The organism is Apibacter sp. B2966, from assembly GCF_011082485.1.
In the GTDB taxonomy this organism is placed as follows: Bacteria; Bacteroidota; Bacteroidia; order Flavobacteriales; family Weeksellaceae; genus Apibacter.
The window spans coordinates 1,211,104-1,268,774 of the sequence record NZ_CP049714.1 but is presented as its reverse complement, the minus strand read 5'-3'; the positions used below and the strand labels follow the sequence as shown (position 1 = coordinate 1,268,774).

Annotated in this window: 48 protein-coding genes and 1 tRNA gene (2 of these 49 only partly in view); 43 read left to right on the top strand and 6 right to left on the bottom strand. The window is 30.8% G+C overall.

Annotated elements, in window-relative coordinates:
• On the bottom strand, positions 1–399 hold the start of the coding sequence (locus G8C43_RS05465) for a DNA/RNA helicase domain-containing protein (RefSeq protein ID WP_166004651.1). 1,221 nt of this gene lie to the left of the window's left edge; the window shows 399 of its 1,620 coding nt (coding positions 1–399); its start codon is at positions 397–399; its stop codon lies off the left edge, out of view.
• A gap of 485 nt (positions 400–884) precedes the next feature.
• Positions 885–966 (bottom strand) — tRNA-Leu (locus tag G8C43_RS05460).
• 410 nt (positions 967–1,376) lie between these two features.
• Here G8C43_RS05460 and nuoE point away from each other — a divergent pair.
• The 19 genes from nuoE to rplT all read left to right on the top strand — a co-directional run bounded on the left by nuoE (position 1,377) and on the right by rplT (position 19,910).
• Positions 1,377–1,907 carry an NADH-quinone oxidoreductase subunit NuoE gene (nuoE, locus tag G8C43_RS05455; RefSeq protein WP_160568937.1) on the top strand — a complete coding sequence of 177 codons (531 nt, stop codon included), beginning with the start codon at positions 1,377–1,379 and terminating at the stop codon, positions 1,905–1,907.
• A gap of 31 nt (positions 1,908–1,938) precedes the next feature.
• The gene (gene nuoF, locus G8C43_RS05450; RefSeq protein WP_160556953.1) at positions 1,939–3,270 is read left to right on the top strand and encodes an NADH-quinone oxidoreductase subunit NuoF; all 1,332 of its coding nucleotides are present in this window, start codon (positions 1,939–1,941) and stop codon (positions 3,268–3,270) included.
• 13 nt (positions 3,271–3,283) lie between these two features.
• Positions 3,284–4,087: a hypothetical protein gene (locus G8C43_RS05445; protein WP_160550006.1), complete on the top strand. Its 804-nt coding sequence runs from the start codon at positions 3,284–3,286 to the stop codon at positions 4,085–4,087.
• A 24-nt stretch (positions 4,088–4,111) separates the two neighbouring features.
• Positions 4,112–5,104, top strand: coding sequence for a 2Fe-2S iron-sulfur cluster-binding protein (locus G8C43_RS05440; RefSeq protein WP_160564608.1), 993 nt, complete (start codon positions 4,112–4,114; stop codon positions 5,102–5,104).
• A 10-nt stretch (positions 5,105–5,114) separates the two neighbouring features.
• Positions 5,115–6,164: an NADH-quinone oxidoreductase subunit NuoH gene (gene nuoH, locus G8C43_RS05435; RefSeq protein ID WP_185152348.1), complete on the top strand. Its 1,050-nt coding sequence runs from the start codon at positions 5,115–5,117 to the stop codon at positions 6,162–6,164.
• A gap of 79 nt (positions 6,165–6,243) precedes the next feature.
• The gene (locus G8C43_RS05430; protein ID WP_105296887.1) at positions 6,244–6,741 is read left to right on the top strand and encodes a NuoI/complex I 23 kDa subunit family protein; all 498 of its coding nucleotides are present in this window, start codon (positions 6,244–6,246) and stop codon (positions 6,739–6,741) included.
• Positions 6,742–6,746: 5 nt separating this feature from the next.
• A complete protein-coding gene (locus G8C43_RS05425; RefSeq protein WP_105296750.1) occupies positions 6,747–7,241 on the top strand; it encodes an NADH-quinone oxidoreductase subunit J in 495 nt (164 codons plus the stop codon).
• Between the two features lie 32 nt (positions 7,242–7,273).
• On the top strand, positions 7,274–7,597 hold the full coding sequence (gene nuoK / locus G8C43_RS05420) for an NADH-quinone oxidoreductase subunit NuoK (RefSeq protein ID WP_105296749.1): 324 nt from the start codon (positions 7,274–7,276) through the stop codon (positions 7,595–7,597).
• A 3-nt stretch (positions 7,598–7,600) separates the two neighbouring features.
• Positions 7,601–9,493, top strand: coding sequence for an NADH-quinone oxidoreductase subunit L (gene nuoL, locus G8C43_RS05415; protein WP_166004650.1), 1,893 nt, complete (start codon positions 7,601–7,603; stop codon positions 9,491–9,493).
• 27 nt (positions 9,494–9,520) lie between these two features.
• Positions 9,521–10,993: a NuoM family protein gene (locus tag G8C43_RS05410; RefSeq protein ID WP_166004649.1), complete on the top strand. Its 1,473-nt coding sequence runs from the start codon at positions 9,521–9,523 to the stop codon at positions 10,991–10,993.
• Between the two features lie 413 nt (positions 10,994–11,406).
• Positions 11,407–12,432, top strand: a complete 1,026-nt coding sequence (ruvB, locus tag G8C43_RS05405) for a Holliday junction branch migration DNA helicase RuvB (RefSeq protein ID WP_105296746.1) — start codon at positions 11,407–11,409, stop codon at positions 12,430–12,432.
• Position 12,433: 1 nt separating this feature from the next.
• The gene (locus tag G8C43_RS05400) at positions 12,434–12,766 is read left to right on the top strand and encodes a DMT family transporter (protein ID WP_105296745.1); all 333 of its coding nucleotides are present in this window, start codon (positions 12,434–12,436) and stop codon (positions 12,764–12,766) included.
• A gap of 18 nt (positions 12,767–12,784) precedes the next feature.
• On the top strand, positions 12,785–14,119 hold the full coding sequence (locus G8C43_RS05395) for a dihydroorotase (RefSeq protein ID WP_166004648.1): 1,335 nt from the start codon (positions 12,785–12,787) through the stop codon (positions 14,117–14,119).
• A 47-nt stretch (positions 14,120–14,166) separates the two neighbouring features.
• Positions 14,167–14,649: a Cys-tRNA(Pro) deacylase gene (gene ybaK, locus G8C43_RS05390; protein WP_166004647.1), complete on the top strand. Its 483-nt coding sequence runs from the start codon at positions 14,167–14,169 to the stop codon at positions 14,647–14,649.
• A 186-nt stretch (positions 14,650–14,835) separates the two neighbouring features.
• Positions 14,836–16,758, top strand: coding sequence for a threonine--tRNA ligase (thrS, locus tag G8C43_RS05385; protein WP_166004646.1), 1,923 nt, complete (start codon positions 14,836–14,838; stop codon positions 16,756–16,758).
• Positions 16,759–16,806: 48 nt separating this feature from the next.
• Complete coding sequence (gene infC, locus G8C43_RS05380; protein WP_255410571.1) at positions 16,807–17,325, top strand: translation initiation factor IF-3; 519 nt, start codon at positions 16,807–16,809, stop codon at positions 17,323–17,325.
• A gap of 44 nt (positions 17,326–17,369) precedes the next feature.
• Positions 17,370–19,178: a hypothetical protein gene (locus G8C43_RS05375; RefSeq protein ID WP_166004645.1), complete on the top strand. Its 1,809-nt coding sequence runs from the start codon at positions 17,370–17,372 to the stop codon at positions 19,176–19,178.
• A gap of 64 nt (positions 19,179–19,242) precedes the next feature.
• The gene (gene rpmI / locus G8C43_RS05370; RefSeq protein WP_105296740.1) at positions 19,243–19,440 is read left to right on the top strand and encodes a 50S ribosomal protein L35; all 198 of its coding nucleotides are present in this window, start codon (positions 19,243–19,245) and stop codon (positions 19,438–19,440) included.
• Between the two features lie 122 nt (positions 19,441–19,562).
• The gene (rplT, locus tag G8C43_RS05365; protein ID WP_160556961.1) at positions 19,563–19,910 is read left to right on the top strand and encodes a 50S ribosomal protein L20; all 348 of its coding nucleotides are present in this window, start codon (positions 19,563–19,565) and stop codon (positions 19,908–19,910) included.
• Positions 19,911–20,033: 123 nt separating this feature from the next.
• On the opposite strand, the gene dnaB is transcribed toward rplT, so the two are convergent.
• The gene (gene dnaB, locus G8C43_RS05360) at positions 20,034–21,590 is read right to left on the bottom strand and encodes a replicative DNA helicase (protein WP_160556962.1); all 1,557 of its coding nucleotides are present in this window, start codon (positions 21,588–21,590) and stop codon (positions 20,034–20,036) included.
• A gap of 320 nt (positions 21,591–21,910) precedes the next feature.
• Here dnaB and G8C43_RS05355 point away from each other — a divergent pair, with 320 nt between their 5' ends.
• The 7 genes from G8C43_RS05355 to G8C43_RS05325 all read left to right on the top strand — a co-directional run bounded on the left by G8C43_RS05355 (position 21,911) and on the right by G8C43_RS05325 (position 31,763).
• A complete protein-coding gene (locus G8C43_RS05355; RefSeq protein WP_166004644.1) occupies positions 21,911–23,041 on the top strand; it encodes an ATP-binding protein in 1,131 nt (376 codons plus the stop codon).
• A gap of 259 nt (positions 23,042–23,300) precedes the next feature.
• On the top strand, positions 23,301–24,623 hold the full coding sequence (locus G8C43_RS05350) for a c-type cytochrome (RefSeq protein WP_166004643.1): 1,323 nt from the start codon (positions 23,301–23,303) through the stop codon (positions 24,621–24,623).
• Positions 24,624–24,649: 26 nt separating this feature from the next.
• Positions 24,650–27,841, top strand: coding sequence for a TAT-variant-translocated molybdopterin oxidoreductase (locus G8C43_RS05345; RefSeq protein WP_166004642.1), 3,192 nt, complete (start codon positions 24,650–24,652; stop codon positions 27,839–27,841).
• A 19-nt stretch (positions 27,842–27,860) separates the two neighbouring features.
• Positions 27,861–29,261: an NrfD/PsrC family molybdoenzyme membrane anchor subunit gene (gene nrfD, locus G8C43_RS05340; RefSeq protein WP_160557295.1), complete on the top strand. Its 1,401-nt coding sequence runs from the start codon at positions 27,861–27,863 to the stop codon at positions 29,259–29,261.
• Positions 29,248–29,790, top strand: a complete 543-nt coding sequence (locus G8C43_RS05335; RefSeq protein WP_160541743.1) for a DUF3341 domain-containing protein — start codon at positions 29,248–29,250, stop codon at positions 29,788–29,790. The genes nrfD and G8C43_RS05335 overlap by 14 nt, the downstream gene beginning before the upstream one ends.
• On the top strand, positions 29,774–30,415 hold the full coding sequence (locus tag G8C43_RS05330; RefSeq protein ID WP_166004641.1) for a c-type cytochrome: 642 nt from the start codon (positions 29,774–29,776) through the stop codon (positions 30,413–30,415). Before G8C43_RS05335 ends, G8C43_RS05330 begins: the two co-directional genes overlap by 17 nt.
• Positions 30,416–30,422: 7 nt before the next feature.
• Positions 30,423–31,763 carry a quinol:cytochrome C oxidoreductase gene (locus G8C43_RS05325; RefSeq protein ID WP_160564590.1) on the top strand — a complete coding sequence of 447 codons (1,341 nt, stop codon included), beginning with the start codon at positions 30,423–30,425 and terminating at the stop codon, positions 31,761–31,763.
• Between the two features lie 66 nt (positions 31,764–31,829).
• On the opposite strand, the gene der is transcribed toward G8C43_RS05325, so the two are convergent.
• Positions 31,830–33,137 carry a ribosome biogenesis GTPase Der gene (der, locus tag G8C43_RS05320; protein ID WP_160541745.1) on the bottom strand — a complete coding sequence of 436 codons (1,308 nt, stop codon included), beginning with the start codon at positions 33,135–33,137 and terminating at the stop codon, positions 31,830–31,832.
• Between the two features lie 203 nt (positions 33,138–33,340).
• Between der and G8C43_RS05315 the strand changes: the two genes are divergently transcribed.
• The 11 genes from G8C43_RS05315 (at position 33,341) to G8C43_RS05265 (ending at position 44,079) form a co-directional block, all read left to right on the top strand.
• Positions 33,341–34,432, top strand: coding sequence for a DegT/DnrJ/EryC1/StrS family aminotransferase (locus G8C43_RS05315; RefSeq protein ID WP_166004640.1), 1,092 nt, complete (start codon positions 33,341–33,343; stop codon positions 34,430–34,432).
• 154 nt (positions 34,433–34,586) lie between these two features.
• Positions 34,587–35,075: an acyl-CoA thioesterase gene (locus G8C43_RS05310; protein ID WP_105296729.1), complete on the top strand. Its 489-nt coding sequence runs from the start codon at positions 34,587–34,589 to the stop codon at positions 35,073–35,075.
• A 7-nt stretch (positions 35,076–35,082) separates the two neighbouring features.
• A complete protein-coding gene (rfbC, locus tag G8C43_RS05305; protein ID WP_166004639.1) occupies positions 35,083–35,640 on the top strand; it encodes a dTDP-4-dehydrorhamnose 3,5-epimerase in 558 nt (185 codons plus the stop codon).
• A gap of 3 nt (positions 35,641–35,643) precedes the next feature.
• Positions 35,644–36,498 carry a dTDP-4-dehydrorhamnose reductase gene (gene rfbD / locus G8C43_RS05300; protein WP_166004638.1) on the top strand — a complete coding sequence of 285 codons (855 nt, stop codon included), beginning with the start codon at positions 35,644–35,646 and terminating at the stop codon, positions 36,496–36,498.
• A 40-nt stretch (positions 36,499–36,538) separates the two neighbouring features.
• A complete protein-coding gene (locus tag G8C43_RS05295; protein WP_160550005.1) occupies positions 36,539–36,778 on the top strand; it encodes a hypothetical protein in 240 nt (79 codons plus the stop codon).
• A 261-nt stretch (positions 36,779–37,039) separates the two neighbouring features.
• Positions 37,040–38,557, top strand: coding sequence for a lipid II flippase MurJ (locus G8C43_RS05290; protein WP_166004637.1), 1,518 nt, complete (start codon positions 37,040–37,042; stop codon positions 38,555–38,557).
• On the top strand, positions 38,539–39,693 hold the full coding sequence (locus G8C43_RS05285) for a glycosyltransferase (protein ID WP_166004636.1): 1,155 nt from the start codon (positions 38,539–38,541) through the stop codon (positions 39,691–39,693). The genes G8C43_RS05290 and G8C43_RS05285 overlap by 19 nt, the downstream gene beginning before the upstream one ends.
• Positions 39,683–40,699, top strand: a complete 1,017-nt coding sequence (locus tag G8C43_RS05280; protein WP_166004635.1) for a glycosyltransferase family 2 protein — start codon at positions 39,683–39,685, stop codon at positions 40,697–40,699. The genes G8C43_RS05285 and G8C43_RS05280 overlap by 11 nt, the downstream gene beginning before the upstream one ends.
• Complete coding sequence (locus tag G8C43_RS05275) at positions 40,696–41,751, top strand: glycosyltransferase family 4 protein (RefSeq protein ID WP_166004632.1); 1,056 nt, start codon at positions 40,696–40,698, stop codon at positions 41,749–41,751. The genes G8C43_RS05280 and G8C43_RS05275 overlap by 4 nt, the downstream gene beginning before the upstream one ends.
• Positions 41,751–42,818, top strand: coding sequence for a hypothetical protein (locus tag G8C43_RS05270; RefSeq protein WP_166004630.1), 1,068 nt, complete (start codon positions 41,751–41,753; stop codon positions 42,816–42,818). The genes G8C43_RS05275 and G8C43_RS05270 overlap by 1 nt, the downstream gene beginning before the upstream one ends.
• A 163-nt stretch (positions 42,819–42,981) precedes the next feature.
• Positions 42,982–44,079, top strand: a complete 1,098-nt coding sequence (locus G8C43_RS05265) for an O-antigen ligase family protein (RefSeq protein ID WP_166004628.1) — start codon at positions 42,982–42,984, stop codon at positions 44,077–44,079.
• Here the strand turns inward: G8C43_RS05265 and G8C43_RS05260 are convergent.
• Positions 44,021–45,124: a glycosyltransferase gene (locus tag G8C43_RS05260; RefSeq protein ID WP_255490335.1), complete on the bottom strand. Its 1,104-nt coding sequence runs from the start codon at positions 45,122–45,124 to the stop codon at positions 44,021–44,023. The two genes, G8C43_RS05265 and G8C43_RS05260, sit on opposite strands and share 59 nt — an antisense overlap.
• Positions 45,125–45,264: 140 nt before the next feature.
• Between G8C43_RS05260 and G8C43_RS05255 the strand changes: the two genes are divergently transcribed.
• From G8C43_RS05255 to G8C43_RS05230, 6 genes are all read left to right on the top strand, one after another.
• A complete protein-coding gene (locus G8C43_RS05255; protein WP_166004626.1) occupies positions 45,265–46,680 on the top strand; it encodes an exopolysaccharide biosynthesis polyprenyl glycosylphosphotransferase in 1,416 nt (471 codons plus the stop codon).
• Positions 46,681–46,749: 69 nt separating this feature from the next.
• Complete coding sequence (locus G8C43_RS05250) at positions 46,750–47,166, top strand: hypothetical protein (protein WP_166004624.1); 417 nt, start codon at positions 46,750–46,752, stop codon at positions 47,164–47,166.
• Positions 47,167–47,359: 193 nt separating this feature from the next.
• Positions 47,360–51,667 carry a CusA/CzcA family heavy metal efflux RND transporter gene (locus G8C43_RS05245; protein WP_166004622.1) on the top strand — a complete coding sequence of 1,436 codons (4,308 nt, stop codon included), beginning with the start codon at positions 47,360–47,362 and terminating at the stop codon, positions 51,665–51,667.
• A 10-nt stretch (positions 51,668–51,677) separates the two neighbouring features.
• Positions 51,678–52,820 (top strand): efflux RND transporter periplasmic adaptor subunit, encoded by a 1,143-nt coding sequence (locus tag G8C43_RS05240; RefSeq protein ID WP_166004619.1) that lies wholly within the window; start codon positions 51,678–51,680, stop codon positions 52,818–52,820.
• Between the two features lie 248 nt (positions 52,821–53,068).
• Positions 53,069–54,325: a putative DNA modification/repair radical SAM protein gene (locus G8C43_RS05235; protein ID WP_160541760.1), complete on the top strand. Its 1,257-nt coding sequence runs from the start codon at positions 53,069–53,071 to the stop codon at positions 54,323–54,325.
• Positions 54,326–54,341: 16 nt separating this feature from the next.
• Complete coding sequence (locus tag G8C43_RS05230) at positions 54,342–55,106, top strand: TIGR03915 family putative DNA repair protein (protein ID WP_166004617.1); 765 nt, start codon at positions 54,342–54,344, stop codon at positions 55,104–55,106.
• Between the two features lie 299 nt (positions 55,107–55,405).
• Here the strand turns inward: G8C43_RS05230 and G8C43_RS05225 are convergent, their stop codons facing one another.
• Positions 55,406–57,671 carry the 3' portion of a TonB-dependent siderophore receptor gene (locus G8C43_RS05225; RefSeq protein WP_166004615.1) on the bottom strand. It continues 212 nt past the right edge of the window, so 2,266 of the gene's 2,478 nt are visible here — the last part of the coding sequence; its start codon lies beyond the right edge, outside the window; the stop codon is at positions 55,406–55,408.

Below are 57,671 nucleotides of genomic sequence, written 5' to 3'. Positions count from 1 at the left end.
TTTTTTAGTTTTTACTAATTCCTTTGCCAAGAGTTGATCCCAAATTTTATCAAACAAAGATTCAAATTTGATTTTCCTCTTATAATTAGTTTTGTTTCCATCAAGTTTATTTATGATTTTAAATTTTCCATCTATTTTCATTAATTTTATGAAAAGCATTTCAAAATGTTTTGCCGGAGTTTCTTCCATATCATCATTCGTAATAACATGTATCCGTTCAAAATCATATTTTTGAAATTTCTTTCTATGCTCATTAATACGTTCTTTAATACGTAGAGTTTCACCAATGTATGCATATTTACTGTTTTCTAAAATATATATACAATGAAAATCATTACTTTCATTAAAATTACAATGATTAAATTTATATGTAGTTATTTTAAAAGGTGAATTTTTCATTAGTTTTAAAATTATTATTAAAAAATATTTACATATGATTTAACTAAAAGAACATACAAAAGTTCATATATATCAACAATTATAATTAATAATCATAATCAATTTTTATAAATTAATTTTTAAAATAATAAAAACATTCGATCTATTTGATCTCATGATAAAACGAAGTTATTTTAGATGTTATTTTATTTGATAGAGTTTTAATTTTTGAATTTTTAAGCTAAAATATGTAACTATTTTAAAATATATTTTATTAATTTTAGCTAATTTTTATAAACGCACATTATAATAATGTTCATTAATATCTCAACTATATTTATTATAAAGAATTCAAATTAAATTTTTCTAGCTTATTCTTATCTAAATAATTTTTATAATAAAAATACTACCAAATTATAAATGTTTTTATTAAAATTAAATTTTAGGAAACAAAAAACTCTGAAAAATTAATATTTTTCAGAGTTTCGCAATGTTGAATTTTTTTGTACGGATGAAGGGAATCGAACCCCCACGCCTCACGGCACTAGATCCTAAGTCTAGCGTGTCTACCAGTTCCACCACATCCGCTTACTGGTTTTGGACTGCAAATATACATTTATTTTATAAAACGGGAAATAATATTTTAATTATTTTTTGAGATTTTGATTAATACATTGATCCAATATAATTTAAAAATCAAACTATTTTATTAAGGACTATTCATTTAAACATATTAATAATGTATGTGAATAAATTTCAATAGACTAAGATAATGCGTTGTAAAACAAATCTTATAGGAAAAAAGGAGTGTATAAAAAGTAAATTTAACCCGAAATAAGGTGAGCAAAGGTTCTTATAAACAGTTTAATCTCTATAAAACAGTTATTTTGTGTTATTTATAATGATTCCAGATTGTTAAATATAGATTAAAAACAGTTACTTAAACTTTTCAAGTAAAATTCATTATTGTATATTTGCAACCTAACATTAAAATAAAAATGACTAAAAACGGTGTAAGCCCTGATAAAGAGATAGTTTTTAGCAGCGAATCCTTAAATAAAGTACATGAAATAATTGCAAGATATCCGGAAGGTAAGCAAAAATCTGCTTTAATTCCTGTGTTGCATTTGGCTCAAAAAGAATTTGGAGGATGGCTAGATGTCCCTGTTATGGATTATGTGGCTTCTTTATTAAATATTTCACCAATAGAAGTATATGAAGTAGCTACTTTTTATACAATGTTTAATATGCAGCCTGTCGGAAAATATGTGTTGGAAGTATGTAGAACCGGTCCATGCATGTTAAATGGAAGCGATCAAATCATAGAACATATTAAAGAAAAATTGCAGATAAAAGAAGGAGAAACAACCGAAGATGGTATGTTTACTCTAAAACCGGCAGAATGCTTAGGCGCTTGCGGGTATGCCCCTATGATGCAAATTGGTAAATTTTATCATGAACATCTGACAAAAGAAAAAGTAGATGAAATCATTGACCTTTGCAGGGCGGGAAATATTGCAATTGATTAAATTATAAGTTAGAAGCATATATTATAATATAATGAGTAAAAAATTATTGCTTAAAAATATTGATGTAGAAGGAATAAAAACTTTTGAAGTTTTTAGAAAGCATGGAGGCTACACTGCAGCGGAAAAAGCCCTTAAAATGACTCCTGATGAAATTTTGGAAGAAGTTAAGACCAGTGGACTTAGAGGTCGTGGAGGTGCCGGGTTTCCTACAGGGTTGAAATGGAGCTTTTTGGCTAAGCCGGAAGGAGTGCCGCGCTATTTAGTGGTTAATGCAGATGAATCAGAGCCGGGAACTTTTAAAGACCGATATTTAATGGAATATATACCTCATCAATTAATAGAAGGTATACTTATTTCATCTTTTTGTTTAGGAGCCAACGTTTCCTATATATATATACGAGGAGAATATTCTTGGATTCCCGAGATCTTAGAACACGCAATACAAGAAGCAAAAGCCAATGGTTTTTTAGGTAAGAATATAAAGAATACAGGATATGATCTGGAAATTTATGTTCAACGCGGTGCAGGAGCTTATGTATGCGGAGAAGAAACCGCATTGTTGGAATCTTTAGAAGGAAAACGAGGTAACCCTAGATTGAAACCGCCTTTTCCGGCCGTTAAGGGGTTATATCAGTGCCCTACCGTAGTTAATAACGTAGAAACCATTGCAACTGTACCGGCTATTATTTCCATAACCGGAGCAGAATATGCTAAAATGGGAGTAGGAAGATCTACGGGAACTAAATTAATTTCCGCTTGTGGAAACCTGAATAAACCGGGAGTATACGAAGTTGACTTCAATTTAAGTATAGAAGAATTTATTTTCAGCGAAGAATATTGCGGAGGAATACCTAAAGGTAAAAAATTGAAAGCCTGTATTCCGGGTGGATCATCAGTTCCTATTTTACCTGCTAAATTATTGCTAAAAACAGCTAATGGCGAAACCCGCTTGATGAATTACGAAAGTATGGCAGATGGAGGGTTTATTACGGGAACAGCCTTAGGTTCAGGCGGATTTATAGTGTTAGATGAAGACCAGTGTATAGTAAGACATACGATGACTCTGGCGCGTTTTTATAATCATGAAAGTTGTGGACAATGTACACCTTGTCGCGAAGGGACGGGGTGGATGTACAGAATACTAAAAAAAATTGAAGAAGGACGGGGAACATACGACGATATCGATTTGCTATGGAATATACAAAGTAAGATAGACGGTAATACGATATGTCCTTTAGGAGATGCAGCGTCCTGGCCGGTTGCAGCAGCTATTAGACATTTTAGAGATGAGTTCCAATGGCATATAAATAATCCAGAATGTTTAACAAAAAATTATGGTATAGCTGAATATGCAACTATTTAACAAAAGTAATTTATTGTTTTTATTAGCAATATTTACAATTGGTGCAGTGGATGCCCAAGAACAAGAAAAGAACAAAAGAAAAGCCCACAGAAAAGGTGAAGTATACGCCTACTGGGGTTGGAACCGAGCCTATTATGGAAGGTCATCCGTCCATTTCACAGGTAATGATTATAATTTTACCCTACATGGAGTAAAAGGCGACGATAAGCCGATTGGCTGGAATTTTCACGATTTTTTAGACCCAACCAGAGTAACGATACCTCAAGTAAATTATAGAATCGGTTATTTCTTCAAAGATAACTGGGCAGTTTCTTTAGGTATGGATCATATGAAATATGTAGTTAGACCGGGGCAATGGGTTAAATCTACAGGAACAATTAACACTCCCGGATATGAGGATGCAATCGTTGACGGAGAATACATTTATTTAACTGATGATTTTTTACATTTAGAACATACTGACGGTCTAAATTACTTGAATGCAGAAATAGAATATTATCACAATTTCATAAGCTCCGGCTTTTTTAAATTTAATAGTATAGCAGGAGGAGGTTTAGGATTGCTAATCCCAAAAACCAATGCAACTATAATGAATAATGAAAGACATGATAAATTTCATTTAGCAGGATGGGGGTTAGATGCAAAAGTGGGAGCAGAATTGCTGTTCTGGGATCTTTTTTTCCTTAGAACGGAATTAAAAGAAGGAGTTATATCCATGCCGGATATTAGAACAACATCCAGCAGTTCAGATAAAGCTTCTCAAAATATTTTGTATCTCCAATGGAATTACACATTCGGATTCAGTTGGCATTTTTAATGCACCAAGATATATTAAAATCTAATGAACGAAGAACCAAATAAAATAAAAGTAACAATAGATGGAATTACTGTAGAAGTAAATCCAGGGATTCCAATTGTAGAAGCAGCACGACAAATAGGAGGAGCCTCTGTTCCGCCTACTATGTGCTATTATAGTAAATTGGAAGGAAGTGGGGGACGTTGCCGCACTTGTTTGGTGGAAGTGACTAAAGGATCAGAAAAAGATCCACGTCCTATGCCTAAGTTAGTACCGGCTTGTCGTACCAATGTAATGGATGGTATGGAAGTAAAAGTTATTACTTCTGAAAGAGTAATACAAGCCGTACAAGGAGTTACAGAATTTTTATTAATTAACCATCCTTTAGATTGTCCTATATGCGACCAGGCAGGAGAATGTAAACTTCAGGATTTGGCTTATGAGCATGGGTTGGACAAAACCCGTTCTGAATTCCCAAGAAGAACTTTTCAATCCGATGATTTAGGACCGTACATAAAATTAAACATGAACCGATGTATTCTTTGTGCAAGATGTGTATTAGTTGCCAATCAACTTACCGACCAAAGAAATCAAGGGATATTATTCAGAGGAGATCATGCGGAAATAAGTACATACATAAGCAAAGCTATTGAAAATGATTTTTCAGGAAACATGATCGATGTTTGTCCGGTGGGAGCTTTAACAGATAGAACCGCTCGATTTAAAAGTAGAGTTTGGTTTACAGAACCGGTAAATGCAACTTGTACTTGTGAAAAATGCAGCGGCAAAGCAGTATTATGGATGAAAGGAGATACCATTATACGGGTAACAGCACGAAAAGATGCATACAATGAAGTAGAAGAATTTATATGCAATGATTGTCGATTTGAAAGAAAAGACCTGAATTATTGGAATATAGAAGGTCCTGCCCATATCAGCGATCATTCTGTAATTTCGGTAAATCATTACGAATTACCATTACCTAAAAATGATCCGCATTATAAAATCGAAAAATTTAAAGCTAAAACATTAGAATAATATATATAATATGTGGTTTACAGTAGTATTGGTAGTTATTTTATTTGCGTTGTGTTTAGGAGCTGCAGCATATGAAACCTTAATGGAGCGAAAAGTAGCAGCTTTTTTACAAGATAGAATAGGACCCAATAGAGCAGGAATATTTGGTTTAATGCAACCTTTATGCGACGGAGGAAAACTTTTTTTCAAAGAAGATTTTGTTCCAAAAAATGCAGAAAAATGGTTGTTTATCATATCACCGGGAATTTTAATGCTAATAGCATTAAGCACAGGAGCAGTGATTCCTTGGGGAAAATCTTTATTTATAGCAGGAGAATCTCATTTAGTTCAAGTAGCAAACATTGATGTAGGAGTTCTGTATATAATGGGTATCGTATCCATCGGAGTATACGGAATCATGCTGGGAGGTTGGGCTTCCAATAATAAGTATTCATTGTTAGGGGCTATAAGAGCTTCTTCACAAATGATCTCTTACGAGTTGGCTATGGGATTATCCCTTCTATCCATCATTATGATGACAGGAACATTGGATTTAAGAGCCATGGTAGAGCAACAAGCTTCCAATTTATACGGATTATCATTTTTAAATGGTATGGCTTGGAATGTATTTTATCAACCCTTAGCATTCGTATTGTTCGTTACCTGTTCGTTTGCAGAACTAAACAGAGCCCCTTTTGATTTGGCAGAGTGTGAATCCGAGCTGATCGGAGGTTATCATACAGAATACGGATCCATGAAATTCGGTACATTCCTTTTTGCAGAATATATAAACATGTTTATTAGTTCAGCTTTAATAAGCACTCTATTTTTTGGAGGTTACAGCTTTCCGTTTATGAATGAAATGGCCAAAAATGGAACACTCGGAGAAAATGCAATAGGAATTATAAGTATAGTAGCATTTTTAATAAAAATAGTCTTTTGTATATTCTGTTTTATGTGGGTAAGGTGGACATTACCTAGATTCAGATACGACCAATTAATGCGTTTAGGTTGGAGAGTCATGATACCTTTGTCCATTCTCAATTTATTAATAACTGCTACTATTGTAGTATTTGGCTAAAATAAAGAAAAAAGTAAAGAAAGAAATTAAATTTATGCAGAGGCTTACCAATAAATCTAAGATAATTTCAAATAAAGAAATGACCTTAAAAGAAAAGATATATCTTCCTGCAGTATTAGGAGGAATGAAAATCACTTTTAGTCATTTTTTCAAAAAACCGGTTACCACTTCATATCCAGAAAAGAAAAGAGAGTTTAGTCCTGTATACAGAGGCAGACATGTACTCAAAAGAGACGATGAAGGAAGAGAGCGTTGTACAGCTTGTGGATTATGTGCATTAGCCTGTCCGGCTGAAGCCATTACAATGGTTGCCGCTGAAAGAAAGCGAGGAGAGGAGCACTTATATAGAGAGGAAAAATATGCAGAAAACTATGAAATAAACATGTTACGATGCATATTTTGCGGAATGTGTGAAGAAGCATGTCCTAAAGAAGCCATATTTCTTACCGACCGTTTAGTAATGCCGGAACATTTACGCAAAGAATTTATATACAAGAAAGATAAGCTTGTAGAAAGCATGGACAATAGGATAGATGTTTCACAAAGGCAAATAAAAAAATATACGGTAGAAAAATAAAGAATATGGAAGCAATTTTGTTTTATTTAATATCTGCTAGTGCAATTGTGAGCGCATTATTTGTTGTATTCAGTAAAAACCCTATGTACAGCATCATTTCATTGATCATAACCTTTTTTTCCATATCAGGTTTATATATAATGTTAAATGCTCAATTTTTAAGTGTAGTTCAAATTATAGTTTACTCCGGAGCCATTATGGTATTATTCCTCTATGTGCTTATGATGTTGAATTTGAAAGAAAAAGATGAGCCTTTAAAAGGAAGTGCTTTTCGAATTTTAGCAACCATATGCGGAGGATTAGTATTCATTGGATTTATTGGAGCATTAAGAGGATATCAACAAATAGATTTTCCTACGAATCCAGACAGTCAAATTGGATTAACTAAAAATTTAGGACACTTATTATTTAGTCAATACGTATTACCCTTCGAATTAGCTGGGATTCTATTTTTAGGTGCATTAGTGGGTGCAGTTATGATAGGAAAAAGAGATTTATAAAAAAATATTTATTTTCTTGAAACAAAAAAGAAATGGTTAACAGTTTATTACAAAGTATACCGGTAGATTATTTTATATACTTATCCGCATTACTATTTTGTATAGGAGTAACAGGAGTATTAGTAAGAAGAAATGCAATCATAATTTTAGGATGTGTGGAGCTGATGTTGAATTCAGTGAATCTATTGTTGGCAGCATTTTCTGCCTACAAAGGAGATGCAGACGGTCAAATATTAGTATTTTTTATTATGGTTGTGGCAGCAGCCGAAGTTGCAGTAGGATTAGCCATCATAACCATGATGTATAGAAATACACGATCTGTAGATGTTAGCTTATTTAATAGATTAAAAGGATAAGAAATGGAGAATATAATATATTTAATACCAATTTTACCACTTATTGGATTTATTATTTGTGGAATTTTTGGAAGTAAAATGCCTAAAACGGCAGTAGGAACAATTGCAAATCTTGCTGTTTGGATACCTTTTTTTCTATCCGTATATTTATTTTGCACGTTTACAGAACCCGTTAAAGCATCCCTGTTTAATTGGTTTGCAGTTGACACTTTAAAAGTTAACTTTTCCTTTCAAATAGATCAATTATCCTTAGTGATGATGATGATTGTTACAGGAATCGGATCTTTAATTCATCTGTATTCCATTGGATATATGCATGAAGATAAAGGCTTTTATAAATTCTTTTCTTATTTAAATCTCTTTATATTTTCCATGCTCTTGTTAGTAATGGGAAGTAATTTCTTAATCCTATTTATAGGATGGGAAGGAGTAGGATTTTGTTCCTATTTACTTATTGGCTTCTGGTATACTAATAAAGAATATGGATATGCTGCCAGAAAAGCATTTGTAATGAATAGAATAGGAGACTTAGGGCTCTTAATAGGAATATTCATGTTATTTTTTTACTTTGGAAGTGTAGAATACTCCGACATAGCAGCCAAAGCCCATTTATTTAAGTTAAATGATCCTATATTAATTACAGCTACTGTATTTCTATTCATAGGAGCTATGGGTAAATCTGCTCAAATACCACTTTATACATGGTTACCTGATGCAATGGCAGGGCCTACACCGGTTTCTGCATTAATTCACGCCGCTACCATGGTAACAGCAGGTATTTATATGATTATCAGATCCAATGCCATTTATAGTTTAGTGCCGATTACTCTAGACTTTATTATGTATATTGGTTTAGCTACTTCTATACTCGCAGCATTCATCGGATTAAGACAGAACGATATAAAGAAAGTGTTGGCTTATTCAACAGTTTCACAACTGGGACTTATGTTTACCGCTTTAGGAGCAGAAGCTTACACTACTGCTTTATTCCATGTAATCACTCACGCATTCTTTAAAGCTTTATTATTTTTAGGTGCGGGTAGTGTTATTCATGCGATGAGTGGAGAACAAGATATGAGATATATGGGAGGATTAAGAAAAAAAATCCCGGTAACCTATTGGACATTCCTAATTGGAACATTAGCTATTTGCGGAATACCACCTTTAGCAGGGATGTTCTCTAAAGACGAAATTTTAGTAGCACTTTGGACTAAAAACAAAATTATTTGGGGACTTACCTTATTCTCAGCTGCTTTAACCTGTATATATATGTTTCGCTTACTATTCCTTACATTCTTTGGAGATTTCAAAGGTACTGAGGAGCAAAAGAAACATTTGCATGAAAGTCCGGCTATAATGACCATTCCTTTATTGGTTTTAGCTTTATTAACCGTTGTTGGCGGAGGAATAAACTTACCTCATTATTTAGGAGAAGGAATTTCTCAAAAATTGTCGCATTGGTTGCATCCTATTTATGTAGGTTTACCTATACATCAAGAACCTTCTTTAGGTACTGAAATGATGTTACTAGGAATAACTTTAGCTGTAATAGCTATGGTAGCCCTTGTTACCTACAACAAATATGTTACCCGAAAAGTACAGGCAACTATTGTAGAAAATATGACCGGATGGGAAAAATTTTCAGCACATGCTGCTTATATCAATGAATTTTATAATGAAGTTATTGTTAATCCGGTTTTAAACTTAGGAAAATTTCTGAAAAATATAGTTGATAAATATATAGTAAACGGAATAGTAGAAGGAACAGCAAAAACAGTTAAGGGATGCGGAAGTGTTCTTAGACTAATACAAAACGGAAATGTAGAATTTTATGTATTTGCAATGTCCTTGGGAATATTCATATTATTATTAGTTGCAGAATTTTTAAGTCATTAATTAAAATACAAAAAGTAAAAAGATATAATGTTAACTTTAGCAGTACTACTTTTACCAATCATAGGATCAGGCTTATTATTTGCCTTAAAAGGGAATATTTCAAAATATATAGCATTTATAATTGCAATATCCGAATTGGTATTAACCGCTATTATATGGTGTAATTTCAAAGCAGATTCAGGAATTCAGTTTGAATTTGGAAAAGAGTTGTATTTTTCACCGATTAAATCTACGTTACATTTCGGAGTTGACGGATTAACTGTCCTAATGCTTCTATTAACCAATGTATTAACGCCAATTATACTCTATTCATCATGGAACGATGAACGCCCTTCCAACTTTTATGCATTAATTTTATTAATGCAATTTGGATTAGTGGGTATTTTCTCTTCCTTAGATGGTCTAATGTTTTATATATTTTGGGAAGTAACTTTAATTCCTATTTGGTTTATATGTGGAATTTTTGGAACAGGTGAAAACAGATTGAAAATAAACTATAAATTTTTTATTTATACTTTTTTTGGATCTTTATTTATGCTGGTTGCTCTAATATATGTTTACTTGCAAGCGGGATCATTTGACTTAAATGCCTTATATGCTGTTAAAATTCCTGCACAAGCACAAACATTAATTTTTTGGATGTTTTTCTTAGCATTTGCAATCAAATTGCCTATATTTCCTTTCCACACATGGCAAGCAGATACCTATACAATGGCACCTACCCAAGGCTCCATGTTATTATCCGGTATCATGCTTAAAATGGGAGTATTTGGAATTATCAGATATTTATTACCTCTTTCACCTGAAGCTATAGGAGGAACTTCCGGTTCCATAGCCTTAATTTTATCAATTATTGGAATTGTATATGCATCTTTAATCGCTATCGTTCAAAAAGATATTAAGCGACTAATTGCTTTCTCTTCAATGGCACACGTGGGACTTATTGCTGCAGGTATATTTGCAAGTGCAATCGTATCCATGCATTGTGGTATTGATAGTACCGGTATTGAAGGAGCCTCAATTCAAATGTTGGCACACGGAGTTAATGTGGTCGGTTTATTTTATGTAGCGGATGTATTAATTAAAAAATTCGGCACCAGAGATTTAAGTAAAATGGGAGGATTAGCATCTAAAGCTCCATTTTTAGCTGTTTTATTTATGATAATCTCTGTTGGAACTATGGCTGTTCCGTTAACCAATGCATTTATAGGTGAATTCCTTTTATTGAAAAGTATTTTTACATTAAGCATTTGGGGAGCAATTATAGCCGGATTAACCTTAATTTTATGTGCCGTTTATATTACCAAAATGTACGGAATGTCAATGTTTGGTAAAGGAAATCAAGAATTTCTAGAAGGTCAGAAAGATATTAATTTACAAACTAAATTAGGATTGATCGTAATAGCATCTTTAATTATAGTTTGTGGAATTTATCCTCAACCCCTATTATCATTATCTTCAGAAACGGCTCAACACGTAGTATCTCTTTTAGTTAAATAAGTTACTTGATCAATAAGTAACAATTTTGCTAATAGTTGTAATTTTCGGGTTAGTTTAAAAAATTTAACATTTTGAAATTTGGCAGATATTGATGATATAAATTCATTTCTATTGATAATTTTACTATGAAAATGAGTGATAAATGTGAAAAATTTGGAAAAAGACTATTCCAAGAAATAAATCATTTATTATTCATATCAATTGTTGTTGAAATTTATCTTCCTTTTATTATTTACAAAATTATTTAGCTAATTAAAGCATAAAATGTTTTTTTATTTCCAATTTCTAATCTAAAATTAGAGATTAAGAAACTATCATCTTTAAGAAAAGGAAGAAAACAATTCAAAAATTGTAAATAATAATTTTAAAGTTGTTTACTTTTTATATTTCTCCAGAAGTTTTAAATTTACAAAATGTCAGATTTATTAGATCCGGATAAGAATAAATATTCAAAAGAAGATATCGCTCAAGAAGAGCAGGTGCGTCCTAAAAGTTTTTACGAATTTGTAGGTCAATCTCATATTATGGATAATCTGGAGATTTTTGTAAAGGCTGCCAAGTTAAGACGCGAATCTTTGGATCATGTATTACTACACGGTCCTCCGGGGCTAGGTAAAACTACCTTAGCTAATATCATTGCAAATGAATTAAATGTTGGAATAAAAATCACTTCAGGGCCTGTATTAGATAAGCCCGGTGATCTGGCAGGTTTATTGACCGGATTGGAAGAAAATGATGTACTGTTCATTGATGAAATCCATAGGCTTTCTCCCATAGTTGAAGAATACTTGTATTCAGCCATGGAAGATTATAAAATAGACATAATGATTGAAAGCGGGCCCAATGCTCGATCAGTTCAAATCAATTTAAATCCTTTTACCTTAATTGGAGCAACGACCCGCTCGGGATTGTTAACAGCTCCGCTTAGGGCACGTTTTGGAATTAACTTTAGATTCGAATACTATCACACAGAATTATTAAGCAGTATTGTGGAAAGAAGTTCGCGCATAATGAATATGCCGATAGATACGCAGGCTGCAATAGAAATAGCTTCCCGTAGCAGAGGAACTCCGCGTATTGCCAATGCGTTGCTACGAAGAATCAGAGATTTTGCGCAAATTAAAGGTAATGGAAAGATAGATCTTACCATTTCTGAAATTGGTTTAGAAGCGTTAAAAGTAGACAAACACGGTCTAGATGAAATGGATAACAAGATTTTAAGTACCATTATTGATAAATTTAAAGGAGGACCGGTAGGATTAACAACTATAGCAACAGCAGTAGGAGAAAATCCGGGAACTTTAGAAGAAGTATATGAACCTTTTTTAATTCAAGAAGGCTATCTTATGCGTACACCCAGAGGTAGAGAAGCAACAGAAAAAGCCTATAAACATTTAGGCAAAATAAAAATGCCGGGCAATCAATCAGAACTATTTTAATATGAAATCCTATATCTATTTATTCATAGCTATATGCTTAGAGACGGCGGGGACCTCTTTACTTCCGATGACTAAAGAATTTACTAAATGGAAGCCAACAGTCCTTTTTTTTGCTCTCTTTTTTGCAGCTTTATATAGCCTGACTAAAGCCATTAGAGTCATACCAATCGGGATAGCCTATGCTATTTGGTCAGGAATAGGAATTGTATTAATAAGTCTTTCAGGCTACTTTTTATACAAACAAAAATTAGATATTCCGGCTATTATTGGAATCGTATTTATCATCATAGGCGTACTTATTATAAACCTATTTTCCAAAACAGCAGGACATTAATTTCAAATAAATAAACAAATGATACTTATTGAAAACGCTACAATTATAAATGAAGGACAATCATTTATAGGATCTGTTTTACTGGCAAAAGATATCATTTCCGAAATATACAGAGGCGAGGTTCCTGCGGAAATTAGCGCTCAATCAACCAAAATAAATGCAGAAGGTTTGTGGCTGATTCCCGGAGTTATCGATGACCAAGTACATTTCAGAGAACCGGGATTAACCCATAAAGGAGATATTCATAGTGAAAGCCGTGCTGCTCTTGCCGGTGGAGTAACTTCATATATGGAAATGCCTAATACCAATCCACAGACCACAACAATTGAAGCCTTGGAAAATAAGTTTGCCCTTGCTTCACAAAAATCGTATGCGAACTATTCATTTTACCTGGGAGCGACCAATGATAATAGAGAAGAATTAATGAAAGTTAATCCCAAGAAGGTTTGCGGAATAAAAATATTTATGGGTTCATCCACAGGAAATATGCTGGTTGACAATAAAAAAGCCCTGGAGACTATTTTTTCTGAGGTTAATATGCTGATTGCAGTTCATTGCGAAAAAGAAGAAATTATAAAGAAAAATATCGAAAAATATAAAGCTATTTATGGCGAATATATACCCATACCCTGTCATCCTTTAATTAGAAGCGTAGAAGCTTGCTATCAATCCTCATTCGAGGCAATTGAATTAGCCCATAAATATGGAACACGTCTTCATGTTTTACATATATCCACAGAAAAAGAATTGAGTTTATTTGAAAATAAACCATTAGAAGAAAAGAAAGTTACCGGAGAAGCTTGCGTACACCATTTGTGGTTTACCGACGAAGATTATGAAAAATTAGGATCCAAAATAAAATGGAATCCAGCAGTAAAAACAAAAAAAGACCGAGATTCTATACTTAAAGCAGTTGTAGAAGATCGATTAGATGTTGTTGCAACTGATCACGCTCCGCACTTATTGAGTGAAAAAGAAGGCGGATGCTTGCAAGCTGCCTCAGGAGGTCCTTTAGTACAACATTCTTTAGTGATGATGTTAGAATTGGTTAAACAAGGGAAAATTACCAAAGAAAAAGTTATTACTAAAATGTGTCATGCCCCGGCTCAACTGTATCAGATTAAAAAAAGAGGCTATATACGTAAAGGATATTGTGCAGATTTAGTTTTGATTAATCCTGAAAAGCCCTATACAGTATCACAAGAGAACATTCTTTACAAATGTCGATGGTCACCGTTAGAAAATATAACTTTTAGTTCATCCGTTGAAAAAACTTTTTTGAACGGAAAATTGGCTTACAGTGAAGGAGAAGTAAAAGAAGTAAGAGGAATGGCATTAGAATTTGAAAGATAAATTGTATAAAAAATTAAGTCAAGAATTAAAGTCTGAGAAATATTTGCATGAGTAAGCAGAAAATACATAAAACGAATGCGGCGAGATTACTGGATTTACACAAAATTACATATGATCTTATTCCCTATGAAGTAGATGAAAATGATTTAAGCGCCATACATGTAGCAGAGACTTTAGGGGAAAATATAAATCAGGTTTTTAAAACCTTGGTGTTAGAAGGGGATAAAAACGGTTATTTTGTTTGTGTAATTCCCGGAAATGAAGAAATTAATTTAAAGCTTATGGCATTATTATCCGGTAATAAAAAATGCGACTTAATTCCGATGAAAAATCTAATAGGATTAACGGGCTATATCAGAGGAGCATGCTCACCCATAGGCATGAAAAAATTATTTCCAACCTATATAGAAGAATCCTGCTTGAATTTCGATTCCATTTTCATTAGTGCAGGACAAAGAGGATTACAAATTCAACTAAATCCACAAGATTTAATTAAACTCCTTCAAGCAAAAATTTTTAAAAACAGTTGAATAAAATCAATAAATATTTTTTGTGTTCATAAAAAACTAAAAAGGTTTTAGTATTAAGATAACAATTTCGTAAAGAGATAATTACAATCCAATAATAAATAAAAAATTATTTTCGATATATTTAAAAAACGCAATAATTTCATTTATAAAACTTTCGTAAATTTGTATCCTAAAAATTTTAGAAGAATGATAAAAATTACTCTTCCTGATGGAAGTGTGAAAGAATTTGAAAATTCCGTAACACCGTTGGACATTGCCAAATCCATATCTGAAGGTTTGGCTAGAAATACAATTTCTGCAATAGTAAATGGTAAACAAGTTGAAATTACCGATCCTATTACGGAGGATGCAACGGTACAATTATTAACATGGAATGATGATTTAGGAAAGAAAGCGTTTTGGCATTCTTCTGCCCACTTACTGGCACAGGCGATTATGGAGTATTATCCAAATGCTAAATTAACTATTGGTCCGGCCATTGAAAACGGATTTTATTACGATGTTGATTTTGGAGATGAAGTTTTTTCAGAAAAAGATTTTGAAAAAATTGAAAAGAAAATGTTGGAAAATGCCAAAAAAGACTCAACGTTCACAATCCGTTCTGTTTCTAAAAATGATGCATTAGAAGCCTATAAAGATAATCCGTTTAAAACTGAATTAATTGAAAATTTAGAAGATGGATCGATCACATTTGTAACACACGATAATTTTACCGATTTGTGTAGAGGTGGACATATTCCTTCTACCGGAATAATTAAAGCCGTAAAAGTATTAAATGCAGCAGGAGCTTATTGGAGAGGCGACGAAAAAAATAAACAGTTGGTTCGTGTCTATGGAATTTCTTTTCCAAAACAAAAAGAATTAACTGAATACTTAGAAAGAATAGAAGAAGCAAAAAAGCGTGATCATAGAAAATTAGGAAAAGAGCTTCAATTATTTACTTTTTCCGAAAAAGTAGGAGCAGGATTACCTTTATGGTTACCAAAAGGTGCAAAACTAAGACAAAAACTTATTGACTTTTTAGGAGCGGCACAGCGAAAAGCAGGATATGAAATTGTAGCAACCCCTCATATCGGGCATAAAGATTTGTATGTTACCAGCGGACATTACGAAAAATACGGAGCAGATAGCTTCCAACCTATAAAAACACCTAATGCGGGTGAAGAATTTTTATTAAAACCGATGAATTGTCCACACCACTGTGAAATTTATCGATCTTCCCCTTGGTCGTATAAAGATTTACCTAAACGATTCGCAGAATTTGGAACCGTTTATAGATATGAGCAAAGTGGAGAGTTGCATGGACTTACTCGAGTTAGAGGATTCACTCAGGATGACGCCCATATCTTTTGTACTCCGGATCAATTGATCGGGGAGTTTGAAAATGTAATTGATCTCGTATTATATACATTTAAATCCTTAGGATTTAACGAATTTACAGCCCAAGTTTCATTGCGAGATAAAGAAAATAAAGGAAAATACATTGGAAGTGATGAAAATTGGGAAAAAGCTGAAAATGCGATTAAACAAGCAGCCGAAAAGAAAGGACTGCCTACAGTTGTTGAATATGGCGAAGCAGCTTTTTACGGACCAAAGCTCGATTTTATGGTTAAAGATGCCTTAGGTAGAAATTGGCAATTAGGTACTATTCAAGTAGACTATAATTTGCCTGAAAGGTTTGATCTTTATTACATAGGAGCAGATAATGAAAAACATCGTCCTGTAATGATACATAGAGCGCCTTTCGGTTCTTTGGAACGCTTTGTAGCCATTCTGTTAGAACACACTGCCGGAGATTTACCTTTATGGTTAAGTCCTGAACCGTTTATTATACTTCCTATTAGTGAAAAGTATGTAGATTATGCAAAAAAAGTTTTGGATTTAATGGAAAATTCGGATATTTGCGGACGAATAGACGATCGTAACGAAAAGACAGGTAAAAAGATACGAGATGCAGAGATCAATAAAATTCCTTACATGTTTGTAGTAGGAGAGAAGGAAGCTTCCTCCGATACTGTGTCGATTCGTAAACGTGGAGAAGGAGATTTAGGTACTTTTTCTTTAGAAGAAGTAGTAACGATGATGAAAAAAGCAACAAATAATCAATAAAATTTAAATACCATAGCACTTAACAGAAATAATTCAAGAGGGAAGTATATCCCAAAGAAGCAAGAGCCAGAACACAAAATTAACGGAAAAATTGATGTTCCGGAAGTTCGTTTAGTAGGAGATAATGTTACTCAAGGAATCTATCCTATAAAAGAAGCATTAGCTATTGCCGAAGATTTAGAGTTGGATTTGGTAATGATCACAGAAAGTGCAAATCCACCTGTTTGTAGAGTTGTTGATTATAAAAAATTCCTGTACGAACAGAAAAAGAAGCAAAAAGAACTCAAATCTAAGCAAACCAAAGTAGTGGTTAAAGAAATTCGTTTTGGACCACAAACCGATGAACATGATTTTGAATTTAAAAAGAAACATGCTCAAAAATTTTTGGAAGAAGGTTCTAAACTAAAAGCTTACGTTTTCTTTAAAGGGCGTTCCATTGTTTTTAAAGACCAAGGACAAATTTTATTATTAAGATTAGCGCAAGAATTAGAAGAATGGGGTAAAGTAGAGCAAATGCCAAAGCTCGAAGGGAAAAGAATGATTATGATGATGTCTCCCAAAAAATAGGATAAGAAATGAATAACTTTTAATTTAAAAATTAAATCATTTATGTGAAAAGATTTTTATTTTTATTATTAATATCTCTATTCATTTTACATTGTTACTATTATTACCCGTATCTGTCAGATGATAGTTTGATTTCCTTACGATACACTGATCGTTTTTTACAAGGTAAAGGATTAACATGGAATGATAATGAAAGACCTGTTGAAGGGTATTCTAATTTATCATGGATACTATTAATATCTATTTTCGGTAAATTAGGATTTAACTTAATTTTATCCCTAAGGTTAGCAGGTCTTATCTGTAGTATTAGTGTACTTTATATCATTTATTTATATTATAAAGATAAAGATTTTAATGCGCTTTTTGTAGGTTTATCATTTCTTATTTGTACCTCTGCATTCGCTACTTGGACAATAGCCGGTTTAGAACAGCCTCTATACACTTTGTCTATTTGCTTAATGATTTATTCTGTCTTTAAAATTATTGATTTATATAATTTTAGAAAATATAATTGGTTACTTTCTATTTCCTTAGCTGTTTTAGTTATATCAAGACCCGATGGGGTTTTATTTTCAGTTATAACTTCTTTTTTTTTCTTTTTTTTCTTACTATATCAAAAAAGACCGTATAAATTTATAATTGCTTTTCTGATAAAAATCCTCTCCTTACCTATAATTTTTTACGTTAGTCAATTACTATTTAGGTTAAATTATTATGGAGAATGGTTACCAAATACCGCTTTTGTTAAAGCTAAAGTTACCTTATATACAATTTGGATTGGATTAATATATTCAGCTAGAGCTTTTATAAATACTTTGCCTTTTTCAATAATAGGTATACTATTTATTATATATTTTTCAATTGTTAAAAAGAACAGTAAATTTATCTACCTTTTAGCTGTGATGGGTAGTTGGGTAGCATATGTAACCTTGGTTGGAGGTGATATATTCCCGGCATTCAGGCACTTTGTTCTTGTTTATGTAATTTTAACTTATGCTTTAATAGAAGGATTTATAAAATGTAATTTTAAATTTTTTAAAACAAAATATTTTTTAGCAATATTTACTTTTATATGTATCCCTTGCTATTTATATCTGCAAATTAATTATTCTAGTAATAAAATTGTTAAACATGAAAAATGGGAATGGGATGGTTTACTATTAGGAGAATTTTTGAAAAGAGGTTTTTATAAACAACAGCCTTTGTTAGGAGTTACAGCCGCCGGATGTATACCCTATTCATCAAATTTGCCTTGTTTGGATATGTTAGGTTTAAATGATTATTATATCGCTAGACATCCACCCAAAGATTATGCTAAAGGAGGGTATATTGGGCATGAATTGGGGGATGTAAATTATATTTTGAAACGTAATTCTGATATACTAATATTTACAGTAGGACAATCAACTCCAAGCTTTAGAATAGGAGAAGAACTTAAAAAAAATAATGAATTTTTAAGAAAATATAAGCCTGTTCTTTTCACCATCAATGATTCTTATAATCCCACATTATTCATGAATAAATATGGGGATAAATTGGGGATACGTGAATATGATAAATTTATAACAATACCGGGGTATCTTTTGGGAGATTCAAAGAATAATGTAGTAGTATTAGATAAAAAAGATAATAAGTTTAAAACTAAAATATTATTTAACAAGACAGCTACAATAACTTTAAATTCTAAAAATAAAAAGTGGAGAATTTATTCAATCAATAATCAAAAGCCCGATCTTAATAATATAAAAATTACTCTAACTAGTAATTTTAAAAATGATAGTATCACTATTAACCTTACCTCATTAGTTAATGAAATTGATATTGATGAAATTAAATTAGCATACGATAAATGATTTGTTTATTTTTTGAAAAATATCTAATTTTGTACAATTGATAACGAGGTAAATAAATAAGAAAATGCCAAAATTAAAAACAAAATCAGGTGCTAAAAAGCGTTTTTCAATTACCGGATCAGGTAAAATTAAAAGAAAACATGCATTTAAAAGTCACATTTTAACTAAAAAAAGCACAAAACGTAAACGTAATCTGACGTATTCTACTTTAGTAGATATCGCAGACGAAAAAAGCGTTAAAAGACAATTATTAATTAAGTAAGAGAGAATATCTTTTGAAAGATATTCCGGTTTTTTAAAAATCATTTAAAAGTTTAACCCTGGATTGGGTAAAAGAAGAGAAGATAAAAAATACTTCCACCCACTTCAAAAAAACAAAAAAGTATGCCAAGATCAGTCAATTCAGTAGCGTCAAGAGCGCGCAGAAAAAGAGTCCTAAAATTAGCTAAAGGCTATTACGGGAGAAGAAAAAATGTTTGGACAGTAGCGAAAAATGCTGTTGAAAAAGGTTTGCAATATGCCTATGTAGGTAGAAAGCAAAAGAAAAGAAATTTCAGAGCTTTATGGATACAGAGAATTAACGCAGGTGTCAGACAATACGGTCTTTCTTATTCTAAATTTATAGGTTTACTAAAAGAAAATAATATAGATTTAAATAGAAAGGTTCTTGCAGATTTAGCTATGAACCATCCAGAAGCTTTCAAAGCGGTTGTGGATACTGTAAAAAAATAAATTTAATAATATTTTCGTTATCATAATAAAAACACTCACTATATAGTGAGTGTTTTTTATTTTTATTATACTTGATTTAAATGCTTAATATACGCAGAAGATTCACAAGATGCAGCCAAAGTTTTAAAAAGGCATATCAGAATCCTGATCATCAATAGTATCATCAATTCCAAACGAATCGCTAGGATTAATAGATGGAATATTTATGGAACTGTCAAATGAAGTTTCATCATTGATTTTACTTTCAAAAGTGGTAGAACTTATACTTTCCTGTACGGAAAAATAATCTTCATCGATGTCCGAAAATTTAGCCTGAGAACTTGTAAAACGCAATCGAACATCTTCCAGAGCACCGTTTCTATGCTTTGCAATAATAAATTCTGCTTGACCTGTACAAGGTGTTCCGTCTTCCCAAGTATCTAATTTGTAATATTCCGGTCGATATATAAAGGTTACAATATCGGCATCCTGTTCAATAGCCCCCGATTCCCTCAAGTCCGAAAGTAAAGGTTTTTTACTTCCTCCTCGAGTTTCCACAGAACGGGATAACTGCGAAAGTGCTATAACAGGTATTTCAAGCTCTTTAGCAATAGCTTTTAGTGAACGTGAAATCGTAGCAATCTCTTGCTCCCTATTTCCTATACCTTTTCCTCCTGCCGACATTAATTGAAGGTAATCGATCATAATCATTTTTACTCCATGCTGTGAAACAAGTCTACGAGCTTTTGCCCTCAAATCGAAAACAGAAATCCCGGGAGAATCATCTATAAATATTGGCGCATTTTCCAATTTATTAACTCGGGAATAAAGTTGTTGCCACTCTAATTCGGATAAATTGGCTTTTCTCAACTTTTCAGATTCAATTCCGGTTTCACTGGATATCATACGCATCATCAACTGTTCTGCGGACATTTCTAATGAAAATACACCGATCGGAGTTTCAGCCCCTATGGCAATATTTCTGGCCATGGAAAGAATAAAAGCCGTTTTACCCATACCGGGTCTTGCTGCAATAATTATAAGATCCGAAGGTTGCCAACCGGCAGTAATTTTATCCACATGCTTAAATCCTGAAGGGATACCGCTCATTCCTTGTTTAGATTCTAAAGATTTAATCTTTTTTAAAGCATTGGAAACTAAATTTTTAGCTTCATTGAAAGTTCGTTTCAAAGTACCGTTGGTAATTTCATATAACTGACTTTCAGAATAATCCAACAAATCGAAAACATCTGAAGTTTCATCATACGATTTTTCAATCATATTAGATGATATTTCGATGAGTTTCCTAAGTATATATTTTTCAAGAATAATTCTTGAATGGTATTCAATGTGAGCCGAAGAAGATATTTTGTTGGAAAGTTGAATCAAATAAAAATCACCTCCTGCAGCCTCCAAATTACCTTGAGATCGTAATTTATTGGATATAGTAAGAATATCAATAGGGTCTGTTTGCTTAAAAAGATCTTCAATGGCTTCATATATTAGTTGGTGCTCTCTTTTATAAAATACTTCGGGAGATAAAATATCTATAATTTCATCTAACCCTTTTTTATCGATCATCATGGCACCTAGTACAGCTTCTTCTAAATCAATAGCTTGAGGGGGAAGCTTTCCTTTTTCTAAGTTAATGATTTTGTTGGATTTAGGAATTTTATTGTATTTAGATTCTAGTTGTTCCATATCAGTTTCAAAAATATGCAAAATTATAAGGTAGACCTATCTTTTTTCTAAACAATTTTTTAGAAGTCGGATATAACGTTTGATAAACTATTGCAATAATTATTCATATATGTAAATTCATCTAAACAACTTATGAACAATTTTGAGATATGCTGTCTTTTATTCATTTTAGTAAATAATGTAAACGATTTCCGGCTATCGATTGTCAGTCTATATAAAACTAAATTTATTAAGCCTAAGATAAAAAAATAAAATTATCAAGTGATTCAATTATTATATAAAAGTAAGTGAATTAGAAAAGTTGATCTATCTTTGTTTACATGAAATGGGATGAAATAATAGGTCAGCATAATTTAAAAAAGCAATTGCAAAATTCAATCAAGGAAGATAGAATTAGCCATGCGCAACTGTATATAGGAAAACCGGGTTACGGAGTTTTACCGCTTGCACTTGCCTATGCTTCAGAAGTTATTTGCAAACAATCTGAAAAATGTTTATTACAGATTAATCAATTGCAACATCCCGATTTGCATTTATCTTTTCCTACCATTAATAATTCAACAGAAAAAAAAGAAGCCATAAGTTCCGACTACATTAAACAGTTTAGGGAGTTTATTATCGAAGATCCTTATAGGGATATAAACCAGTGGTATGCATATATTAATGAAGATAAAAAACAAGGGATCATCTCTGTTAAAGAAATTGAAAATATAATTGATAACTTAAACTTAAAAAGTTTTGAAGGAGGATATAAAGTTCAAATAATTTGGATGGTAGAAACTATAAGAGTAGAAGCTGCCAATAAATTACTTAAAATATTGGAAGAACCGCCTGCTAAAACTTTGTTTATACTCATTGCTGAAGATGATAAAAAAATTCTTCCAACCATATTGTCTCGTTGCCAAAAAATAACTGTTAATGCTTTGGAAAACAATGAAATATCCGATCATTTACAAAACAGGTTTTCCTTAGACAAAGAAACGGCCGATACTTTAGCAAAAAGAGCTGAAGGCGATTGGGATGTAGCTTGTAAGCTAATAAAAAACAATACTTTACAAGAAGAATTCGAGAAATATTTTATTCGATGGAACCGTGCAGCGGTCATGGCTCCTAAAAAACCACAATTTTTACGAGAAATAGTAGATTGGTCTTTAGAAATATCTGCTTGGGGTAGAGAAAAACAAAAGAATTTCTTACAATTTTGTGCCGAAACTTTTAGACAAGCCTTACTTCAAAATTACGAATCATCAAGCTTAGTAAATAATCCATTAACATATGAAAACTTTAAATGGGATAATTTTAGTCATTTTGTTCATGGGAAAAATATAGAAGATATTTTAGAAGAAATTAATAACGCATTTTTTCATATTGAAAGAAATGGAAGTGCTAAAATCATTTTTTTAGATATGGGTATTAAATTAACACGATTTTTGGCTAGAAAAAATGAGTAATTTTTGCCATATAAGATAAAAAAAGTTGTTTTTTCATCTGGTTTTTAGAAAGGTTATTTGCGTGTATTTCAATTTAATAAGCTGTTTAACAGCTAGATAAAAACGATCGTTATTTAGAATAATTACAAATTAACAAAAACTAAAAGATATGTTAAAAAAAACATTTGGCAATATAGAGCATATTTTTATTTTTGCATAAGTCGCTTTTAATGGGACAATTATATTATAAATAAGTTTCATTCAATTGAAATCAATTATTATGAATAAAATTATAGCAGTCTGTATGCTGACTCTCTTTACAAGTGTTTCTGTTTTAGCGCAGAAAGTAAATGGAGATGTAAAGAATGGAGAGAAATTATTCAAAGACAATTGTACCGCTTGTCACGCGTTAGACCGAAAACTTACAGGACCTGCATTAAAGGGAATTGTAACAAAATTAACTGAAGAAGGCGCTGATGTAGAATGGATCCAAAAATGGATAATGAATAATGAAGCCTTAAGAAAAAGTGGAGATAAGCGTGCGAATAAAATCTTCGAAGAGAACAATCAAATTGCTATGGATGTTTTCGAAGGCAGATTATCAGTACAAAATATCGATGATATTTTGGCCTATCTTGAAAATCCACCGGCTCCACCGGAAGAAGCTGCTCCCGCCGTAGTTGAAAAGAAAACATCAAATGATCTTAACTATATTTTACTTTCCTTTGCCTCAATAGGGGTAATATTGATTTTTACCTTACTGAAAATCAATAAGCTAGTAAAACTAAAAACTTCTAGCGCTGAATTATCAGAACTTGAATCTACAAGAATTAGAACTTTTTCACAATTTTATGTACAATATAAAGGAGTCTTGTATGGATTGGTAACTTTACTATTGGCTTTATCTTTTTACGGAGTATGGGCTTGGTTGATGGGAATAGGAGTCGATAAAGGTTATGAACCGGATCAACCTATTTATTTTTCACATAAAATTCATGCAGGAGAAAATAAAATCAATTGTCAATTATGTCATTCCGGAGCAAAATATGGGAAAGTTTCCGAAATTCCTTCTCTAAGTGTATGTATGAATTGTCATAGAAATATCAGCGAATATACCGGCAAATATATCGAACCGGGCAAATCTAAAGAATTCTATACTGCTGAAATTAAGAAAATTTATGACCATATTGGTTGGGATGAAGAAAACCAAAAATACACAGGTAAACAAAAACCGGTGAAATGGGAAAGAATTCATAATATGCCGGATTTCGTATATTTTAATCACTCACAACATGTAGTGGCAGGAGAAAAAACAATAATAGCCGATTTCAATAAAAAGAACCCGAATCATCAAATTGACGTGGTATGTAAAGCCTGTCATGGTTCCATAGATACCATGAATGTTGTAAGAATGGCGAATGATTTCACAATGGGATGGTGTGTAGATTGCCACCGTACTACAGAAGTCGATATGACCAATGGATATAATGCAGCTTACTTCAATAAACTTCATGAAAAATTGAAGAAAGAATATGGAGAAGATAAATCTAAAATAACGGTAGATGCCATAGGAGGTTTAGAATGCGGTAAATGTCATTATTAATTAATTAAAATCATCAGAAGATCATTATGGCTTCAAAAGATAAAATAAAATTTAGGAGTTTAGAAGAATTACAAGATCCTTCACTACCAGAGAAATTAGCAGCAAATGAATTTGTAGAAGAGCTTCCTATCGATGAATTTTTAGGAGATGATCAAGCAATGTATTCTACAAAAACTTCTCGAAGAGATTTCTTAAAATTCTTAGGTTTTGGAACAGCAGCAGTAACTTTAGCTGCCTGTGAAGCTCCAATTATTAAATCGGTACCATACGTGGTTAAACCCGAAGGTATCATTCCGGGAGTACCCAGTTATTACGCCTCAACTCTTTACAATGGATTTGACATTGCCAGTGTTTTAGTTAAAACAAGGGAAGGAAGACCCATTAAAATTGAAAGTAATAAAAATGCTGCCTTTTTTGGTGAAAGCACAGCCAGAAGTCAAGCATCTGTTCTTTCATTATATGACAATAACAGAGCTAAAACACCTAAACTGAATGGATCTGAAACCGATTGGAAATCATTAGATGACTATGTAAATAAAGAATTACAGGCAGCTAAGGTTTCGGGTAAAAAGATTGTAATTTTAACACCATCTTTTCCTTCTCCCTCCACTAAAAAAATCATTGATGATTTTACAACCCTATTCCCAAGCACAGAACATGTCGTTTACGATGCGATTTCATATTCACCGGCTTTAGATGCTGCAGAAGAGGTTTATGGAGTAAGAGCTTTACCATTATATGATCTAACTAAAGCCGAATTATTGGTTTCTTTTGGTGCTGATTTTTTGAATGATTGGAATGGAGGACATTTTGAGGCAGATTATGCCAAAGCCAAAACCCCGGGGAAAACTATGCTTAAGCATATTCAAATTGAATCCAATTTAAGTTTATCAGGGGCTAGTTCCGATGAAAGAATGCCGTTAAAACCTTCGGAAGTTCAAAAATTATTGGGTGAAGTGTACAAAGCATTGGATGGAACTTCTTCTAATCCTACTGCTCAAAAAATAGCTAAAGAACTCACAAAAAAAGGTTCAAAAGCGGTTGTATTTGCGGAAGGCGATAAATCAGCCTATGTGATAGCCAATCTGATAAATCAAAAATTAAATTCATTAGCAGTTAGAAAAGATAAAGTATTATTGACTAAAGAATCCAATGATGCTCGTTTTTCGGAATTACTATCTTGGTTGTCAACCGGACAAGTAGGAGTATTACTTAACTTTAATACTAATCCGATTTACTCTTATTCAGAGGGAGAAAAATTGAAAGATTTATTTAAAAAAGTTAATTGTTCTGTATCTCTTTCAGAATATGAAAATGAAACAGCTTCTATATGTAAAGCTATTGCACCGGTTCCTCATTGGTTAGAATCATGGGGAGATTTAAATCCGGCAACAGGAGTTTACTTATTATCACAACCAACCATCCAAAGAATTTTTGATACACGTCAATTCCAAGATTCATTATTGGTTTGGAGGAATGCGGGATTACAAACAAATGCGGTTAAAGAAAATATCAAAGTTGCTCCCGTTGGTTCGACTCCTTCGGTTGATTCTTTAGCTACACAATCTAAAAAAGATACGGTTCAAGATGCAACCACTCCGTTTAATTCTACCTATACTACGACAGCAACGCCTCAGCAAACCAATGCTTATTATAATTATTTAAAACAATATTGGCAAACGCAGTTAGGAACTAAATTAGGTTATAGTTTTAATCAGGCTTTATATAATGGATACAATGAAACATCCGAAATTACAGAATTAAATGTAATCGGAGGAAATGCGGAACAGGCATTATCTAACTTAGCAGTTATTAAAGCGGGAACTTTTGAATTAAACTTATATCTTAAAACAGCTATTGGAGACGGAGTTCAAGCAAATAATCCTTGGTTGCAAGAGTTGCCGGACCCTATCTCTCGTCTAGCATGGGATAACTATATTACAATTTCATTAGAAGATGCTAAACAATTAGGAATCCAGAATGAGACCAATGGCAGAATGCAATTGGATGGTTCCTTAGTAGATTTAACGGTTAATGGAAAAGTAATAAAAAGTGTTCCGGCATTAATTCAGCCGGGACAAGCTAAAGGATCGATTGGATTAGCCTTAGGATACGGTCAATCAAAATCAGGAAAAGTAGGTCAAACCGGAATAAATGCCTATCCTTTTTATCTTAACTCTAATTTAATTCAATATAACATAACTATTAAACCGACTCAAGGAATGCATGAATTTGCATCAATGCAAATGCAAGGTACCTTGATGGGTAGGTATGAAATAGCAAGAGAAGTTTCCTTAGATACTTTCTTAAACGTGGATCCTAAAGAATGGAATGAGCCGTTAAAAATGGATTCATACGTAGGAGAAGTTCCTATGAATAAAGTAGATCTATGGAGAGATTATGACAGTACAGACGGTCCACATTTTAACCTTTCGGTTGATTTAAATGCATGTACCGGATGTGGTGCTTGTATTATAGCATGTCAAGCCGAAAATAATGTTCCCGTAGTTGGAAAAGAAGAAATAAGGATGTCAAGAGACATGTATTGGTTACGGATAGACAGATATTATTCTTCTAAAAAGCAAATAGAGCAAAAAGAAGAAATCTTGGAAAATTTGGATCAAGTTCCTATGTATAAGGAATTAATTGAACCGAATCCAACTAATCCGGATGTAATTTTCCAACCGGTGATGTGTCAACATTGTAATCATGCACCTTGTGAAACGGTTTGCCCGGTAGCGGCTACTTCTCATGGAAAACAAGGACAAAATCATATGGCTTATAATCGATGTGTAGGAACCCGTTATTGTGCCAATAACTGTCCGTATAAAGTGCGTCGTTTCAATTGGTTCAACTACGCGCTTAACAATAAGTTTGACTATAATATGAATAATGATTTAGGAAGAATGGTATTAAATCCGGATGTCGTTGTTCGTTCCAGAGGAGTCATGGAAAAATGTTCCATGTGTATACAAATGACTCAGGCTACCATTTTAGAGGCTAAAAAACAAGGCAGAAAAGTGGAAGATGGAGAATTTCAGGTAGCATGTTCACTGGCTTGTTCTAGCGGAGCAATTAAATTTGGAGATATAAATGATTCTTCATCAGAAATTGCAAGGCTATCAAAAGATAAAAGGAAATATGTATTGTTAGAAGAAGTAGGAACAAAACCTAATGTATTCTATCAGCACAAAATTAGGAATAGAAAAGAATCATAAAAATTTTAAGAAAGTTACTATGTCAGGACATTACGAAGCACCTATTCGCGAGCCGTTAATTTTAGGGGATAAAACCTATCATGACATTACGGAAGATATAGCCCGTCCTATTGAAACCAAAGCCGGGAAACTTTGGTGGTTTGCTTTTTATATTGCTTTAGTAGCCTTTATCTATGGAGTAGGGTGTATTGCTTATACGATAGGTACCGGAATAGGGGTATGGGGACTAAACAGAACGATAAATTGGGGATGGGATATTACTAATTTCGTTTGGTGGGTAGGAATAGGTCATGCAGGAACATTGATTTCTGCTGTATTATTGCTTTTCCGTCAAAAATGGAGACTTTCCATAAACCGTTCGGCGGAAGCCATGACTATTTTTGCGGTGGTTCAGGCAGCCATGTTCCCATGTATTCATATGGGACGTATATGGTTAGCTTATTTTGTATTTCCTATAACTAACCAGTTCGGAACTTTATGGCCCAATTTCAACTCCCCCTTATTATGGGACGTATTTGCTATCAGTACCTATTTTTCGGTATCTGTGGTTTTTTGGTATATCGGACTAATTCCTGATTTTGCCATGGTTAGAGATCGAGCGGTTAAACCGGTAACTAAAAAGATTTATACTATATTGAGTTTTGGGTGGGGAGGCAAAGCAAAGCATTGGCAACGATTTGAGGAAGTGTCATTAGTTTTGGCAGGTCTTGCAACTCCTTTAGTTTTTTCTGTTCATACCATTGTTTCCTTTGACTTTGCAACTTCAGTTATTAAAGGATGGCATTCAACAGTATATCCGCCGTATTTTGTTGCGGGTGCTATATTTTCCGGTTTTGCTATGGTTCAAACCTTGCTAAGCGTGGTTAGAAAAGTATGTCATTTAGAGGATTATATCACTCAAAAGCATATCGAATATATGAATATTGTAATAGTTGTGACAGGAGGTATGGTAACTGTAGCTTATATTACGGAATTCTTTATCGGATGGTATTCAGGAAGCAGATATGAAGATTTTACTTATTTCTCAGTTGGAGCTGCCACAGGACCGTATTGGTGGGCATTTTGGTTATTAATCCTTTGTAATGTATTAATTCCTGCCTCTCTATGGATAAAAAAATTAAGAAGAAACTTTCTATGGACCTTCATTGTTTCCATTGTTATAAATATCGGTATGTGGTTTGAAAGATTTGATATTATTGTTATCAATCTGTCACGGGATTATTTACCCAGTTCATGGACAATGTTCCAACCTTCTTTTGTAGACGTAGGAATATTCATCGGAACGATAGGTTTCTTTTCAGTATTATATCTGTTGTATGCTAGAACTTTCCCGGTTATAGCACAGGCAGAATTGAAGACAATTATAAAAACATCAAGTGAAGGGTATAAAAAACATCATTTAGAAAATGAGCACCACTAAGACAATTATTTACGGTTTATACGGAGATGATGATCTCCTTATAGATGGGGTTAAGCAACTTCGTGATAGAGGAATTGAAATTAATGAAGTTTATACACCTTTTCCGGTACATGGGTTAGATAAGGCAATGGGATTAAAAGAATCGAGAATGTCTGAATTTGCTTTTTTCTATGGAGCTATGGGGTTAGCTGTTGCTTCTGTGCTTACTTGGTATACGATGAATTATGATTGGCAGCAAAATATAGGGGGAAAACCGAGTTTTACTTGGACAGAAAATATGCCGGCTTTTATTCCAATTATGTTTGAGCTGACAGTATTTTTTGCCGCTCACCTCATGTCCATTACATACCTTATTTTAAACAAGCATTATCCGGGACAAAAAGCTCAAAATCCTGATCCAAGGACTACCGATGATAAATTTTTAGTTGAAATTTCTAATCAAAATTACGACCAAGTAAAGGAAATTTTGATAGCTACAGGTGTTGAGGAAATAACTGTAAAAAAAATTGAAGATGAAAAAAATAACTAAATATATTCTTATTGCTATAACAGGAAGTTTGTTTATAATTTCTTGTAGTAAGAAAAAACCCAGTTTGGTTTATTTTCCAGATATGTACTATCCGGTAGCCTATGATCCTTATCAAGAGGCAGTAATTGCTTATGGAGAACAAGGAACGACGGTTCCTTTATTTTCAAAGCAAGGAGGAGCAACCGCATTAGCGCCTGTACCCGGAACTATAGCTCAAAATCCCGAAGGAATTCTACCTATGGATTTGCCAAACACCCCTGAAGGATACGATGCTTCTAAAAAAATAACGGTTTCACCGCTAAATCCTTTAAACAAAGATAAGGATTTAGCCAGAGGAAAAGATTTATATATAAAAACATGTTCAGCCTGTCATGGTACAGCCGGAGACGGACAAGGTGATATTGTTCAATCCGGAGCATTTTCGGGAGTACCTAATTACAAAGATAGGGATATAACAGTCGGATCTGTACATTATGTTATGGAACATGGAAGAAATGCCATGGGATCTTATGCGGGGCAACTTTTACCCGGAGATATGTGGAGAGTTGCAGAATATGTAATTAACGAATTTAAACCTTCTGCAACATCAAACTCTGCAGAACAGACACAAACAACAGAACAATAATACAGCTATGAGATATACATTTTCATCAAGTCTTAAATTAACGTCCATAGTATTAATCGTAGTAGGATTGATAGCCTTTGGTATAGGGTATTATCAGAATTCACGTATAGATGAACATGCTGTTAAGGAAATTTTACATCATAATGAAGAATTAGCGGGAGCTCAACCTATGAATTCAGTTTATAAAGGAGATGTTGCGCACTCTAAAGAACATATTGAACATGCTGAACATCAAATTCATAACAGGCCGTGGTCTGCATTTTTTGTATCTTTGATGTTATTTTTCGGTATTTCAGCTACCGCCTTGTTTTTTGCTGCTGTCCAACATGCAGGTAATGCCGGTTGGTCTATTGTTGTTATCAGAGTAATGGAAGGTATTGCTTCGTTTCTACCTGTAGGCGGCTTATTAATGGTTGTATTTATTTTTCTTTCATCATATGGTGGTGAACACGGAGGACTGAATCATTTATATCATTGGATGGATCCGTCTTTAACCGATCCTAATTCTTCGCATTTCGATTTACTTATAAAATCTAAGGAACCGTTTTTAAATAGACCGTTTTTTGTTATTAGAACGCTGATTTATGTGGCCGGATGTATTTTCTTTTTATGGAAAATAAAATCTCTAACGAGAAAGTTGGATGAAACTAAAGAAGTTTCCGATTATAAAAAAGTTTATAACTGGAGCGTAGGTGCTATTGTTTTCTTTGCTTTGGCGTCCGCTTGCTGGGCATGGGATTGGTTAATGTCCATTGATCCTCATTGGTATTCTACTTTATATATGTGGTATGTATTAATCAGCTGTTTGGTTTCTTCCGTCGGAGTGATGTTGATTATTTCCATATATCTGAAAAAGAAAGGTTTTTTACCGGCATTTAACGATAACCATATGCATGATCTTGCTAAATTTTTGTTTGGGTTTAGCCTTTTATGGTCTTACCTGTGGTTTGCGCAATTCATGTTGTATTGGTATGCTGATATTCCTGAGGAAACGGTATATTTCTTTGGAAGATACAAGTTATATGGACCTACTTACTTTACCATGTTGATCCCGAATTTAGTTTTACCGTTTTTGATATTAGTTAGCAGTAAAGTGAAGAGAAATTATGTCATTGTTCCTATTATGGCTTGTGTGGTACTATTCGGACATTATTTGGATATGTTTAATATTATTATGCCGGGAACAGTTGGTGCTTTCTGGGGTATAGGACTATTAGAAATTGGGGCTTTTATTTTTATGTTGGGACTATTTATATTTACTGTAATGTATTCTATAAGTAAGCTTAATCTAGAAGCTAAAGGTAATCCATACTATCATGAAAGTGAATTATTTGAATATCCTTTCTAATCATTAAAAGTATTTATTATAAAAAAAGCATCTCTATTATGAGATGCTTTTTATTTATTATGGAATTTATTTTTGTCTGAAATATATTTCAATCGGTACACCAGTCAACTCAAAATTTTGACGTAATTTATTTTCAATAAATCGTTTATAGGGTTCTTTGATATACTGCGGCAGATTTGCAAAAAATGCAAATTGCGGAGTTCTGGTGGGAAGCTGAGTACAGTATTTGATTTTTATATATTTACCTTTTATACTTGGCGGGGGAGTAGATTCAATTATAGGAAGCATGACCTCATTTAATTTACTGGTTTTGATCCTGCGTGAACGATTTTCATAAACTTTCATGGCAGTTTCTACCGTTTTATACACACGCTGTTTAGTAATAGCCGAGGTAAAAATGATTGGTACATCCGTAAATGGAGCAATCTTTTCTTTTATAAAATTTTCAAATTGTTTTAACGTATTGGTTTCTTTTTCAACTAAATCCCATTTGTTAACGACGATAACAACTCCTTTTCGGTATTTTTGAGCTAAAAATAAGATATTCATATCTTGTTTTTCCCAACCTAAGGTTGCATCTATCATTAAGATTACAACATCTGAATCCTCAATTGAACGTATGGAACGCATTACGGAATAAAACTCAAGGTTTTCATTTACTTTAGTTTTTTTCCGCATACCGGCGGTATCAATCAATACAAATTTATATCCGAATTTTTCATATAAGGTTTCGATACTGTCTCTGGTAGTACCGGCTATATCTGTTACGATGTTACGCTCGTTTTCCAATAAGGCATTGGTAAATGTTGATTTTCCCACATTAGGCCTTCCTGCAATGGTTATTCTTGGCAAGCCTTCAAAAGGGTCTACGTAATCTTCTTCTTTAAATGTGGCAACTATATCATCCAGCAGATCTCCTGTACCGCTACCTGTCATTCCTGATATAGTATAATATTTCTCCATTCCCAATGAATAAAACTCCATGGCCTCCGTTTCCAACATAGCATTGTCCACTTTGTTAACAACTAAAAAGACCGGTTTGTCAGTCTTTCTTAAAAGATTGGAAACCTCTTTATCCATATCGGTGATGCCTTCTGTTACATCAACTAAAAATATAATCGCAGAAGCTTCATCTACGGCAAGTTCAACTTGTTTTCTTATTTCTTCTTCGAAAATATCTTCAGATCCAACTACATAACCTCCGGTATCAATAACAGTAAAATCGACGCCGTTCCAATCACTTTTTCCATAATGCCGATCACGAGTAACCCCGGCCACACTATCAACAATTGCTTCCCTCTTTTGTAGTAATCGATTAAAAAGAGTAGATTTTCCTACATTAGGCCTTCCTACAAGCGCTATAATATTTGACATATCATATTTTTTGCAAAGGTAAATAAAAATAAATAGCAGATTTATATTTGGAGTATGTAAACGTTATCGAGGCTATTATAATTGTTTTAAATGTTTGTGTTTAATAAATTATGCTCTAGATATAAAATTATGTGTATTCTTTGTGAGAATTATTAATTTTGTTATATTTTTGATTTTTAAATTTTAATAATTAAAGGCGTTTTTTGATTTTGGAAAAAAGAATTAATGTAACTAAGGTATTTTTACCTCCTTTATCTGAATATAATGAATATTTAGATAAAGTTTGGAAAAACCAATGGCTGACCAATAGAGGTGAATTAGTTTTAAAACTTGAAGAGAAGCTCAAGAAGTATTTAAATATTACTAATATATTAGTTACTAATAACGGTACCGTCCCTATTCAAATAGCATTGAAAAATATTGCTAAGGGAGGAGAAGTTATTACTACACCTTTTAGCTTTGTGGCTACTACTTCCGCCATTATATGGGAATGTTGTAAACCGGTGTTTGTGGATATTGATCCGAATCATCTGACTATAGATGAAAATAAGATTGAAGAAGCAATTACAGATAAAACTACGGCAATATTAGCAACCCATGTGTTTGGTAATCCTTGCAATGTAAAAATAATTGAAAAAATTGCAAAGAAATATCAGATAAAGGTTATTTATGATGCAGCGCATTGTTTTGGAGTAGAGCATGACAGCAAATCCGTATTCGAATATGGTGATATAAGTACCTGTAGTTTTCATGCTACCAAATTATTTCATACAGGAGAAGGAGGAGCTATATTTTGCAAAGATTCCGAATTGATGAAAAGGTTAAATTATAGTCATAATTTTGGATATACTGAAACCAATGATATTTATGATGTAGGAATTAATGCTAAAATATCTGAACTACAAGCTGCGATGGGCTTGTCCGTATTACATTATATAGATTATATAATTGCTGAAAGGAAAAAAGTAGTAGATTTTTACGATGAATCACTAGATTTTAATAAATTGAAATCAATTCAAATAAGAGAAAATACTAAGTGGAATTACAGCTACTATCCCGTTATATTTAATTCTGAAAAGATACTATTAAGGGTACAAGAAAAATTAGCAGAACAAAATATTGTACCCAGACGTTATTTTTACCCTTCATTAAATACAATAAATTATGTTAAAGGTAGTAAAATGTCAGTATCAGAGTCCATATCAGAAAAAATTTTATGTCTGCCTTTATATGTAGGTTTAGAAAATAGTGAATTGGAAATAATAACAAAACTTGTAAATAGATATAGTGAATAATAATTTTATATTTTTAAAAAAATAATCATTTATAAATTAAAACGGGATTCTTTAAAAATTTTGTAAGTTATAGATATTTAGTAACTTTCAAATTAAATTGTATTTAATTTTAATTTAATAATATGATCAAATAGTAAATCATTAAATTCACATTATGAAAGTAAAAGAACCTGAGTCTAAATACAGAGTACGATTTGCAGATTGTGACCCTATAGGTCATCTTTCTAATCTTCGTTATTTTGATTATATGCTAAATGCTAGGGAAGATCACTGTTTAGATAATTATCAGTTAGATAATTTTGAACAATCTAAAAAAACAGGATGTTTATGGGTTGCTTTGCAAAATCAGATTGCTTATATCAAAGAAGTTAGGTATAATAAAGATATTATAATTACTAGTAAAATAGTAAAATATACTGACAGGACTAATACAGTTGAAGTGTTAATGTTAAATAAAGACAAAAGTTTGACACATGCTGTTTTATGGGTTACTTTGATATATTTTAACTTATCTACCCGAAAATCTGAAGTTCAACCGCAAAATTTTTTGGATCTGTTTCAAGAAATATGTGTAAGTATACCTGAAAATTTGTTTGAGGAACGTGTGGAAAGTTTAAGAAAGCAAAATAAAAAAATTAGTTAAAAAATAGATGATAGTAACTGAAACCACACTTAAAGGATGCTATATTTTAAATCCTCAAGTTTATGAAGATTCACGAGGATTTTTTATGGAGACGTTCAATCTTGATACATTTGAAAAAAAGGTAGGATATAAACCCAATTTTGTTCAAGATAATGTCTCTAAGTCTTCTTATGGGGTTATAAGAGGTTTACATCAGCAGTTACCCCCCTATTCTCAAGCTAAATTAGTGTATGTATTACAAGGTAAAGTAATTGATGTCGCCGTTGATGTTCGAAAAAATTCTCCTACGTACGGGCAATATATATCTGTTGAATTATCGGCATCGAATAAAAAACAATTGTTTATCCCGAAAGGTTTTTTGCATGGATTTTCAGTACTATCAGAATCAGTTATTTTTGCTTATAAATGTGAAGGATTTTATCATAAGGAAAGTGAACTGGGGGTTAATCCTTTAGATAAAGATTTAAATATTGATTGGGGGATAGATGCTCAGCATAAAATTATTTCTGAAAAAGACTTAAATGCGATTTCTTTTAAAGAATTCAAACCCATTGAATTATCATAGATTATGAAAAAAATATTAGTTACCGGGGGGGATGGGCAATTAGGAAGATCTATAAAGCAAAGATTAAAAGAAAAACCTCTTGTAAATTATAGTTTTACATTTACGGATGTTCAAGAGTTGGATATATTAGATGAAATATTTGTAAAAACTTATTTTTTTTCAAACAAGTTTGATTACGTTATTAATTGTGCTGCCTATACTGCTGTTGATAAAGCAGAAACAGATATTGAAATGGCAGAAAAACTTAATGCTGATGCTGTAAAGTTCTTAGCAAAAGCAAGCGCCTCTCAAAAAGCTACTTTTATACATATTTCAACAGACTATGTGTTTTCAGGAGAAGAATCTACACCGCGCAAAGAAGATGATCCCGTAGCTCCTTTAGGTATTTACGGAAAAACCAAATTAAATGGTGAAATACTTGCTCAATATTATAATCCAAAAACATATATAATTAGAACGGCATGGTTATATTCTCCCTTTGGGAATAATTTTGTGAAAACCATGTTAAAATTATTTAAAGAAAAAGAAGAAATAAATGTCATTAACGATCAAATAGGATCTCCTACGAATGCATTTGATTTAGCAGATGCTATCTTAACTATTATACAAAATGATATTGGAGCTTATGGAATTTACAATTTTTCCAATGAAGGAGAATGTTCCTGGTATCAATTCAGTGAAGAAATAAGAAAATTAAGTAAATCTAAAATCAAAATTAATCCTATACCAACTTCAGAATTTCCCACTCCTGCAAAACGACCACAATATAGTTTGTTAGATAAAACTAAAATTAAAAATACTTTTGGAATTTCAATCCCTGAATGGAAAGATAGTTTAAAAGAAATGCTTAATAAATGAATATAATGACATGAATTATCTATATTTGTATAAAAAAAATATGATAAAATTTATTTCATTCTTCATGTTAGGACTAACTTTACTGCTTACAAGTTGCGATAAGCCGGTTAACGGTCAAGAAGTAGCACCATCAAACAGGTATTCTTTTCAAGTTATTGAGTCTGCTGACGGATTAAGAACCTATGTTTTCGATGGTAAAACTGGAGACGTTTTCGTTAGAACACCTGACGGAAAATGGTGGAATGATTCCGGAATTAAAACTGCGCAAAAAAATAATTAAAAAATAAATATTTCTAAGTAGCTCTTAATTATTACATAAAAATAATGGAGAGTTTTTAATTGTTTATATTATCAAAGTAAAGCATTAATTTATTAAAAAATATTTTATAAAGTTTTTTTACTATTTATATACGAATCATAATTTTTAATCAATCATATTCTACACTATATAAAAATAAATATGATTGAAGTAAAAAAATTATTTCTGCTTTATAAGTAGGGATATAAGTTCTTATTTTGATAATAAATTATTTTGTAGGAAATGGCAATTTCATCACGCAAAATTAGTTTAAATATCTTTATTATAAAGGCACTTACTCTTGTTATAAATTTATTAATTGTTAGTGTTTCTGCAAAGTATTTTGGATTATCTATAGATAGGGATATTTGGATTATAGCTACCGCATTTATTATCAACTTAAATAATACATTTTTTAATCCTATATCAGATGTTTTTAGGATAAAATATGTTCAAGTGAAAGAGGAAGAATCGGTTCAATCAGCATTAACTAAAACGGGTTCTTTGTTACTTGTCTATACTATTATGGTTATTTTATTAGTCATTATTTTTTTCTTTTACGGTAAAAATATTATTCATAGTTTATTCACTGTGGATGGTTTATTACTAAATAGATATTGTTTATTTGTTAATATTTTACTTTATAGTATTTTGTTTACTCAACTTACTTCCATAGGGATAGGTATCTTAAATGCCAATAATATATTTTATATACCAGAAATAACATCATTTTTTACATCTTTTTTTAACTTAGGGATAATATATTTTGGTACAGCATATATAGGTATATTTTCTTTATATGTGGGACAATACTTTAATTTACTAGTTTTATCTTTAGTAATAATTTATTTTTTAAGAAAAAATAAATTATTACCTATCTTTAAATGGAATAAAACTTTTATATCTCAAGCAAAGGTATTTATAGTATTTGGTATCCCTTTTTATTTTCCTTATATAGTCGGTCAAATAAATTCATTAATTGAAAAAAGCTTATCCAATAAAATGGGAGTAGGTATAATTTCAATGATTGATTATGCTCAAAAATTCACTTTATTATTTCAGGTTGTTATTACCAGTATTATATTAACAGCTATAATCCCCCAACTTACTAAAAATTTTTATAGAAAGGAATGGGAAGAATATTATATTTCCTTTTATAATTATTTGAAATTTATCATTTTAATAATAAGTTTTTTTGTACCCTTATTATATTTAAATGCCTATGAAATTAATTATATATTTTTTAAAAAAGGAGAAGTTAGCATAAGTAACATAGAACAAATTTCCCATTTAACAAAATTATATTCCATATCTTTTATAGCTATTTGTTTATATGTTTATATATCACCGGTTATGATTTCTCAATTAAAAAATAAACAACAAGCGGTATTGGGCGTTTTAACTCAAATAGGAATTATAATATTTAATTGTTTTTTTTATAAGCTATTTAATCAATTTACATTTCCTGTTTCTATAGGTCTTTTTCATTTATTAATAGTTTTTATAATGCTTTATATAATATCCATTCATAATAAGAAGAAAATTTTTTTATATCTATTTAAATCTATCTTAATTTTAATATTATTACTAGTAATTGGAGAAATAATAAACCATTTTATCCATTTTGATAATATTTATTTTTCACTTTTATTTAAAACCGGAATAATATCAATTATTATTTTAGCTTTTACACCTTTGTTAGGAATAAATGTTTTATTTTATTTTAATCAGCTTTTAAATAAATGGAATCTAAAAATTTAACCTTAGTTTTTGCTCATTTTGAAAAAGAACATTTAGGAAAAGATGTTTTTCTTGTCCCTTATTATCTAGGGAAAGAGTTATCCTATGAAGTAACCATAGTATATCAAAAAACTAAAACAAACAATTTATTTATAAATAATAACTACAAGGGAGTTAAATTACGTTCGTTAATAAATATATTTAAGCTAAAAAAATTACAAAATATATCATTTTTTTTATCTTCATTGCTTTATGTTATTAAGAATGGTAAAAAGATTGATTTATTAATGACTTTTCATTTCAGATTTACAAGTGCCATTTTATGCATTTTATATAAAATGATTAATCCTAATGGAAGGTTTTATTTAAAAGTGGATGGAGGAGAAGATATTTTAGATGTTAAAAATAATTCTTCATTTATTAAAAATCAAATTTATAATAAGTTATTGAAGAAATGCGATTATATATCAGTTGAAACTCATTTATCATTTAAATTATGGAATGAAAATTTAAATATTTCAGAAAAAATCTTCTTGGTTGAAAATGGATTTGATGAAGAGGAATTAATGAAATTATCACTTAATGTTATTCCTTTTTCAGAAAAAGAAAATAAAATTATAACTGTTGGGCGGTTAGGTACATTTCAAAAAAATACAGTAATGTTTTTAAAAGCTATTGAAAAAATTTCAAATTTTAAAAATTGGAAATTTTATTTTATAGGTCCAATAGAGGAAAATTTCCAAAAAGAAATTGAATTATTTTATCATAAAAATCCATCATTAAAAAATAAGGTAATATTTACTGGACCAATTTTGGAAAAGAAAATTTTATGGGAATATTATAATAAAGCAAAAGTTTTTGTATTGACGTCAATATGGGAGGGATATGCTATCGTTTTTTCGGAAGCTTATAGATTTAATAATTATATTATTTCAACGGATGTAGGTGGGGCAAAAGAAACCATAGAAAAAAATGAAAATTTTGGAAAATTAGTGGGACAGAATAATGATGAAGATTTAAAATCTGTTTTGGAACAAATAATTAATGATAATAATTATTTAATTAAATATCCTGATAAGGATCATTCAGATAATTCTTGGCAAATATGTTTAAAATCATTAGTTGATAGTATTAAAAATAATAAAATTGGAGTATAAAATTATTATTGTAAACTATAATGGATGTTCAGACACTATAGAATGTTTGGAATCATTATTAAAATCTACCATACAAAACTTTCAGTTGTTTATTGTAGATAATTCATTGAAATTTGATGATTTTGAAATGTTTAAGAAATGGGGTCAAAACATTTCCATGAAAATAGAAACTAAATTCCCGGAATTAGTTTTTCCAATTTCAGAAAAGTCGAGTCAAGATCTGTTGTATTTAAATGAAGAAGAATTATATGAGTTAAAAGATATTGAACAAAAAATTGTTTTTATTAAAGCAAAGGAAAACAAAGGATTTTCAGCTGCAAATAATATTGTTTTAAAATATTTGAAAAAACAGGATAAATTTGATTATATTTGGCTTTTAAATAATGATACAGTAGTACCCGTTGATTTTTTGCATAATATATCTGAAAAATTTAAAACAATGCAGAATACTATTGGTATAATTGGTAATTCTTTATGTTATTATAATCAGCCGGAAATATTGCAATGTACAGCAAATAAATATAATGATTGGCTTGCTCATACCTTTCCTTTATATGAATGCATGAATTATTCAGATATTCCTAAAAAAGCAATTTATAATTTGATCCCCATAGGAGCTTCAATGTTTATAAAAAAAGAATGTTTTATGGAAGTAGGTTTTCTCGAAGAAGATTATTTCTTGTATTTTGAAGAGTGGGATTATACTAGTAGAGCAAAGAAAAAAGATTGGAAATCTATAATATTTACTGATTTATATATTTTTCATAAACACGGAACAACTATAGATAACGGAAATAATGAAGGTAAATCAAAAACTTTATTTTCAGATTATTATTTGTTAATTAATAAACTGGTTTTTGCAAAGAAAAACTTAAAATGGTATCATTTACCATCAGTTTATTTAAGTTTTGTACCCATCTTAATTAATAGAATAAGACGAGGGCAATGGGATAGGATAATGATGATATTCAAAATAATTTTAGGATTAAAATATAATGTAAAATGAGTCGTAAGATTATGATCTTATCATTAGGTAGGACAGGAAGCTTACCTCTATATTCTGACAATATAGTTTTACATTTTCCTGAAAATAGTTACGATTACTATAAATCTAAATTTGCTATAGAAGGAATTTCAATACCTAATCAAAAATCATTAATAACCTATAAATCAGCTTTTTCATTTATTTTAAATACACTATTTATACTTCCATTTTATTGTATAGTTCTTTTACCTAAAATAGTGAAAAATTATAGAATACTATATTTACCGTATTTTCATTTATGGAATTTACCCTTTATTATGCTCTTTAGATTATTAGGTCGCGACGTAATATTGACAGTACATGATGGTGTTTTACATAAAGGAGAAAATAGTTTATTGATCCAGCAATATTCTAATTTAAATATTAAATTGAGCTCTAAATTAATATTTTTGACAAACTATGTTAAAGTTAATGTAGAGAAAACATTAAAATTAATTAAACCGAGTATTATAGTTCCACATGGATTAATTGAAACAACATCATCAGGTAATTCCCCTGCGAAAATAAATAGGGGAAAAAATATACTTTTTATAGGCAGGATTAGTCCCTATAAAGGGGTAGAGCTTTTAGCTGAAGTTGTTGAAGATATAAGAGATAAAATAGATAGATGTATAATTGCCGGAAAAAGCATTTACGAATTAAAAATCAAAGATACAGAAAAATTAAAGATACAGGATAAATACCTGTCAGATTTGGAAATAGGTAAACTTTTAAATTGGGCTGATATTTTAGTTTTACCATATTTGGAAGCGACACAATCGGGAGTTATTACTCTCGGGATTAGTTCAGAATTACCTATGGTTTGTACAAATGTTGGAGGTTTTTGTGAACAATTAGATCAAGATGAATGTGTTTGGGTTGAGCCCAATAAAGATTCATTAAAAAAAGGTTTAGTACATCTAATTGAAGATCAATTTCAAAGAGACTATTTAATTAAACAAATGCATAAAAAGAAAACATCCCTTAGTTGGGATAGAATTTCATTGCAAATATTTAAATTTTTAAAATACTAATGAATAATCTGACGATTACAAAAAGTAAGTTTATTTTTTTCAGTTTTTCTTTTTTAGGATTAATAGCTGCAATCTGCAGTAGCTATGTATTACCTAAAAAATATTTTTCAGATGCATTAACGATCATTCATAATCCATGGAATTTAAAGGGAGTAGTTGGAGGCTTTCAACTTTCAATTTTTTTTTATTCCATTACAGGTATGAGGTGGATGCCTTTTTCTTTAGTGGCTTTAATACAATATCCGATTCTAATATATATTTTAACTAAAATTGGTATTCCTTCTAATTTTGATAAGGTAAAAGTAAACAATCTTTTGATGTATGCCTCTTTTTTTGTTATTGGTATATTTATATCAATGCAAACTAAAGAGTTTATAACATTTATATTTTGTGCTATTCTTGTTAAATTAATTAAAAATAAAAATAAAGAATATGTTTTTCGAAATAGGATAATTATTTGTTTAATGATTTTATTATATTCCTATATATTTAGGGAATATTATTATTTAGTTCTAATTTTATCTATATTTATTAGTATTTTGAGTTATTGTAATTTAAAGCTTAATTCATTTTTAATTGTAATATACGGATTGATAATGATTATTCTTATAAGTTGTGGACATAATATGGTAAAACATGGATATCTTTCAGATAAAACTCGCACGGAGCTAAATGAAAGACGATTAGATGATCCTAAAATAAAAGAAGAATCAAGATCTGCTATAATCCCTCCATTACCGACCAATACTTGGTATGGAGATGCTGTGTCAATAATATACGGATTTATGGTAGTTAATATTCCTATCACATCAATTTTTTCTACCTCACCACAAGTTTCATTATTTTCAATTTGGCAATTGACATTATTTTTTTGTTTATCTTTAAAATTTGATCAAATTTTGAAGGTTAAAAAAAATAATAATATTAGATGGGCATATTATATAACATTTTCATTTTTTATTGTTCAAGGCTTGTTTGAACCTGACTTAGGATCTTCCATTAGACATAAAGCGGGTATATTTCCATTGATTTATTTTATTTTATTTTATGATGATAAAGAAAAATAATTTTGAAAAGATAAATTTTATTTTTTTAATATTAATTTTAAGTACTATACTATTCAGATCGATTTGTACGATTTTAATTATTTCCTATATTGTGTTCCAAATTTTTGCTTTTATAAATTTAAAAGTCAAAATAAAATTAAATGGGTTGATAATTTTATTATCGATGCCTTTTCTTATTGAAGTTTTAATGTTTTGGAATAATGATTATGCTTATTATGGATTTAAGTCTTTAGAGAAAAAAATTATCTATTTATTTTTTCCCTTTTTTATTATTTTATCTCCTTTTAAAATTGACATTTTTAAAATAATTAATTATTGGACAAAAATTATATGCTTGATGCTGTTTTTCTTTTTAATTAGGTATGTGATTTTTTATCAAGATAATATAAATAATTATTTAAATGGAATAGATGTGTGGGACATGGGGTATAGCTTTTCGAGAAGTATCGACAACAATCATGCACCGGCACTCAATTTAATTGTATCATTTTGTTGTATTAGTTCGTTATATAATTTCTATAATACTAACTCCAAAAGACGTCTTGAAAAGATAACTAATTTTATAACCTATACAATATTGCTGGGTTTTGTTTTCTTAATAAATACTAGAATAGCTGTTTGCAGTTCAATACTAGGTTCTGTATTCATAACCTTGTATCAATTTAAATCATCGTTTACTTTAAAACAAAGCGTTTTAATTACAGCCATAGTTTTTATATTTATAGTCGTTTTTATAACACTTTTCCCCTATACAATAAAGAAATATACAACGGTTTCGTTTGGGAACATGGATAAAATCGGAAAGCTGGATGAAGTTGAGAACCCTGAAGGTGAAATTTACAATTCGTTAGTAACAAGATTAAGTATTTGGAAATCAGCTTTTGATTTGTCTAAAAGAAATATCTGGTTTGGAGTAGGAGCTTCAGACGGGAAAAGAAAACTATTCGATTACTACTATGAAACAGACCAAATGTTTTTGTTTAAATATAAATTTCCGGTTCACAATCAATACTTAGATTATTTAGTTAGATTTGGAATTATAGGAATCGTATTATTAATTATTTTTATGGCATTACCACTTTATATTGGATTTAAATTGCATAACTCTTTAATAATTTATTATTCTCTATCATTTATAGTAGCCAATATAACGGATGATTTTTTAATTCGTTTTGATGGAATCGTATTTAGCTGTATTTTAGTTAGTTTTTTTGGGTATTTATATGTAAAGAATCAAGATAAATATTTTTTAAAAGAGTAAAATTTTTATTAAGGTCAAAATATTCTACGCACCTTTTTAATCCTAATTTACCCATTTTTTTACGTGTTGAACGGTCTTTTAAGGCTTCAATAAATTCTTGAATGTCATTTTCATCCGTAAATAAAAATCCAGTTTCTCCGTGTTTTACAATGTCTTTATTTCCAATAATATTTGTTGCTAGAACCGGCTTTTGAAACGCCATAGCTTCTAAGGGGGCAATAGGCAGGCCTTCCCATAAAGATGTTTGAATATATATGTCTAATTTAATTAAATAGTCAAATATCTTATCTCTGTCTAACCATCCGGTAATTGTAATGTTAGGAGAAGTAATAACATTTCTTAATTCACCATCGCCAATCCATAAAAAGTCAATATCCAAATTATTTTTTGCAATCTTGTCAAAAAGAGTTGGGTTTCTGGCATAGGTTATTCTTCCTACAATTCCTATGCTTAGGCGATTTTTAATGATCTTATTTTCTACATATTTAGGTAATATAGATTCTAAATTAATTCCATTCCTAATTAATAAGGTCTTACCTAATTTAGTGCCATTTTCAAATTCACTATCTCCGCAGGCAATTGTGGTGCCTCCCAAATATTTAGTAGTAAATTTTTCAATGTTATAATATAATTTTTTTTTAACAGGAGAAATATCTTTTCTTATAAAAGAGTATCCATGTGGAGTATAAAACAGCAGAGCTTTTTTATAAAATAATGATGCAAATTTACCCAATATTCCTGCTTTAGAAGAATGAAGGTGTATTATTTGAGGTTGTAGAGATTTGCATAAATTTATAAGTTCGTAAGTACTTTTAAAATCTTTTAAAGAGATTTCTTTATTCATATCCAATTCTATTAATCTAACCCCATTTGATAACTCTTTTTTTAAATCTAAATTGGATACCTCCGGGCGTTTAGAACTATATGCAATAGTAGTATCGAATATATTATTATATTTTCCAAAAAAAATAGATAAATCTTTTATATATGTATATACCCCTCCACCTAGAGCTTCAACTATATGTAAAACTTTTATTTTTTTCATCAATATAAAATTATTTAATATTTATTAAGTTCACATTAATTTAGTCTAATATAGTAAAATTATAGATATTTGTTTAATAAAAAATAACTATTTTTATCAATTAATAAATATTTATTTTTTTTTTATAAATTATAGGATGTATGAGATATACTCGATATTTAAAAAATAGTTATTTTTTACAACTATTGTTCGATATAGTTTTCATAATTATTTTATTCTTTTATTTTTTAAAAATTCAGTATTATCATTTAGGGATATATGTTGTTTCATTAAAAGAATTATTAGATGCACATTATAAGGTATTAATATTACTTTTGATGAGCTGGTATTTTATTTCACTAAAAACCCATTTATATGAGATTAAAAGGAATACCGGTATTGGAATAATTTTAAAAAATAACATTTTTCAGATTATTTTATTTGGTGTCATAACCTTCTTTGTCTCCGGATTAAAAAAGGATGATCTATTTTCAAATAAAGTAACTATATATTTTTTAATATCACTTTTTCTGATAACTTTTTTTATTAGAGTTGTTCTTTTTCTATTTTTAAAAATATATAGAAGTTTAGGAGGAAATTATATAAGAGTTATTTTTGTTGATGAGAATAATAATACCTTATCATTTATAAAATTTTTGTCTAAAAGAAAAGATTATGGATATGTTAATTGTGGAAGTTTTTTAGCAAATATTAAAGACGATATAAAAAAAAATAAATACAAATTTGATTTAGAAAAGTTAAAAAGTTTTATACTTGAAGAAGAAATACTAATCATATTTTTTTCATTAAACGGTAAACTATCGCATTCTGTTCATGATGAATTAGTCGTATTAGCACAAAAACTTCATATAGAAATTAGATTTATTCCAAGCACTTTATACAATTCATTTTATAGTCTGGATTTAGAATATTATGATACGTATCCAATATTGTTATTTAAAAAATTTCCTTTAGATGATTTTTGGAATCAATTTATAAAAAGGCTATTTGATATTCTATTTTCATTGTTTGTTATAATTTTTATTTTAAGTTGGCTATACCCTCTTATTGCAATAGCAATTTTGCTAGAATCGGGCAAACCTGTAATCTATGCTCAAAAAAGAGTGGGATTAGGAGGGAATATATTTTATTGCTATAAATTCAGAACGATGAAAAACAGTGAAGATAATGACATTAAAGCTACTGTGAAAGATGATTCCAGAGTTACCCAATTAGGTAGAATATTACGAAAATCAAGTTTAGATGAAATGCCTCAGTTTTTTAATGTATTGAAAGGAAATATGTCTGTTGTTGGTCCTAGACCTCATATGGTTGTTCAAGATAATTATTATAATGATCTTTTATTAAGATATAGTCGTAGACATCATGTTAAACCCGGAATTACCGGATTAGCTCAAGTAAAAGGTTTCAGAGGGGAAATAAATTCCAGAGAAGATATGCAAAAAAGAATAATTGCAGACATTTATTATGTTAGAAAATGGACCTTTTATTTAGACATGATTATAATCTTGAGAACCGTATTTAAGACTATTGGAGGAGATAAAAAAGCAATTTAAATTATTTTATAGTGAAATAATATATAAAATATATAATTTATTTTAATAAAATATATATTTTTGTAATGCTTGAAAATAATAAGTAAAATATCCATATTTTTTGCTACGTTTCTAATTGTAGCGCATTCCTTTGTTCCTCATCAACACAAGGTTAAATTTGAAATTGTTCTTCACGAATGTTTTTTATCTGAGGCTAAAAATAATCATTCTGTAAACTTATTCGAGAAACTCGAAGATATAATCAAACATATAAATTTAGGAGAAAAAAATTTAGACGATTTTAAATTATCTATTTCTAATTATGAATTTTCTCAACAACTCATTTATATTATACCGGAATCTTTTTTGGGGCATAATTTTCTATTATTAAATTCTTCGAATAAAGATTCAAATTTCTACTATGCATATACAAAAACCACTTCTGAAAAATTTTTAGGAAGAGGTTTGAGAGCTCCCCCATTAGTAAATCCCTTAAACTCAAACTGATTTAAGTATTCGGAGATAATAAATATATTATTGATTCTTATTCTCCGTAACTAAAGTTTCTATTCAAAAAATTAAGTAACAGTTAATTTTTATATAAAAAATAATATTGATGAATTACAACTTATTATTTAAACTATTGTTTAAATAATGAGAATAATGATCCATTTCAATACATAATTCAAACAATTTAATCATGTTTCAAACCATAATTGATTTATCAATAAAATATAAATTATTGGTTGCATTGGGAGTAGTAGCATTAATGGTATGGGGACTTTATTCTCTTAAAAATATACCCATAGATGCTACCCCTGACATAACCAATAATCAAGTGCAGGTAGTAACTACCTCACCTACCTTAGCCCCACAAGAAGTGGAACAATTATTAACCATACCTCTTGAATCAGAATTAAGAAATATTCCCGGAGCAATAGAAGTACGATCTATTTCAAGATTTGGTTTATCCATAATTACCGTTGTATTTAAAGAAGACATTCCCATAATACAAGCCAGACAGCTGGTTAAAGAACAAATAGATATCGCTAAAAGTGAAATACCCGATGGAATAAGAGAACCGCAATTAATGCCTATTACAACAGGATTAGGAGAAATTTGCCAATATATAATTAAAGTTAATCCCGGATATGAATCTACTTATAATCTTGAAGAGTTAAGGACCATTCAAGAGTGGATAATTAAAAAGCAACTCAACGGAATCGAAGGAATAATAGAAATCTCAAGTTTTGGAGGAAAAGTAAAAGAATATGAAGTAGCTATAGATCCCATCTTATTACAAAGTTACAATATCACTTTAGAAGAAGTTAATAATGCACTAGAGAAAAATAATCAAAATTCCGGATCCGGTTACATTCAACAAAAGCATAATTTGTTCTACATACGAACAGAAGGGAGACTAAAAAATTTTCAAGATATTGAAAATACGGTTATAACAGTAAAAGATCAAGTACCCATTAAAATTTCAGATATAGCGATAGTAAAATATGCTTCTGCCCAAAGATTTGGAGCCATGACAATGGATGGAAAGGGAGAAGTGGTTGGAGGAATCACGTTGATGTTAAAAGGAGAAAACTCTTATAAAACAGTTAACAAGGTAAAAGAAAGAATCAATCAAATTAAAAAAACATTACCTGAAGGCTTAGATCTTTATATTTATTTAGATAGAGCAAATCTTATAGAAAAGACTATTTCAACAGTTAAAAAAAATTTACTAGAAGGTGGAATAATAGTAATGTTAGTTGTAATTATCTTAATAGGCGATATAAGAGCGGGGCTAATAGTAGCATCCATTATTCCACTTTCATTATTATTTGCTCTGATACTGATGAATTTATTCGGAGTTTCTGCAAATTTAATTTCCTTAGGAGCTATAGATTTTGGAATAGTTGTAGACGGGGCAATTATAATTATAGAATCGGTCATTTCAGTTTTACATGCAAACTATTTAGGAAAAAAGCTTACTCAAAAAGAATTAGATAACGTAGTATCTAAAACAGCAGGAGAAATATATAAATCAGCAGCTTTCGGAATCATTATTATCATTTTAGTGTTTATTCCCATTATGACTTTACAGGGAATAGAGGGTAAAATGTTTAGGCCCATGGCCTTCACTGTTAGTTTTGCTATAATTGGAGCTTTTATATTATCATTAACCTATGTGCCTGTATTGTCAACATTTGTCCTTGAAAAAAATATTGAAAACAAAGTAACCTTCGCAGATAAAATCATGAATAAATTAAAATCAATTTATTTGCCTGTTTTAGATAAAGTGTTGCAAATACCCTATATTCTCATAGGTTGCATTTTTGTAATCTGGCTTTTTTTTCTCTTTGTTTTTTCCAATATGGGAGCCGAATTTGTTCCCACCCTACAAGAAGGAAATATAGCGATGCAAATGAGCATACAGCCCGGAAGTTCATTAGAAGAGAGTATACGTACTACTTCAAAAGTTGAAAAGATAATTAAAGACAATTTTCCGGAGGTAGTACATGTAATTTCAAAAATAGGAACGGCCGAAATACCAACGGATCCAATGGGTATAGAAGATTCAGATATTATGATTGTTTTAAAAGAAAAAAAACAATGGGTTTCAGCCAAAACACAAGATGAATTAGTGGAAAAAATAAAAGAAAAGCTGTCGACAATATTAGGAGCTTCTTTTGAATTTTCTCAACCAATACAATTAAGATTTAATGAGCTTATGACAGGAGCAAAATCAGACATAGTAATTAAAATTTATGGAGAAGATGCAAGAGAATTAAAAAAGTTGGCAGATCAAACGGCTCAGATTATAAATAAAATAGAAGGAGCAGCCGATGTAAAAGTAGAACAAACCGAAGGGTTAAAACAAATGAAAATAAGTTATGATAGAAATAAATTAGCACAATATGGATTGGATATAACTACCTTAAATGAAGTTATCCGATCTTGGGTAGCAGGAGTAAAATCAGGAGTTATAATGGAAGGAGAACGACGTTTTGATTTAATAATGCGACTGGATGAAAAATATAGAAAAGATTTAAATTTAGATCAATTACCAATACGTACGGCTACCCAAAATTTAATTCCCGTTTCCGAAGTGGCAACCGTGAATTATGAATCCGGACCTATGATGATTTCAAGGGAACAAGCGCAAAGAAAAATTAATATAGGAGTAAATGTGCGTAATTCCGATATAAATTCCCTAGTACAAAAAATTCAATCAAGAGTAGAAGAAAACATCAAATTACCACCGGGATATTCAATTGAATATGGTGGAGCATTTAAAAATTTACAAGAAGCAACTTCGAGACTGAGCATTGCAATTCCCATAGCTTTAGTAATCATACTTATATTACTATATGCAACCTTTAAAAGCTTTAAAGATGCAATATTAATTTTTACATCCGTACCCCTGGCTTCCATAGGAGGAATTATAGCTTTATGGATACGTGAATTGCCATTCAGCATTTCAGCAGGAATAGGTTTTATCGCCCTTTTTGGAGTTGCTGTCTTAAATGGAATCGTGTTAGTAAGTGAATTAAATAGACTGAAAAATTCAGGCAACTATATTTCTCTCAAAGAAATAATTAAAAAAGGAGGACTAAACCGTCTGCGTCCGGTGGTTATAACGGCAATGGTTGCAACCTTAGGCTTTATTCCAATGGCTATGTCAACATCAAACGGAGCAGAGGTACAGAGACCTTTGGCTACTGTAGTTATTGGAGGACTGGTTACCTCAACTTTATTAACCTTACTCGTTATTCCGGCTTTATATTATGTTTTTGAAAATAAAAATTTTCAAAAGAATATAAATGTAAAAAAGATGCTAATCATACTAATTTTTTTAGGCAGTATTGGCTCAGTGAGTGCTCAAAAAAAAGTTTCTCTTTCCTACCTTGTAGAAAGAGCTTATAAAGAAAATAGAGAGCTTAAATCTAGTCAATTGCAAATACAGAAAGAAAAGATTGAAAAAAAATATGCCTATACAATCAATTCTACTTCAATGACTATCGGTTTTGGACAATTTAACAATAAAGATGCTGATTATCAATGGGAAGTGTCACAAGATTTAGGAAATCTATTTTCACAAACCAAAAAAAAGAGCCTCATTGATAGTCAGTTAGAATGGTTGACGGCTAAATCTAACTTACAAAAACATATAATAACCTATCATTTAGAACAATTATATAATAAATGGATTTACATTTTGGAAAAGAATAATTTATTTATCCAAATAGATTCCATATATAGAGAAGGATTAAAGAAAGCTGAATTAAAATATGTAAAAGGAGAGACGGATTATATGGAAAAACAATTTTTTAAGGCAGAATTAGAACAAGTAATTCAGCAAAAAACTATAAATGAGCAAGAAAATATGGAAGTTGAAAATAAGATATATTCATTATGTGGAATAAGTGCAGATGAAAATATAGTACCTCTTGAATCATTTAAAAAATTAGAAAAAAATCCCTTGACGGATAGTTTGAATAATCTATACTTGGATGAATTAGATAAAGAGCTGCATGTTAATAACAAAACATTGATTCTGGAAAAAGCCAAAAAATTACCTGAATTTTCAATTGGCGGATTAATGCAAAGCATTGAACACAAAACCAGTTATTTTGCGGGTGTGGTTAATATAAGCATTCCCTTATTTAACAATGTTTATAAAAAAATTAAAGAACAGACTCTTCTTGAAAATAACAATGTTGAATTTAAAAAAAAGGAGATAACACGAAATTTAAATTTAAGAATCAGGCAATTAAAAAAGCAGCAAAAATATTTAGATAAGGAATTAAGCATATTTGGAACTTCACATTCAGAAGAACTACAAAAAATGATAAAAATAGCGACGATTAAATACCAATACGGAGAAATAGACTATTTGCAATATTGCAGTATATTAAAATCTTCTATAGATGCTCAAACCACCTATTTAGATTTATTGAACAACTACAATCAAACCTTAATTGAGCTAAACTATTTAACACAATCCAATTAATTTATCCATCATGAAAACAATAACTCATATAATCCTACTTTTTATTTCAATATTGCTTGGTTATTCCTGTTCATCCAAAAATAAAGAAAACTCTATCGAAAAAGAATCCCGTGTACATTCAGGAATTACCTTGAGCGAAGAACAGATTAAAACCAATGATATAAAATTCGGTACTGCAGAATTACGTCCCATTGAATCCAAAATTATGGTTACCGGCGTTATACATGCCTTGCCTCAAAATAAGGCATCTATACATAGTAAAGTAGATGGATTTATTGGAAAAATAAACTTCATAACCGGAGATTTTGTTCGTAAGGGGCAAGAATTGGCAACGGTAAATAACCCTTCATTTATCTCTTTACAAAAACAATTTTTAGAGAGTTATTATACAATGAACTTGGCATATAAAGATTATCAGCGAAAATATGCCCTAATAGAAAGTGATGCAATTAGCAGAAAATCGTATGAACAATCTTTAGCAACATATCAAGTATCAACTGCAGAATATGAAAGTCTGAAATCTGAATTACAATTACTGGGATTTTCTCCTGCTACTATAATTAAAACAGGAAAAATTAATCCGGAATTAAAAATTATAAGTCCTTTAAGCGGATTTATTCAAGCAAAGGAAATTTCTCCCGGTAAACAAATCACTACCACAGAAGAATTATTCTTAATAATAAATCAGGAAAAACTACATGTAGAATTAAATGTTCCCGCAAAATATGCTTCAACCCTCTTTGTAGGACAAAAAATTGAATTCACATTACCTGAAATCAAAGATACCTTACAAGGTACTATTCACATCATAGGAAAAGTAACAAGTACCGAAAACAACACCATACAGGTTCATGCAGATATTCAAACAAAATTGCCTGACACAAATTTTTATGAAAATCGATTTATAAATGCATATATAATTAATAAAAGTAAAGAAGTGCTAACTGTACCTAAAGAGGCAGTATATGAAGAAGAAGATAAAAATTATGTATTTATTAGAAAAAATAAACAAATAGAACAAAAAGAAATACTAATTGGCAATTCAAATAATAATTTTGTGGAGGTGACTAATTTAGATCCTCATCAAGAACTTGTAATTTCAGGGGTTTATTATCTACAATCCGGAGAAATGGAATCCGGACATAATCACTGATTAAAAAATTACTAAACTTATTGAATAAATAATAAAAATCAATCATTTGGTTATGGCAAGTTAATAAACACAACTTGGCATAAATAAATGATCAATAACATCCAATTATGAAAATAGTTTTTTTCAATGGATAAATTAAAAAAAAACTAAATAAAAATTTATCTTAAGTAGTTGTTAATTAAATATTTAAGTTTCTTTTATGATTTAATATTTCCTTAAAAATAGCAGTATTTGTAATTTTGTTATATATGAATGAACAAATTATCAATAAACTCGCAACTTTAGCAGAATCAGCTAAATATGATGTTTCTTGTTCCTCAAGTGGAGTTGGAAGAAAGAGTAAAGTCGGAGGTATAGGCTCAACTTCATCTTCAGGAATTTGTCATACATTTACTGAAGATGGACGATGTGTTTCCTTATTAAAAATTATGATGACCAATTATTGCATGTACGATTGTGCCTACTGCATTAGTCGTAAAAGCAATGATATAAAAAGAGCCTCGTTTAGCGTTAAGGAATTGGTGGAATTAACCCTAGAATTTTATAAAAGGAATTACATAGAAGGCTTATTCTTAAGTTCAGGAGTGGTTAAAAGTCCGGATCATACAATGGAAAGAATGGTGCGGGTAATTAAAGAACTCCGAACGGTTCATAAATACAATGGATATATCCATATGAAAAGCATCCCTGGCGCCAGTAAAGAATTAGTTACACAAGCCGGATTGTATGCAGACAGGCTCAGCGTAAATATTGAAATACCCACAGAAAAAAATCTCAAATTTTTAGCTCCCGAAAAAGACCATAAAAGTGTCTTTGCACCTATGAAGTACATTCAAAACGGGGTATTAGAATATAAAGAAGAAAAGAAAAAATATAAATCTACTCCTAAATTCACCCCAGCCGGGCAGAGTACACAAATGATTATTGGAGCAACCAATGAAACCGATCAAGATATATTGAAAGTTTCTTCACTTTTATATATGCAATCAAGCATGAGAAGAGTGTATTATTCGGGATTCATACCGGTCAATCCTCACGATAATAGACTTCCTGCTTTACAACAAGCGCCTCTAGTAAGAGAAAATCGATTATATCAGGCAGATTGGTTAATGAGATTTTATCATTTCACGGCTGATGAAATAATTGATGATACAAACCCAAACCTTGATTTGGAAGTAGATCCAAAATTATCCTGGGCTCTTCGTCATCCCGAAATGTTTCCTGTTGATGTAAATACAGCAGAATACAGGCAAATAGTACGAGTGCCCGGCATCGGAATTAAATCGGCTAAATTGATTATAGCTTCCCGTAAATTTGGTAAATTAGATAGGTATCAATTAAAAAAAATAGGTGTTATCATAAAAAGAGCCCAATATTTTATTACTTGTAGAGATTCGTCAGGAACAACAATTAATGAAATAAAGCCTGAATTCGTAAAAAAAATACTTGTAAACAAAAAACATACTTCCCAAAACACCAATCAAATATCTTTGATTTTCCCTTAAAAAAGCTATTAAAATTATGATTGTATTCTCTTACGATAAATCGTTGGATGGGCTTTTATGTGTAATTTATGAAGCATACGAAAGAAAAATTTTTCCTGAACTATTAATTCAATCGGGAGAAATACCCCCGTTGTTCGTTGATCAATTACTTGAAATACAAACACAAGATGAAATTGTTTGTAAAACTTGGGCATATTTAGAGAAAAAGATGTCTAAAGAATCTCTTAATATAATGCAAGCTGTATGGTTGTCAGAACAAGACGATAGAGATTGGCTATTATATAAATTTATTAAAAAAGCCATTGATACAAAATTTACAGGACATACTGATTTTGGGGATGAAGACATTATTAACATTCACAATTTGGCTAAAAAAGTATACAAAGAAGGCTATAATTGGAAACAATTTGTAAGATTTAAAAAGTCGAAAGACGGAATTTATTTTGCTCCGGTATATCCAATTTTTAATAGTTTACCATTGGCGATTCCTCATTTTAAAGATCGATTTTCTTCACAGTCTTGGATTATTTATGATTTAAACCGCAATTATGGATTTTATTATGATGGAAAAGTAGTGATTGAAATGACTTTGGAAAATGATAATGAATATTTTAATTCAGATCAACCTAACGAAAAATTATTAGATTCAAAAGAAATTTTATTTCAAGAATCGTGGAAAAAATACTTTCAAGCTTTATCTATAAAAGAAAGAATTAATTTGAAACTACAAAAACAACATATGCCTAAAAGGTATTGGAAATATCTCACAGAAATGCAATAAATATAAAAAGGTATTTGAACTCTAATTTCTTAGGTCATCTATTTTGAAGAATAACTCATATATTAAATTTTGTTTCAGAAAATGAAAACATGTTTTTAATAGACAGATGAAAAAAAGGCAATACATACAGAATTTTAAATCTGGCAAAAGTTGTATAAGTCATAAGTTAATTTTCAAAAATTATCAATCCCATTTATATCATATTGAATTATCAAGAAGTAAAAATCTTTTTTAAACAAAAAACTACCTGTTTTGCAGGTAGTTTTTATAGTGTAATTAAAAATTATTTTATGAAAAAATTAGAAATTATATGAAAGTTGAAGTTTAAAATTTCTAGGATCGATTTGATTAATATAACCTCCTCTATAATATGAAGTATAACCAATTTTGTCGAATATATTATTAAAGAAGAATTTCAAACCAACTTTTTTATACGTGTATCCCAATTGAGCATTAACAGTTGTATAATCCGGCATGTTGAAAGGTTTAATGCCCGGTGTTGAACCGTGTCCATCTGCTCTTAAGTTTGAACTGTAGTCATTAATTGGGCGATCTCCCACATAATAAACACCTACACCCAAAACAAGATTTTTTAATGTTCCTCGGTTAAATAAATATTGTACCCATCCGTTAGCGGTAGAATAAGGAGCATTCATTGGTCTGGAACCGTTTACATAAGCAACGCTGTTTTTATATTGAACATCCGAATAAGAATATCCTAAAATTACTTGTAAATTTTCCAAAATGTGCCCGTTTGCCTCAATTTCAACACCGTTTCTTCGTAAATCACCTGCTTTAGAGTAAAAGCCTGTTCCCACTCCATTTTCGTATATCTGATATGAAATATCATTATTTTTGATAAAGTAATAGGTTACATTGAAATCCAATTTTTTATTAAACCAATCAGATTTTACTCCAACTTCAAATTGGTTGGTAACTGAAGATCCAATAGTCCCTCCATCTTTAGTAGGATTACTTGCTGAACGCAAATTGGTTGTAGTAGCATAATTACCAAAAAGACTTATATTTTTTACCGGACTAACCATGATTCCTACAAAAGGATCCCATGCTTCATTAGCAGCACCTATATTGGGTTTTTTAGCATCTTGACTATAACGTAATCCAACATTGGCTCTTATATATTCATTGATTTCCACAGCATCTTGAATCATAATACCATAAACTTCAGATTCGCTGGAGCTGGTAGAAGCTATGGCATCAAAAGATGATTTATTGATTCCCTTAGGTAATACGTTAGGTATTTTGTCAAATATATTAATAACATCTACTTCAATGGATCTGTCAATAAGAGGCAAACCGGTTTTTGGATCTAAGATAACTTTTCCGTCTTTATCTTTTCTGTATTTTCCGTGAGTGGTAGAATTCGTATTATTGATCTTATAATCAAATCCTGTCTGAAAAGTATGTTTTACCTTGCCGGTATATAAATTTTTTCCAATTAAATCAATCTGAATCACTTTGTTTTTATCTTCACTTTCAGACCAAGTTAGATTTCTTGTACGTCTTAAAAAATCCGAAACTTTTTTACCGGTAGCTTTATCAGTAAAAGTATAAGGACTAGCTAAAGAACCTAATCCATAGGTTTCTTCGTTGTTTATTGATGCCGCGTATAAGGCACGTAGACTTAATATTTCATTTAATTTTCGTACAATTTTGGCGCTATAGGTAGTAGTCCTAGTATTCTGATTATCCGTTGCCCAGCCAAAAAATTTATGCGTAGCATCTAATAAATTATTTTTATCGGCATCAGTTGAATTTACAGTACCTCTGTCTGGAGTTATATTGTTATTAATATAATCCATTTCCAATGTAACAGTCGTTCTATCATCCGGTCTCCATTCAAAAGAAGGATTTATATAAACTCTATTATTGTCAACTCTTGGTTTATAGCTGTCCGCTCTTTGATATGCACCATTTAAACGGAATGCAGCAGTACCTTTTTTGTCCAAAATGGTTTGATAATCAAAAGTTGGTCGAAATAACCCCCAGCTTCCGGTTTCAATAGCAACATTTCCTCCGGTTAAAAATAATGGTGTCTTGGTAACTACATTAATTACACCTCCCGGACTTCCTAATCCGTTACCAATACCTTGAGTTATAGCCGCTGAACCACGTAAAACTTGGATGCTTGATACCCCTTGCATATCTGTCAACAAAGACGCAGAACGAAAATCAGAATCAACCTGAACTCCGTTTTTCAACACAGGAGTCCCACGATATCCTCTGATAGACATACTTTCCGAAGAACCTCCATAAGTACCGAATAAGTTAACCCCCGGAACATTTCTAACCGCATCGGTTATAGTAAGAGCGCCCTGTTCGTTGATAATTTCGCTGGAAATTACGGATATATTTTGTGGTAATTCTCTGGGAGCAACCGGCAAACGAGTAATCATGTCTAAACCATGTATTTGTTTAGTTCCGTATATGGTAACATCATCAATATCACCTTTACCGTATAATGTTATATTAATTTCTTTTACCTCATCAGGATTGAGAATAACGGATTCGTTATAATCATTGAATTTAGGAGAAGAAATGGTC

Bases quoted from the DNA above. Each gene is read 5' to 3' on its own strand.
- nuoE (WP_160568937.1), top strand. From the start codon at position 1,377: ATGACTAAAAACGGTGTAAGCCCTGATAAAGAGATAGTTTTTAGCAGC.
- nuoF (WP_160556953.1), top strand. From the start codon at position 1,939: ATGAGTAAAAAATTATTGCTTAAAAATATTGATGTAGAAGGAATAAAA.
- G8C43_RS05440 (WP_160564608.1), top strand. From the start codon at position 4,112: ATGAACGAAGAACCAAATAAAATAAAAGTAACAATAGATGGAATTACT.
- nuoH (WP_185152348.1), top strand. From the start codon at position 5,115: ATGTGGTTTACAGTAGTATTGGTAGTTATTTTATTTGCGTTGTGTTTA.
- G8C43_RS05430 (WP_105296887.1), top strand. From the start codon at position 6,244: ATGACCTTAAAAGAAAAGATATATCTTCCTGCAGTATTAGGAGGAATG.
- G8C43_RS05425 (WP_105296750.1), top strand. From the start codon at position 6,747: ATGGAAGCAATTTTGTTTTATTTAATATCTGCTAGTGCAATTGTGAGC.
- nuoK (WP_105296749.1), top strand. From the start codon at position 7,274: ATGGTTAACAGTTTATTACAAAGTATACCGGTAGATTATTTTATATAC.
- nuoL (WP_166004650.1), top strand. From the start codon at position 7,601: ATGGAGAATATAATATATTTAATACCAATTTTACCACTTATTGGATTT.
- G8C43_RS05410 (WP_166004649.1), top strand. From the start codon at position 9,521: ATGTTAACTTTAGCAGTACTACTTTTACCAATCATAGGATCAGGCTTA.
- ruvB (WP_105296746.1), top strand. From the start codon at position 11,407: ATGTCAGATTTATTAGATCCGGATAAGAATAAATATTCAAAAGAAGAT.
- G8C43_RS05400 (WP_105296745.1), top strand. From the start codon at position 12,434: ATGAAATCCTATATCTATTTATTCATAGCTATATGCTTAGAGACGGCG.
- G8C43_RS05395 (WP_166004648.1), top strand. From the start codon at position 12,785: ATGATACTTATTGAAAACGCTACAATTATAAATGAAGGACAATCATTT.
- ybaK (WP_166004647.1), top strand. From the start codon at position 14,167: ATGAGTAAGCAGAAAATACATAAAACGAATGCGGCGAGATTACTGGAT.
- thrS (WP_166004646.1), top strand. From the start codon at position 14,836: ATGATAAAAATTACTCTTCCTGATGGAAGTGTGAAAGAATTTGAAAAT.
- rpmI (WP_105296740.1), top strand. From the start codon at position 19,243: ATGCCAAAATTAAAAACAAAATCAGGTGCTAAAAAGCGTTTTTCAATT.
- rplT (WP_160556961.1), top strand. From the start codon at position 19,563: ATGCCAAGATCAGTCAATTCAGTAGCGTCAAGAGCGCGCAGAAAAAGA.
- dnaB (WP_160556962.1), bottom strand. From the start codon at position 21,590: ATGGAACAACTAGAATCTAAATACAATAAAATTCCTAAATCCAACAAA.
- G8C43_RS05355 (WP_166004644.1), top strand. From the start codon at position 21,911: ATGAAATGGGATGAAATAATAGGTCAGCATAATTTAAAAAAGCAATTG.
- G8C43_RS05350 (WP_166004643.1), top strand. From the start codon at position 23,301: ATGAATAAAATTATAGCAGTCTGTATGCTGACTCTCTTTACAAGTGTT.
- G8C43_RS05345 (WP_166004642.1), top strand. From the start codon at position 24,650: ATGGCTTCAAAAGATAAAATAAAATTTAGGAGTTTAGAAGAATTACAA.
- nrfD (WP_160557295.1), top strand. From the start codon at position 27,861: ATGTCAGGACATTACGAAGCACCTATTCGCGAGCCGTTAATTTTAGGG.
- G8C43_RS05335 (WP_160541743.1), top strand. From the start codon at position 29,248: ATGAGCACCACTAAGACAATTATTTACGGTTTATACGGAGATGATGAT.
- G8C43_RS05330 (WP_166004641.1), top strand. From the start codon at position 29,774: ATGAAAAAAATAACTAAATATATTCTTATTGCTATAACAGGAAGTTTG.
- G8C43_RS05325 (WP_160564590.1), top strand. From the start codon at position 30,423: ATGAGATATACATTTTCATCAAGTCTTAAATTAACGTCCATAGTATTA.
- der (WP_160541745.1), bottom strand. From the start codon at position 33,137: ATGTCAAATATTATAGCGCTTGTAGGAAGGCCTAATGTAGGAAAATCT.
- G8C43_RS05310 (WP_105296729.1), top strand. From the start codon at position 34,587: ATGAAAGTAAAAGAACCTGAGTCTAAATACAGAGTACGATTTGCAGAT.
- rfbC (WP_166004639.1), top strand. From the start codon at position 35,083: ATGATAGTAACTGAAACCACACTTAAAGGATGCTATATTTTAAATCCT.
- rfbD (WP_166004638.1), top strand. From the start codon at position 35,644: ATGAAAAAAATATTAGTTACCGGGGGGGATGGGCAATTAGGAAGATCT.
- G8C43_RS05295 (WP_160550005.1), top strand. From the start codon at position 36,539: ATGATAAAATTTATTTCATTCTTCATGTTAGGACTAACTTTACTGCTT.
- G8C43_RS05290 (WP_166004637.1), top strand. From the start codon at position 37,040: ATGGCAATTTCATCACGCAAAATTAGTTTAAATATCTTTATTATAAAG.
- G8C43_RS05285 (WP_166004636.1), top strand. From the start codon at position 38,539: ATGGAATCTAAAAATTTAACCTTAGTTTTTGCTCATTTTGAAAAAGAA.
- G8C43_RS05275 (WP_166004632.1), top strand. From the start codon at position 40,696: ATGAGTCGTAAGATTATGATCTTATCATTAGGTAGGACAGGAAGCTTA.
- G8C43_RS05270 (WP_166004630.1), top strand. From the start codon at position 41,751: ATGAATAATCTGACGATTACAAAAAGTAAGTTTATTTTTTTCAGTTTT.
- G8C43_RS05265 (WP_166004628.1), top strand. From the start codon at position 42,982: ATGCCTTTTCTTATTGAAGTTTTAATGTTTTGGAATAATGATTATGCT.
- G8C43_RS05260 (WP_255490335.1), bottom strand. From the start codon at position 45,124: ATGAAAAAAATAAAAGTTTTACATATAGTTGAAGCTCTAGGTGGAGGG.
- G8C43_RS05255 (WP_166004626.1), top strand. From the start codon at position 45,265: ATGAGATATACTCGATATTTAAAAAATAGTTATTTTTTACAACTATTG.
- G8C43_RS05245 (WP_166004622.1), top strand. From the start codon at position 47,360: ATGTTTCAAACCATAATTGATTTATCAATAAAATATAAATTATTGGTT.
- G8C43_RS05240 (WP_166004619.1), top strand. From the start codon at position 51,678: ATGAAAACAATAACTCATATAATCCTACTTTTTATTTCAATATTGCTT.
- G8C43_RS05235 (WP_160541760.1), top strand. From the start codon at position 53,069: ATGAATGAACAAATTATCAATAAACTCGCAACTTTAGCAGAATCAGCT.
- G8C43_RS05230 (WP_166004617.1), top strand. From the start codon at position 54,342: ATGATTGTATTCTCTTACGATAAATCGTTGGATGGGCTTTTATGTGTA.